We start from the raw sequence: 57,671 nt of genomic DNA, 5'->3' as shown, positions 1-57,671 counted from the left end.
CTGGGCCCCTCCATGCTGAGTGGCGTCGATGCCGTGGTGAGCGGGTGGCTCAGATGACGCGGTCGGCTCGCAGGCGGTCGATCTCGTCCGTGGGGTAGCCCAGTTCGGCCAGGATCATCGCGGTGTGCTCCCCGGCGGCCGGGACGGCGCCCATCCGCGGGACGGTACCGCCCAGGTCCACCGGCGGCAGCAGCGCCGGCACGGCGGCTCCCCCGGGAATCCGTACGTCCCGCCAGCGGTCCCGGGCGTCGAGCACGGGGTGCGCGAGGAACTCCTCGACGTCGTTGACCCCGGCGTTGGCGATCCCGGCCCGGTCCAGCAGCCTCATCACCTCGCCGCTGTCCGACTCCGCGAACCGCCCGGCCACGATGGCGTCGAGCTCCTCGCGGTGAGCCACGCGGTCGGAGCCGGTGGCGAAGCGCGGGTCCTCGATCAGGTCGGGGCGCTTCAGGAAGTGGGTGCAGAGGGCGTCCCATTCGCGCTCGTTCTGGATGGAGAAGAGGACGTCCTTGCCGTCGGCCGCGGTGTAGGCACCGTACGGGGCGATGGTGGCGTGCTGGGTGCCGACCCGCGGCGGCTGGCTGCCGCTGTAACGGGTGTAGTAGGCGGGCTGGCTCATCCACTCGGCCAGCGCCTCGAACAGCGAGACCTCCACGGGCCGGGCGACGCCGGTGGTCGCGCGCGTGAACAGGGCAGTGAGGATGCCCGAGTAGGCGTACATACCGGCGGCGATATCGGCGACCGACACCCCGACGCGGGCGGGTTCCCGGGCGCTCCCGGTCAGCGAGACCAGTCCGGTCTGGCACTGCACCAGCAGGTCGTACGCCTTGCGGTCGGCCCACGGTCCGGTGGACCCGTAGCCGGAGATGGAGCACGGGATGAGGGACGGGAAGCGATCGGCGAGGGCCTTCGGCCCCAGGCCCATGCGGGCGGCCGCGCCGGGGGCCAGATTCTGCACGAACACATCGGCCCCGGCGAGCAGTTGCTCCAGCACGTTCCGCCCGCGCTGCGATTTCAGGTCCAGTGTCACGGACTCCTTCGCCCGGTTGAGCCACACGAAGTAGCTGGACTCGCCGTGCACCGTGGTGTCGTACCGGCGGGCGAAGTCGCCGCCTCCCGGCCGCTCCACCTTGATGACGCGGGCACCGAGGTCGGCCAGTTGGCGGGTGGCGAAGGGTGCCGCCACCGCCTGTTCCACGCTGACGACGGTGATCCCGGAGAGCGGCCGTTCGCCGGGGCGTGCGTCGGCCGGCTCGGCTCGGTCGTGCGATTCGTCGGGGCGCTCCGTCATGCGGTGACCTCCAGGAGGGTGGTTGTCCCTGCTGGTCTACCACCATCGGCCGCACGTATCGACAGCCGGGAACGGCAGCTCCGGGGAGCTGCCGTTCGTGACCGAGCGCCGTGGAAGGGTCCGCCGTGTCAGGCCTCGTCGTCCTCCGCCCGGCGCTCGCCCTCCGCCTGGGACGGCTGGGTGCGCATCGTGGCGGGGTGCCGCTCCTCGGCAGGGTCGGTGTCCTCTTCCAGCCGCTCGCCCTCGGCCTGCGACGGAGTCGTGTACTCGACATCGCGGTTCATGGCCGCCTCCACAAGATCAGAGCACATGCGGATAAATACAGCGTAACCCTCCGGCCGGACGGCCGTGCATACCGCTCATACCGCTTATACCGCTCATCAGGGCAAAATTGTCCGTGCCCGGAGTGCTTTGCCCTCGCGTGGTCAAGAGACTTGCGCATGACCAGCAATCCCAGCGAGGTGCCGGCTCCCCACCCGGACCGCCGTGCCGACAACGGTCCCGCCGTCTCCCGTGCGGAGTTCGACGCACTCTTCGACGCGGTCCGTACGTGGGGCCGCTGGGCGCCCGCCGACCGCGGCGCCTGGAACCGGGTCACTCCGGAACGCGTCCGCCAGGCCACCGCGCTGGTCCGGTCCGGAACGGTCGTCCCGATGGCGCGGCCCTGGGACACCGTGCCCGGCCCGGACAACCCCAGGCCCGCCCTGCATTTCATGTCCGACCTCGGCGATGTGGAGGCCCCCGAGCCCGCCACCCACAAGGACTTCATCGGCGTCGACTACCACGGCAAGACCGTCAGCCATCTGGACGCGCTGTCCCATGTCGCCTACCGGGGGCGGCTCTACGACGGCCGGGCGGCGGACGAGTGCGTCGGCGCCGCGGGTGCCCGCTTCGGTGCCGTGTCGGCGCTCGGTGCCCTCGTGACCAAGGGCGTGCTCCTGGACCTGCCCGCCGTGGTGGGGGAGCCATGGCTGGAGCCCGGTCGGGCGGTGCGCGCCGCGGACGTGGTCGCCGCGGAGCAGGCGCTCGATGTCTCGATCGACGAGGGCGATGCGGTGCTGCTGCGGTCCGGCGGCCTGCGCCGGCGCGAGGAGCTGGGGGCCTGGGACGCGGACGCGGCGAGCGCGGGCTTCCACGTGGACGCGATCCCGCTGCTGGCCGAGCGCGGCATCGCCCTGCTCGGCGGCGACGGCGACAGTGACGTACGGCCCTCGCCGGTCGACGGCGTGCACTCGCCGGTCCATGCGCTCGCCATCGCCGCGATGGGTGTGCCGCTCCTGGACAACCTCGACCTCGAAGCGCTCTCCGCGGTCGGCGCCGCGACGGGCCGTTATGAGTTCCTACTCCTCGTGGCGCCGCTGAACATCCCCGGCGGCACCGGCTCGCCCGTCACGCCGGTCGCGGTCCTGTGAGCGGATCGCGGCGCTGCGCCGCCCGCTCCTGCCGGCACCCCGGAGCCGCTTCTGATCAGTGCCGTTGTATATACAAAGTTCTACAATTAGGTGGAAACGTACTGTTACTCCAGCGTCTGGGTGGTCGTAAGGCACGTACGGCTGTGGGAAGTGATCCGGATGGGGCTCATGGGAGTCGGCATCGGCCCCGTACACGCCCGTGAGCAGTTCCTTCGCGGCGGGTCGGCCGAGGGGGCCGTGCGCAGCTCGATCTTGAGCTCTTGGCAGCGTTCCCTGTCGCTCGGGCTCTCGCCGGAAGGGTGCGAGCTTCCCTACCTCCAGGACCTCGACCTGGACAACCGGCTCGTCCGCGCTGCCGAGCCCGTACTGGACCGGCTGCAGGCCAGGTTCGCTGGCAGGAACATGAATGTGTCCCTGGCCGACGGGCGCGGGGCGGTGCTGCAACGCCGGTTCGGCGAGGCCTCGCTGGTCAGGCATCTGGCCGCGATCCAGAGCGTCCCGGGCTTCGTCTTCGCCGAGCAGTTCGGCGGGACGAACGGGATCGGGCTGGCGCTGGCGGAGCGGCAGCTGATCAACGTCTATGGCGCTGAGCACTTCGCCGAACGCTCGCAGTCGAGTGCGTGTTCCGCGATTCCGGTCCGGGACCTGCTCAGTGGGCGCATCGAAGGCATCCTCTGCTTCGGCTATCCGCTCGCCGACGCCGAGGCGGCGCTGAACTCCGTGATCCGCAGGGCGGCCGGCGCCATCGAGCGGCGGCTGCTGGAGCAGAGTTCGACGCGGGAGCGCGCCCTGCTCCAGGCGTACCTCGACGCCAGGCGCCGCTCGCCGGCCCGCGAGGCGACGGGCGACGGGGAGCTGGGCGAGCTCGCCGCGAGCGGGCTGGACTGGCGGGACCAGATGATCCTCAAGGAGAAGGCCGCCGATCTGATCTCCGCGGCCCAGCGAGCCGCCGTCGAGGTGGCGCTGCCCGGCGGTCGGCGCGTCACGCTGCTGAGCCGCCCGGTGACCAGCGCCTCCGGGGTGGAGGGCGTCGTCATCGAAGCGGTCCTCCCCGCACTGCATCAGCACGTCACCCTTTCCGCACAGGCCGAGGTCACACCCGGTCCGCTCGGTTGGGTGACACAGCAGGTGCCGGCCCCGGCCGTGCCGCTGCCCGGGCGCGTTCCGGAGTCGGTGCGCAGGCGGCCGGCGACGACGGCCCACAGGCCCGGCGCACCCGGCACGGCCGGACGTGCGGCCGACCGGGCGACCAGCGGCCTGGTGATGGTGGGCGAGCCGGGGGTCGGGAAGTACGCCGTGGCGGCCCGGCGGCGGCTGGAGCTGCTGTCCGAGGCCAGCGCCCGCATCGGCACCAGCCTGGACGTGAGCCACACCGCCCGGGAGCTCGCCGAGATGGCCGTCCCGGGCCTGGCCGACTTCGTCACCATCGACGTTCCCGAGGCGGTACTGCGCGGTGAGGAGCCGCCCGACCCCCGCGTCGACCTCTACCGCACGGTGGTGCACGGCTTTCGCCAGGACTGCCCGTTCTACCCCGCCGGCGAGCGGGTCCATCTGCGCCCCACCACGCCGCAGCTGCGGTGTCTCGCCACCGGGCAACCCGTACTGGAGCCGGATCTGCGGACCGCCACGGGCTGGATATCCCAGGACCCGGCACACGCCCAGCGCCTTCTCGACCACAACGTCCACTCGCTCATCGCGGTCCCCCTCCTCGCCCGCGGCATCGCGCTGGGCGTGGCGAGCTTCTACCGCTCGCGGGACCCCTCGCCCTTCGGGGACGACGACCGTTCGCTGGCCCAGGAACTCGCGACACGCGCCGCCATCTGCATCGACAACGCCCGCCGGTACACCCGCGAACACACCATGGTCCTGGCCCTGCAGCGCAGCCTGCTGCCGCACAGCTTCCCCGAGCAGAACGCCGTCGAGATCGCCCATCGCTATATGCCCGCCGAGTCGGGTGTCGGCGGCGACTGGTTCGACGTCATTCCGCTCTCCAGCACCCGCGTGGCCCTCGTCGTCGGGGATGTCGTCGGCCATGGGCTGCACGCCGCCGCCACCATGGGCCGGCTGCGCACCGCCGCGCGGAACTTCGCCGAACTCGACCTCGCCCCGGATGAAGTCCTCACCCACCTCGACAATCTCGTGGGGCGCCTGGACCGCGACGAGGGCAGCGAGGATCCCACCGCTGACGGCACCGGCATGATCGGCGCCACCTGCCTGTACGCCATCTACGACCCCACCTCGCAGCGGTGCGTGATGGCACGGGCCGGACACCCGCCGCCCGCCCTGGTCGGCCCCGACGGCACCGTGACCATCCCCGACCTGCCCGCCGGACCGCCGCTGGGCCTGGGCGGGCTCCCCTTCGAGACCGCCGAGTTCCAGCTGCCCGAGGGCAGCCAGCTCGTCCTCTACACGGACGGCTTGCTCGAAGACCGCCACCGCGACCTGGACACGGCCCTGGAGCGGCTGCGCGGAGCCCTGGCGCACCCGAACCGCCCGCCCGAGGACACCTGTGAGGCGGTGCTGCGGACCGTGGTGCCCGACCACCCCGCCGACGACGTGGCCTTGCTCGTCGCCCGCACCCACGCCCTGGACCCGCACCGGATCGCCACCTGGACCCTGACCGCCGATCCGTCGCTGGTCTCCGGGATCCGTGCCGCCGTGACCCGCCAGCTGGCCGACTGGGGGCTGGATGACGTCGCCTTCGCCACCGAACTGCTGCTCAGCGAGCTGGTCACCAATGCCATCCGCTACGGAACCGCCCCCATCCAGGTGCGCCTGCTCTACGACCGCGCGCTGACCTGCGAGGTCTCCGACACCAGCAGCACCGCCCCGCATCTGCGCCATGCGGCCACCACCGACGAGGGCGGCCGCGGGCTGTTCCTCGTCGCGCAGCTCGCACAGGCCTGGGGAACCCGCTACACCGCCGACGGCAAGGTCATCTGGGCCGAGTGCGCCCTGGAGCTGCCCGGCGGAACGTCGGGCGCCGTCGAGAGCTACTTCGATGCCCTTCCCGCCATCTGAGGGACTGTCAGGCAAAGTGCCCCACGAGGTCCGTAGCATGCGCAAATGCGACAGCAGACGCTGGAAGTGTCAGCGGCCGACCCCCGGAGAAGTCCGTGCACGACGCTCCTGAAAGCACCCCTCCCCCGCGCCGCGGCGCAGAACCCCTCGTCCGCGTACGCGGTCTCAGCAAGCGGTTCGGCGGCACCCTCGCGCTGGACGCGGTCGACCTCGACGTCGACTCCGGCAGCATCCTCGCGCTGCTCGGCCCCAACGGGGCGGGGAAGTCCACCCTCATCAAGGTGCTCGCGGGCGTCCACCACGCGGACGAGGGCGAGGTGACGGTCGCCGGGCATCCGCTCGGCTCCGAGGCCGCCTCCCGCGCCATGTCGTTCATCCACCAGGACCTGGGGCTGGTGGAGTGGATGACGGTCGCCGAGAACATCGCCCTGGGCACCGGCTATCCACGCCGCGCCGGACTGCTGTCCTGGCGGATGACCCGCAGACGGTGCACCGAGGCCCTGGACATCGTGGCCGCACACCTCGACCCGCGCGCTCCCCTCACCGACCTCCCGCGGGCCGAACGCTCCCTGGTGGCCATCGCCCGCGCGCTGTCCACCCAGGCCGGACTCATCGTCCTCGACGAGCCGACCGCCAGCCTCCCGGCAGCGGACTGCGCCCGGCTCTTCCGCGTACTGCACACCCTGCGCGATCAGGGCCACGGCATCGTCTACGTCACCCACCGGCTGGACGAGGTGTACAAGGTCGCCGATGTCTTCGCCGTGCTGCGCGACGGCCGCCTCATCAGCCGGGGCCCGCTCGCCCGCTACAGCCCGGCCCGGCTGGTGCGCGACATCGTCGGCCGGGAACCGGGCGGCTACCGGTCCGTCCCGGCCGCGGGCCCGGCCGTGCTGAGCCTGGACGGCGTACGGACCGAGCACACCGGACCGGTCAGCCTGGAGCTGCGGGCCGGTGAGATCCTCGGCATGGTGGGCCTCACCGGCGCCGGACACATGGAACTGGGCCGCGCCCTCGCCGGCTCCGGGCGGATCCACGGCGGCACGGTCCTGCTCGACGGCCGGCCGTACGCACCGCACTCGGTCGCCGCCGCGGTCGACGCGGGCGTGGGCTTGGTGACCAGCAACCGTCAGGAAGAGGGCTGCGCCGCCGAACTGACGGTGCGGGAGAACTTCCTGACGAACCCCCGGGCACACGGCCGGCCGGCGCTGCACTGGATGAGCCCCCGGCGCGAGCGGGCCGAGGCCGCCGCCCTGGCCGAACGGTTCTCGGTGTACCCCCGGGACACCGAGGTGCCGATCTCCTCGCTGTCCGGGGGCAATCAGCAGAAGGTCCTGCTCGGCCGGTGGCTGCGGATGAACCGGAGGCTGCTGATCCTCGAAGAGCCGACCGCCGGGGTGGACATCGGCGCCAAGGCGGCGATCTACCGTCTGCTCCAGGACGCGCTGGCCGGGGGCCTCGCCGCGCTGCTGATCTCCACCGACTTCGAGGAGGTCGCCAACGTGTGCCAGCGCGCCCTGGTCTTCGTCCGCGGAGCGGTGACGGCGGAGCTGAGCGGCCGGGCCCTGACCGTCGCCGGACTCGCCCGCGCCTCGTCGGCCATGACCGCGCTGACCGGGACGACGGGACCATGACGTCCTCCCCCCGTCCTCCGCTGGGCCGCCGGCTGGGTCACCTCGTCGGCGCCTACGGCCTCTTGGCCCTCACCGTCCTGCTGTTCGCGGCCTTCTCCCTCGCACTGCCGGACACCTTTCCCACGCTGGACAACATCTCCGCGGTCCTGTCCAACCAGGCGATCCCGGCCGTCCTCGCGCTCGGCGCGATGATCCCGATCGTCACCGGCAAGTTCGACCTGTCCCTCGGCTACGGTCTCGGCCTCACCCACGTGATGACGATGCAGCTCATCGTCGCCGAAGCCTGGCCCTGGCCGCTCGCCTGCCTCGTGGTGGTCCTCGGCGGGGCAGCGGTCGGCGTCTTCAACGGTGTCGTCGTCGAATTCGCAAGGATCAACTCCTTCATCGCCACCCTGGGCACCGGCAGCATCCTGTACGCCTTCACCGGCTGGATCACCAACGGAGCCCGGATCGTCCCCGGCCCGCACGGCCTGCCGGCCGCGTTCACGGACCTCTACGACTCCAGGTTCCTCGGCCTGCCCGTACCGGCCTTCTACGTCCTCGCCCTCACCGCCGTGCTGTGGCTGCTCCTGGAACGGCTGCCGCTCGGGCGGTACCTGTACGTCATCGGCTCCAACCCCCGCGCCGCCGAGCTGGTGGGCATCCCCACCCGACGCTATGTCATCTACGCCTTCGCCGGCTCGGGTCTGGTCGTCGGCGTCGCCGGTGTCCTGCTGGCCGCGCAGCAGCGCATCGGCAACCCCAGCGTCGGCCTGGACTATCTGCTGCCGGCCTTCGTCGGTGCGCTGCTCGGCTCCACCGCGATCAGACCCGGCCGCCCGAACGCCCTGGGCACCCTGGTCGCCGTCACCATCCTGGCCATCGGCCTCGCCGGCATCGGCCAGCTCGGCGCCCAGTTCTGGGTCACCCCGCTGTTCAACGGCGCCACCTTGCTCATCGCCGTCGGCATGGCCGGCTACGCCGCGCGCCGCCAGCTCCGCCAACGACAACGGACGCGGCCTGCCCGGACGCACCATGACACGCCCGAAGTCACCTCGTAGCCGCCGCCCTGCGGTCGTCCTGGCGCTGGCGGCCGCGCTCCTGTGCGGCTGCGAGCGCGGTGCGTCGAGCGGCGGCGAGCCGGTCCCGACCGAGCCGACCACGGCGGGCTGCCCCACCGTCCTGGCCAGGGCCAGGGCCGCCGTTCAGCAGGCCGAGAAGACCGAGCCCACGGCGGACGGGCCCACCAGCGGCCCCAAGGCCGTCGCCGACAAGAGCATCGTCTATGTCGCGCAGACCATGACCAACCCCGGTGTCGCGGGCGCCGCCCAGGGCGTGGCGGAGGCCGCGAAGGCCATCGGCTGGCGGGTCCGGGTGATCGACGGCCAGGGCACTCCCGCGGGCATCCAGGCGGCGTTCAGCCAGGCCATCGCCCTGCGGCCCTCGGGCATCGTCATCGGCGGCTTCGACCCCCGTCTGACGTCACAACAGGTCGCGAAGGCCAACGCACAGCACATCCCGCTCGTCGGCTGGCACGCGGTCGACTCCCCCGGCCCGAGCAAGGACCCCAAGCTCTTCAGCAACATCACCACCCGGGTCGAGAACGTCGCGAAGGTCAGCGCGGACTGGATCATCACGCACTCCCACGGCCGCGCCGGAGTCGTCGTGTTCACCGACGCCTCGATTCCGTTCGCCAGGAACAAGTCCGAACTGATCAAGAAGGAGCTCGCCACCTGTCCCGGCGTGAAGATCCTGACCGAGGAGAACATCCCGATCTCCGACACCAGCAGCCGAACCCCCCAGGAGATCTCCTCCCTCCTCTCCCGCTTCCCGGACACCTGGACCCACTCCGTAGCCATCAACGACGTCTACTTCGCCGACGCCGCCCCGGCTCTGCGCGCCGCCCGCAAGAAGGGCACCGGCCCTCCCTACAACATCGGCGCGGGCGACGGCGACCCCTCCGCCTTCCAACGCATCAACAGCAGACAGTTCCAGGCGGCCACCGTCCCCGAGCCGTTCGGCCAGCAGGGCTGGCAGATCCTCGACGAGTTCAACCGCGCCTTCTCCGGCAGGCCCGCCAGCGGATACGTCGCCCCCGTACATATCGCCACGGCCGCCAACAGCCGCGGGGCGACGACGTGGGATCCGCCCGGCTACCGCGCGCAGTACCGAAAGATCTGGGGCAGGTAGACCCAGGACACTCCCCACTCCCCCTCCCCACCCAGGCCCTCGCCGCGAGCACTCCCCGATCCCGTCGCGGGCGACGATCCCGCCAGCGCCAATCCTCATCCACTGTGTTGGCCCCTTCCGGTGACCGTCGCGAACGCAACTCCCTTCGCTAACTTGCCGCAAGCAGCACGGACGCCGACGTCGGGTACGAGCGGGTGTAGCCAACACGGACGCTCAACTTGAAGCCCCCACTGGTGACCTGTTTGGTGAGGGGCTGGTGCACTGACCTGCAGGCTGAGCTCCTGGCCAATGCCTGATCGTGAAGACGCCGATCCACCTCCAGTTTGGGCGCACATAAAGCGCGGGGCCCGACCAGCTCCAACTCGGCTCCAGGCGGCGGGACGTCACCGGCATGGCGATCGTGACCGGGCGCAGGGTTGACCTTGTCGCGACGTCAACCTGCCTACTGGGGCGTATCAGAGACATACGAGCCCACGCTGACGCCCAGGAGACGCCGCAGATGAACGAGCCCGTCACGCCCGCCGCCGTACGAACCCTGCCGTTCGAGCGGCCCGGCCCGCTGAAGCCGCCCCCGGAGTACGCGGAGCTGCGCGTCAGCGCGCCCGTAGCCCCCGTGATCACCCCCGACGGACAGCGGGCATGGCTGGTCACCTCGTACGAGGCGGCGACGACGGTACTCTCCGACCCGCGGTTCGGAATGGTCCCGCCGCGCGCCGAATCCCCTGGCGAGCACACCCTCTTCCAGGACGGCGAGGCCCACGCCCGCCTGCGCCGACTGGTGGCGAAATCCTTCACCCCTCGAAACGTCGCCGCGCTCCGCCCGGCCATCGAGGAGCTGGCCACCGGGCTCATCGAGGGCCTGGCCGCCGCCGGCCCGCCCGCCGATCTGGTGGCGGAACTTGCCGCCCCCTTGCCATTGCGGGTGATAGGCGACCTGCTCGGCGTGGCGATCGAGGACCGCGAACGCTTCGCGGCGCTTGCTGACACCGCCAGCACGGCGGACTTCCTCGCCTCCGACCAGGGGGAGAGCGTGGCGGCGGCAGTGCGGGCGTGGAAGGAGCTGACCGAATACACCGCCGGGCTGGTCGCCACCAAGCGCCGCCTTCCCGCCGACGACCTCCTCAGCAGCTTGATCGCGGTGCGCGACGCGGACGATGGCCGGCTCAGCGACGACGAGCTCGTCGCCATGACCACCACTCTGGTCGCCGCAGGCTACGTCTCGACACGCAACGCCATCGCGGTCGGCGTGATCCAGCTCATCGGCGAAGAGCACCTCGGCGCGATCGCCGATGACCCCGAACGCAGGGAGGCAGCCGTGGAAGAAGCCCTGCGCCGGCAGGCCGGGATGACCGCCGAGCCCTTTCCCCGCTGGGCCCAGCAGGACGTGGGGTTGGCCGGCGCCTCGATCACGGCCGGGGACCTGGTGCTGGTCCGGCTTGAGGCAGCCCACCGCGATGCTCGGCACTTCCCCCAGCCCGACCGGTTCCTGCCCGACCGGTTCCTGCCAGGTCGGTTCCTTCCAGGGCGGCAGCCGACAAGCCCGCACCTGGCCTTCGGCCGCGGGGCACACCACTGCCTCGGCGCCGCTCTTGCCCGCATCGAACTCGGCGCCGCATTCGGCGCTCTCGCCCGCCGGCTGCCGGGCCTGCGGCTCCAGGTTCCCGTCGACGACCTCGTCTGGGCCACCGGCCAGACCGACGCCGGGCCCACAGCCGTCCCGGTCACCTGGTGAGAAGCCGGAGGGCCTGAGTACTCGAGTCGCAGTTCGCCATCGGTGCTGGTTGGGAGCCTGTTGTACATCGTGGACGGCACGCTGGTGCCGACTCGCGACCGTAGCGTCTCGCGTCGAGCAAGAACTATCGATACTCGACCAACCTGCAAGTCGTAATCGACGCCAACAGCCGCCTGGTGGTAGCTGTCGGAAACCCACTGCCCGGCAGCCGCAACGACTGCCGGGCATTCACCGAGTCCGGTGCCAGCCGGGCCTGCCGTGGGGCCCCAGTCACCGCCCACGGTCGGCGGCTATCAGGGCACCACAGCCCTCATTCCGCACCGCAAACGACCAGACCAACAGCGCCTTAGCCGTCAGCAGGAGACCGAGAACAGAGTCCACCGCAAAGCCCGCGCTCGCGTCGAACATGCCCTGTCACGACTGAAGAACTGGAAGGTCCTGCGGGATTGTCGGCTCAAGGGGAGCGGCGTCCACCAGGCCATGCTCGGCTCGCCCGACTCCGCAATCTTGCCCTCACAGGATGAGCTGGCCTCGGCTCACGGTGAAGGTGTCCCGTCCGTCCGGCGTCGTGACCCCGTCCGGCGCGAGGGAGACCGCCACGAACTCGTCGTCGGCGGGCCGCATAGCGCCGTCCAGGATTATGCACGCCACCGTGACCTGTACCGGGTAGAACGAGTCGGGGGTCAACGCAGCGGACCGAGTGAAGATCGGTGTCTTGTCGAACAAGGACCAGCGGTCCCCAGCGGCGTCAACGAACTGAACCTCGACGATGCCGGGAAACGGCTCGTCATTCACCCAGCGAACCGCTTCACACCGCAGCTCAGGCACTGAGTCTCCCTCCCGGATCCGGCCCACGGCAACAACGAGCGCCAGTATGCCCTGAGGCATCAACCTCCGTTACGGGACAACCCCCAGCAGGGCGGCTGGCTTTATTCGCGCGTCATGGGTTCTGGCACGAATCTTGGGGAGTGGTCACGGCGGATGACACCGCTGCTCGAATCGAGGTAGGGCACAGGCAATGGCGGTTCGCCGCCGGGGCCGCGCCCCGGGCCGCCTTGGCTCAGCCCAGCGCGTTCATTAGGGCGGTGACGTACTCATCCAGCCGCTCCTCCACGGCTCGCGCCGTCAGGTCTGTCCTCCCTGCCTCACGCCATGGCTGCGCCACCAACCGCACTTCTTCTGAGCACGCCAGCCCGTCCCGCACCTGCCAGTACAGCCGCTCACTCGCGGCCGCTGCCAGCACCCCGCCGGCCTCCTCATACGCCTCAGCGAACCGCAGACCCCACGCCGGGCCGTGCAGCAACGCGAGATTGGTCGAGCAGTGCGCCACATCGAGATCCGCCGGGCCCCAGGAGGTCGCTGCCCAGTCGACGACGCCGGTGATCCGGGCACCTGCCGGCCTTGAGCGCGGCACGTCAAACAGCACGTTGCCGGGCTGGAAGTCCCGGTGCAGGAATCGCCCTTCATAGGGCGGCGCGGGCCTGCGGATCACGTCGATCGCCGCGTCCCATGCCGCCGCGTCGGCGCCCTTCGGAACCACGACGGTGTCGGCGGTCGTCAACGCCACATACCCCCGGGGCCGCTCCACGGGTCGCAACGCGTGGATCGCCACTAGTTGACGGGCCAGCAGAGGAACGCGCGCCTCCAATCCCTCATCGTCGAGGACTGTCCGGCCCGCCAGATGTGTCATCAGGAGTGACGGATACTCGCAATACGCGGCGGTCGGATCAACCGCGACCAGTCCAGGAGCCGGCACGCCGGTCCCCGTGAGCAGGGTCAGGGCGCCAGCCTCCCTGTTCAGCCAGTCCTCGGCGTGCTCCACGTCGACGAAGGTCCGCAGCACCAGATCACGGGTGCCTCCGTCCCTCGTGCCGATGGTCAGCCTCCGCATTTCGGCAGTGATGCCGCCGTGCAGCGCCTCGGTTTTGACGATCCTTTCGCCGACCTCCAGGTGCTGGCTCACCCAAGCCAGTGTCAACGGTCGGACAGCCGCTGCCTCATCGTGGTTGGTCACAGTGCCACCCCACCATTCGGACGACGGCACGCGCAAAAGCCTTTCGTTGGTGGGCGATGGCAACCCTGCTCTGTTCGTCGTGCCCCTCAACGGCACATCTCGCAGCTGCCGCAGACACCGTTCAGGCCCCCGCATCGAGCCGTGGCCACAGCCTGGAAAGACCCCGTCAGCGGACACTGGCAATGATCACCGGGAGCCTCACCGACGGTCACTGAAGCAGGATCATCTTGCGGAGTAGTTCGAATCCAGCTCGGCCGTAGAGCTGCCTTTTGATCTTCTTGATACGGTTCACGGCACCTTCGGTGGCACCAGAGCTCCAACCCAGGGTGAGTCCGGCGGTCACAGCGTCGAAGTCGCGGTGCAGGCGGAGGGCGAAGCCGGTGAGGCCGGGCAGCTGACTGGCATCGACGGCGTCGATCCAGGCAGGGAGGGTGCCGCCGAGGCGGTCGGTGGCCCGGCGACGGTGTCCAGTTCGGGGCAGCGGGCCAGAACGTCCTTCAAGCCCGCTCGGTCCTCCTCGCTGAGGGAGATGGGGTGACGGGTAAGCCAGCCGGTTACTTTCCGCACGGACGGCGGCGGGGGCGGAGCGTCCGGCGGGACAGCGCGCAAGGTGGCGATGTAAGCGCGGACCATGCCGTAGATGACCGGGGCGCCCTGGGCGACCAACTCACGGTGGAGCTGGGTGACACTCGTGCTGCCCTCGGTGAACCGGCGGTCCAGGTGGGACTTATGGGGTTCCAGACGACTGGGGCGGGCCGGTTGTCGCGGAAGGTGTCCTGCCAGCGGGTCGCGCTCGCATAGCGCAGCACGGTGTTGAGGCCCCAACCCAGGTGCCGGGCGATCGCCCGGCGGGAGCGGCCTTGGGCGAGGAGCTCGTGGACCAGGGCGTGCGCGGCCTTCTTGCTCTGGGCCCGTCGGCCGGCCGGTTCCGGGCGGAGGGGCGCCGGGGCAGCCTGCGGAATGCTGGAAGGCGGCTCGTCTGACATCGGGGTGCGCAGGCACTCGCGGTAGGCGGCGACGCAGGTATCCACGGCCCGGCCCCGGCAGATGATCTCCACGCCGGGGTGGGCGGTGGGCCAGGCGGCCAGCGGTCCGGCCGTGCGGGTCGGGAGCACATCGACCACGCGATGGGTTTCTCCACAGGTCAAGACGGTGGAGTAGATCTGCCCTCCGCGGGTCGCAAAGTCGTCCACGCCCAGCACACGCGGCGTGCTGAACAGCCGGTCCGGCAGCGCCACGACCCTGCGGAGCAACGTCATCCGCCCCGCGCTAGTGCCCGGCTGACTCGCCAGGCGGGCGCCGGCCCGTCCGGCGAGCGCGAGCCCGACCCGTTGCAAGAGGTGATTGAGGCGCGTGGTGAAGCGCGCGTACGGGCGGGCCAGCTGGGCGAACGGCTCGGCGAAGGTACGATGCGAGCAGTCGCCCGCATCGCAGATGAAGCGCCGGACCGTCAGCCGGATCATGACGCTCTGCCCGCCGAGCGGAAGGTCTTTCAGCCTGCGCCGGTAGGAGTCGTGCACCCGGCCCGATAAGTGGCCGCAGTCGGGGCATGTCGCCGCGGCCGCCCGGCCTCGCGCCGTCACCTCGACCGTGCCGAAGGCGGCTGTCGCCGCTTCGACGTCCACGTCGTCGATCCCGTCGAACACGAGAGACTCCCAGAACAGCATGTCGGTCTGCATGACCAGAACTGTCACCGTCCACGGCCAATCACGGCGGACATCCCTCCTGACCTGATGGAGCGTCAATTCGGCATGGAAGACGGCATAGGATGCGCGGGCTCACACGAACTCGACTCCCACAATCGAACGCTGCCGTGACGCTCCGCAACCGCTCCCCAAGATCCGTGCCAGAACCGAGTCATGAGAGCGGTTGTACGCGGGTTTGGGTGCCACCCGGATCCACGGCCGGGTGATGTTCACGAGTTTTGCGATCAGCGGGGTGCTTGCCAGGGGAGGCGGCAGCCATTGCGCCACCGCCTCGCGCGCACCTGGAGAAGCGCCGCCGAGCCTGAGATGAGACATGCGTTCGACCCTGGCAATGGCCCCGGCATGCCCAGCGTCTAGGGTGAGCCTGTGCAGCACTTCGAGGTCGTGACCGCCGTCGCCGCACCTCCGGACCAGGTGTTCGCGGTATGCCTGGACGTGGAGGCGCACACCCGCTCGATGGCCGATTCGTCGGAGCGAGCGGTTGGCGGCAAAACCCGGGGCGAGCTGGCGCTCGGTGACACGGTGACCTTCCAGGCCCGCCATCTCGGCCTGACCTGGCGACTCAAGGCCCGCATCACCTCCTACGACCGGCCCCGATGTTTCGTGGACGAGCAGGAGTCCGGACCCTTCAAACGATGGCGCCACGCCCACCTCTTCGAGCCGGACGGCGCTGGCGGCACCATCATGCGAGACGTCATCGACTTCGCTTCTCCTCTGGGGCCTGTCGGACGCATCGTCGACAGACTCCTCCTGAGCCGGTACATGCCCCACCTCATCAGAATCCGCAACGCCTACCTGGCCAGCACTTTCGACTGATCGGTGGGACAGAGCACCAGGGCCCGAATTGACCAATAGTGTCCCCTCGCGGGCGGCGGGCCATCCCACGCCGTGACGTCATTTCCCAGGGACATTCACGCCGCCGCCGATCGCCAACTGACTCCCAAACCGGTGGACAAACGCTGCCGTTTGAAGTGAACGAAGCCAGGCGGCCTCGCCCCGTACGGTTCGCGCTGCGGAGGCCCGCGACCAGCGCTGCTCGCGGACCTCCGGCCCTTCTTCGTGTTCCGCGCGTCGGGCCGCTCGCCGCTCGTACGGGGCCGGCCCGTCAGCCACGAAGGGGTGCCGCCCTCAGCGCCAGCTCACCGCGGTGAGGTTACTGAGGCAGCACGATCTCCCGTTTGCCAGCACGGGACTTGGGGTCGCCGAGTACCCGCTTGCCAGCGGTCAACTCGGGAGCGGCACGTTTGACACAGATCGATCCCCCGTCCAGGTCGACGACCTTGCGGCGCAGCTCCGCCAGCTCCTCCGGGCGCATCGAGGCGAATGCGCCGAGGAGGATCATCAGCCGCCAGCGCAGGAGCTGCGCTCACCCTGGACAGTTCGGCCCGGAAGTGGTGCTGGCTGGCCATCAGCCAGCCCCTCCGCTGTGGCGGCCAGTCGCAGGCCGGCACCGCAAGGGGTGGGGAACCTTGGCGAGCAGGTCTGTCCTGTGCCTGAGCAGGGGGTGGGGAAATTCAGGGAGCCCTATCAGGGACGCACTGTGCCGCGCAGCGGCCGCGGGAGCAAGGCGGTCACTTCGCCTGGGGCCATGCCGGGAGCCACTGGCCCGTGCGAGCGCGGGAGGCGATGGTGCCTATGAACCACGACTGGATGAGTACGGAAGCCACCGCGGAAGCGCAGGCGATCCAAGACGGCGTGGAACCGAAGTCCGAGAAGAGGGCTTCGGCCAGGAGCATGATCAAGATCGTCGGCATGGCGACGGCGAGTATCGACAACCCGGCGGGAGAGTCAGTGCTACCGCCGAGCAGGAGGAAGATGGTCGCGGCGGCGACCAGCGCGAGATAGGCCTGCGAGACGCGGTTGCCGAAGGTCACCCGCGCTATTGAGCGCAGTCGTCCAGAGTTCATGGTCTTCCCCAGCAGATTCGGTGTCGCTTGGTTCTCTGCATCGTAAGTGGACTGGCCGGATCCACATGAGTACCGATACTTAGGCGGCGCTGAGTAGCAGCCCCGCCCCGTGACCCACGCCTGGCCCGGGCTCGAAGAGGCTTCGGGTAGGCGGACCGGCGCGGCGGGGCGGCTACCGGGCGGCCAGCTGCCGGTCGTGAGCCCGACTGAGCAGGAGCAGGGCCATCACCGCCCCGATGAAGGCACAGAACATGTCCCACTGGGTGTCCCACACATCACCCTGAGTACCCAGGAAGGCATCCGCCCCGTCCCCTCCGATCACGGCGGCAGCCCATTCGAGCAGCTCGTAGAGCGCGCTGAACGCCAGGCAGGCGCAGACGGTCAGCGGGGCGAGCCAGCGGCTGCCGCGCAGCGGCGAGGTCCGGCTCAGCACCTCCCGCCAGAGAATGGCCGGCGCGAACCCCTGCAGCAGGTGACCGATTCTGTCGTACGGGTTGCGGGAGAGCCCAAGCCAGCCCTGCAGCCATTCCCCCAGCGGAACCCGGGCGTAGGTGTAGTGGCCGCCCAGGCACAGAACGAGTGCGTGCAAGGTGAGCAGACCGCACAGCAGCCCGGTGAGAGGGAACCGCCGCCACATCAGCATGACGAGGGGAACGCCTACCGCTACCCAGAAGATCTCCAGGAACCAGGTGACGCGGTCGTAAGGGCTCAGCCCGGATACGGCAAGACCGGCGAGGATGACAACAGGGGCGGCGGCGGGCCGCACCACACGCATCAGCATGGAGTGCGCAGCGCTGTTCGGCATGGGTGACGCTCCTTCGTCAGCGGCGGGCATCCACAGCATGGCCACGACAGTGAACGGCCGACTGAGTACCGCTACTCATTTCTCCCTGCCACGGCCAGTCGAAGCCGCGGCACTGCTTCACCTCGGCCACGACGCCCCGTCGACTCAGGGTTCGCCCGCCCGCCACGAGCCGACCGCCGCATACAGTGCGGCGGGCTGCGACATGGGTACCCCTGACAGGCTGGAAAGGCTGGAAAGCCACTCCGGACCATTGTGGCCGCGGCGCGCCCCCTACATGTCGCTCTCAGGTCCCGGGGATGCGCGGCCTGCCGAAGGGCAGACCCGCAGTGACCGTATCGTCCTCACGGACCATGGGCCCCTCTCCCCACGGACAGAGCCGACAGCGGCCCGCCCCGGCGGGTGCTCAGCCCGTGAGCGCTGCGTCGACAGACAGTCGGCCTCCGCTCCCTGGAAGAAATCTGGGAGCAGGCCTTCTCCCAGATTCCCTGCGACACCACGGCAGACCAACCCACGGCGACCCTCTGACCTGGGCAGATATCAGAACACGCAGGTAAGGATCTTGCCCGTCCTTCATTTACTTCATTCGGGACGAAGCGGTGGCCGGTTCAAGTCCGCCCCGCTACGACTGCTGGCTAGCGACCTCCCGACCCGCAGGAGTCTGGCCGCTCCTAGCAGCCGCACCACAGCGGCATTTATCCGTCTCGCACCACTACCGCACCAGTAGAGGCGGTCAGCCGCGGACAACCGGGGCGCAGACAACAGCCCCGGCAGGCCGCGCCTGACAACGCCACGGCCTCTGACCTGCGGTGACACACCCAAATCCTCTGTGATTCCCAAGCCCAAGCTCAGAGCGCGGGTTCGATTCCCGAAACTCGCTGCGCCGCAGAGTCCCAGGTCAGCAGCCTGGACTTGTTCGTTGGATAGACCACTTCCAGGGCGTGTGCGGCTCGCGTGCCATGACAGGGCACGATTGCGGACGGCGTCGAAGTCCGTGCCCCGTCCACACTGAAGTCCTGCCTTGGCAGCCAAAAGGGTCGGCCAGACAAGGTGCGGGCTGAGGTGCCGGAACCCCCGTGGACCGGGGCAGGGGTGAGCCGGCCGGGCTCGGCCGGCTTCTCCCAGGGCCGCCGCAAGTCGACGGCGGCCTGCCGGACGAGCCTCAGCTGGGTGTGGGCGGCGATAACCAACCACGTCCAGCGGTCGCCGGCCTCGGGGGGCGGAGCTTCGGGCGAGTCCAGCCCAGGGTCTGCTTAATCATGCGGAAGGTTTGTTCCAGGTCGGGCCTCTGCAGGAATACCTGCCAGCACACGTCGACGTCCTCGCTGGTCAGGCCGGTGGCGGACGACCACGGCCACAGCGGAAGCGGGTCGTTGCCGCCGGGCAGACGGTCGACCTCCAGGCGGATCAAGGTGCCCTCGATGATGGGAAGTTCACCGGTGTGGTCGATCGACGCGGAGCGGGTGGTCAGCCGGGGTGGATACGGTCCCAAGCCATCGCCGCGGGCGGCGACGTACCGGTCAGTGACCTGCTTCGTTGTCACGCCCGGCTCGCCCCACGTCTCCGGCTTGGCGAAGCGGAATCCCTTGCCATGCTCCGGGGGCCGCCCGCCCTGCGGCGGCGAGATCCACGGTACCGGGACCGGCTTGCGCATCACCCGGTCCGAGCGCATCCGCCCAGGGACCTCCACCGGCAGCCCGCACAGGAGATGGGCCATGCGCGGGGCGTCGTACCCGGCCGGCATCGAAGACGATCAGGATGTCGCGGTCGCCCCGGTGCCACTGGCCCATCTCGATGAGGTCCTCGTCCACCCGACGGAGCTGGGCCGCAGTGGCCTCGGCGACATCGTCGGCCGGGCTCAGGCACACGGCGTCCAGGAGCTGGCACCAGGACGTGCGGCCGGCCTCCAGGACAGCTGACGAAGGAGTACGGCCAGCCGGGAATGAGCTGGTCCGAGGAGCGGCTGTTGCGTCCGTACACGTGGCAGAGCAGGCGGTCGGCGCTGGTCGGGGCGTCTGGGCGGAGCCAGCGACTGACATCGACGGCCAGCACCAGGCGCCCGTCGGCAGCCTGAGGCTGAGGCTGAGGCAGACCGGCCAGCACCTGCCGCAGCCGGGGCACGTCAACGTTCCCGCGGTTCAACGCGTCGTTCATGGCACCGTGCCCGCTGCTGTGCCCTGGATGTGCCCGCGGAGACCTCCCCGGGGATCGACGTCAAGCAGCTGCCTCCTTGCACGCTGCCGTGGCTGGGTTGAACTGCGGTTTACCCCGAGGGGCTTCGCAGGGCAGCTGGGATATTCAGCACCCGCAGCGCACCGGGTTTGACCTCGGCGAGGCCGACTGGCGCGCCGCAGCGGTCACGCAGGGTCCAGCTCAAAGCTCTCCACTACCAACACCAACTCCTCAATGGCAACCTCGGTGGCAGTACCGCTGAGCGACGGTGCCGAGTAGTGCTTGGGCCAGCTGTTGGTGAACTTCCATCGCAACGCCGGTTTGCCGGCCTCGTCGTTGAGCACGATGTGGCCGCTGCGGCGAATCACAGTGCCCTCCAACACGGCCCGCCGCCAGTCCCACAGCTCGCGGTTGGTGGTGAAGCCGCGCTTGAGCGTGATTTCACCGAACTTCTTCAACCCTGGGAGCTTGGTGACCGAAAAATCCATGTTGCCCTCGCGGTACTCAATCACGTCCTGCTCGGTGTTGGCCCCGCTGCACTCGGAGAAACCGTGTGTGCCCGCCAGCCCGTCGATGTCCAGAGTGAAATTAAACGCGGCGAATGGATCAGTCCGCTTTCCGGTTGCCATGGCCGTTCCTCCTCCGTACCTGGCCGGCGCAGCCGGCGGCCTCGCCACGCGCAAGGCCTTCATTCTGTCCACGCCACGAAGTTGAAGGTTGAAGGCTGATCGGACTGCTTGAGTGCCACCCATTGGCAGGGAAAATTTCCCCCCAATGAACCATCATGCTGATAGACCCTGGACGGCTCGCCCCGCCCCTGGTGCTGGCTGGTTATCGGGCGGCTCCTCCCGTGTACTGACCGTCCGCAGCTCAGCGCACCGAAGGTGGGGAAGCAGAGTGAGCAGGTCCGTCCGGCCCCGAGCGAGGGTGGGGAATTTCAAGGCTCTGACCGTGATTTCGTGAAACTGTAGGTCAGAAAGCGATGAAAGATCGTTTACCCTATCTGGTTGATCTGGTTGATCTGGCTGTCCGAGTCTCCGCGCTGCTGGCGGAGGCTCAGCCCACCCCTGAGGAGCAAGTTGTTCGACCTCATCGTCATCATCCGGGTCTCCGAGAGCACCGACTTCGGTCCAGTTGCGGATGCCCTGTCTCGGATGCGCCCCTTGTGTCTGGCAGAAGACGGCTGCGTCAGCTGGGAGGCGTACCAGTCGCACGAGGACTCCAGCCGCTTCGTCCTGGTCGAGCGCTGGGCCAGCCGCGCCCACTGGGAGGCTCACGATGCCGGTGACGCCATCCAGAAGATCTACATCCCGGAGATCATGCCGCGCATCGAGCGCGAAGTGCATCCCAGCATGCGCGTACATAGCAGGCATGAAGCGGTAACTGGGTGAACCTGTCACGCTGTTCGACTGGTCTCGGCGGACACCCGTGCCCGGGAGCACCCAGTCTTGAGTCAGGAGAACGCGGCGACAGGGCGACAGGGCGACAGGGCGACAGAGCGACAGAGCAGGCTCACCCAGGCCGCAGCTGGTAGGGATCGAGCGTCCCAACTGCCGCCGTTCCGCAATTGGCTGTTTCACGGAATCGCGGCCAGAGCCAATTTCAAAGATCGCTATCAGAGGCCGTGATCGGCAGGTTCATCTTGTTCAGGCACCCCCTTTCCGGGCACCTGCGGCATGCTGATGGGCTCGGCAGACAGGGGAGTCCGCCGATGCGGTCCAGCTGATGTCGCCCTCGGCGTCGGCCACGGCCACGGCCAGAATCGCTCCGAAGATCCGCTCCCAGGTGCCGTCAACCGCCCACCGCAGCAAACGTAGATTGCCCCCACGATGTGACAACACCCGGATCGAGATTTCCCGCAGGGTCTCCATAGGCGCGGGACCACCCGGCACCGCCTGGACCTCACCGTCAACCTCCTCAACGAACGATGCTGACCCCACCCCGTACGGCCGAGGCCCCCGGCACCTGCCGGGGTTCTCCGCTGCCTGGCCGGACAGCCGGCGCGTGACCCGTCACGTACGGACGAGCGTTGCTTCCTCCGCCGCGTAGCCGGCCAGACGTCGCGGGATGTCCTCCGTGAGCGCGCCGTGATCGACCGCGCGCAACCCGGTCGCAGAATCCGCCGCCGGCGAACGGGTTCCAGATGAGCACGTGCGTACCGCTCAGGCCTATGCAGATCGGGACAGTTGTCAGGGCTACGCCCTGCTTCAGGTCAGGCCGGCTCGGTCAGGCCGGTGGGGACCTGCCACTCGTAGCGACGGCCCTTGTTGGTCAGCCGCAGGCCGTTCTTGAACACGGCCAGACCCAGCTCGCTCGCCGCCTTCGCGACGAGAGGGACGGTGTCACCGGTCTTGCCATAGCCGAAGTTCATCACGGACCCGGCTTGGAGCGCGGTCTTGGAGAAGTCCGCCGCCGGGACCTTGACCAGGTCGGCGGCCGGGTCTCCGATCAGGTGTCGGATCAGGGTCGGCCCCACACCGGAGAAGGCCGGTCCGGGCAGCACCTCACGGATGAAGTCGAGGATCGCCTTGGTCAGGGCGGTGCCGGCTGCTGAAGACCTCTGCTGGCGCCGGAGGATGGTGTCGAAAAGCTCCGCGCCGTCGTCGAAGGCGGACGGGTTGAGCCGGTTGTCGACGCCCAGGACGTGCCCGACGACCCGCCAGACGTGGAAGAAGGCGTCGCGCTCCTCGCGCGGCAGCTCGACGCCCAGCCGCGCCAGTCCCCGGGGGATGACGACGGAGAAGCTCATCAGTGTCCCAGCCAGGTCCTCCTGGTTGACCGGAAGCCCCCAGGTCCCGTTCCAGTCGTCCTGACGGCCGACGTGGTACCTCATGGTGGCGTGCAGCAGGCGGATCTTCTGTGCCGAGCGCAGCCCGCGCCCCCGGGGCCCCAGCCCCCCGTCGTCCAGGACGTCGACCACGAACTGCGAGGTCTCCATCAGCCTCCGGTACACGCCCGAGGTCAGCCGCTGCGAACGTGCAAGCACCTCGGCCCCGTCACCGCAGCCGTAGCACAGGGGAAGGGAGCCGCACAGCAGCGTCGAGACGACCAGCGCCTCGTAGCGGCCCAGCAGTGCGCGACCGCGCTCGATCAGCTCCGGATCGGCCCACTCGGGCAGTACCGAGCTCAGCTCGAAGTAGCGCTGGAGCTGGGGCGGCAGGCCGGTGGGCAGCGCCTCGCTGTTCTTGCCGAACCCGCGCAGCGCCTGCCGTACCTCTTCCTGCCGCCCCAGCTCGTAGGTCTCGGTGATCGCGGCGTCGCCCACCGCATCGCCGGTCCCCCGCATCCCGTCCAGCACCTCGTCCGTCCACGCACCTGCGGGCATTTCAGCCTCCTCGAAGTAGGTCATGAGCGACGCCCACCTCTACCAGCCCGGAGGGGTCTTCAGCGGGAACGTCACCCGTACGAGGAGAGCGCGGTGCAGGACCACGACCTATCCTTCAGGTCCGGAGGCCGCAGATGCCTGCACGGGAGGGACGCTCCGCCGCTCCGGTCGTGTTCACTGCGCCGATCCGGCGTCTAGCTGTGGCTCTCCGCGTTCGCGGTAGCGCCGTTTTCCGATCGAATGTTCCTCGCGGGGCCGGTCGGCTCCTCGCCGTTGCCGTTGCTGTCGTCGTCGCCGTCGCCGTCGGGCCAGCGCGATCGAACGGCTTCCGCGCCCACACCCGATATGGGCCCGGTCCGGTGCTCTCCAGGCTGCGGTCGACCGAACTGTCTTTCCGAGGGTGGACCAGACCGACCGGGGCTTTGATGGAAACGTGGATGAACATTCGGCTGCTGAAGGCGCGTGAGGTGGCCTGTGCGCCCTGTAGGGCCAGGAGGCCGTCTATGGACGATTCTGGTCATGGGCAGTTCCACACCCGCAGGGCAACGGCCGGTGGTTCGCGCGGCGCGTCGGGCGGACCTTGCGGTCGGCCCGTCGGGCTCCGTGCAAGGGCCTGCTGGGGCCACACCATGGGGAGCGTTTCCCCGCCATGATGACGGGCGTTCCGTGCGCTCTCTCAAGCGCTCAGCTGACCTGCGAATACCGAATATTCATCAAGGTATGGGCAGGGGCATGGTACTTCGTCAGCTGATGGCCGAAGGTGGCCCCCTTGAGGCCACGGCTTCTGAGCAGCATGTTTGGATGTGTTGGTGATTGTTAACGCACAGGAAACATCCGAGCCGCGGACGTACTTGGACCGCATTCTGGAGCACTGGCACAAGGACGAGGACGCTGAGGCGCTCGCCCAGGGGACGCAGCGGCTGACTAGAGGGGAGGCGCGGCAGCGGCTGTTCAGGTTGGGGCACGCACTGCGCGAGCAGGGGCTCGCGCCCGGCGATGGAGTGGGGCTGTTCCTGGCCAACCGCGTGGACTCCGTCCTGGTGCAGCTCGCCGTCCATCTCATCGGCTGCCGTGTGGTGTTCCTGCCGCCCGAGCCAGGGCCCGGCGAACTCGCCGCGCTGGTCGAGCAGTCCCGGGCGCGCGCCGTGGTCACCGACCCGCTCTTCGCGCAACGGGCCGCCGACGCGGCCGGCCGCAGCGTCCACTCCCCCGTACTGCTCAGCCTCGGGCCTTGTGAGCAGCGGTGTACGGACCTGCTGGCTGTGGCGGCCGAGTGCCCGGCCGTGCGCCCCGACGGCGTGCCCGCCCCGGGAGCGGACGAGGCCGTCACCGTCCTCTACACCGGCGGAACCCTGGGCCGCCCCAAGCTCGCCGCGCACAGCCACCGGCTCTACGACGCGCTGGTGAACCTGGTGGAAGACGACCCGCAGGACTCCGGCTCCGCGTTCTTCCCGGCCATGGACCAGGGCACGGACAGGGTGCTCGCCGCCACGCTGCTCACGCACGGCAGTGGCCACCTCACCTCGATTCAGGCGCTGGTGACGGGGTCCGCCCTCGTCGTGCTGCCCGAGTTCGAAGCGGGCGCGGCGCTGACGGTACTGCGCGAGGAGCGGATCACCGCCACCATGTTCGTACCGCCGATGCTGTACGCGGTTCTCGACCACCCGGAGTGCGAGCCGGGCGCCCTGCCCGCGCTGCGGCGGATCGTCGTCGGCGGCGCGGCCACATCGCCCAGTCGGCTGCAGCAGGCGGTCGAGGTGTTCGGGCCCGTGCTCAGCCAGGGCTACGGGCAGTCGGAGGCGCTCGGTATCACCGCGTTCGGTGCGGAGGATCTCGCCTCGGAGGGAGCCCGGCGCCCCGAGCTCTGGCGCAGCTGCGGTCGCGCGATATCCGACGTCGAGATCGAGATCCGTGGTGAAGACAGCACGGCGGCACTGCCCGTCAGGCAGGTCGGCGAGGTGTGCGTCCGCGGCGAGACGGTGATGCTCGGCTACTACGAGGACCCGGAGCGCACCGCGGCGGCGCTGCACGACGGCTGGCTGCGCACCGGGGACATGGGTTATCTCGACGCCGAGGGGTACCTCTATCTCGTCGACCGGGCCAAGGACATCATCGTCACCGGCCGCACCAGCGACAACGTCTACTCCCGGGTCCTGGAGGATTTCCTGCTCACGCTGCCCGGTGTGCGCAACGCGGCGGCGCTGGGTGTGCCGGACGAGGAGTACGGGGAGGCCGTACACATCTTCCTGGCCACGGCCGAGGGCGGCGGTGACGTCGACCCGGAGGCGGTCGGTGCGGCGGTGACCGCCGAGTTGGGAGAGTTGTACACGCCCCGGAAGACGGTGCTGCTGGACCAGCTGCCGACGACCAAGGTCGGCAAGGTGGACAAGAAGGCGCTGCGCGCCGCGTGGACGAGCGGGGCCTTCGACACGCCGTAGGCTCCGTTGTTGTGGATCAACCCGGCCGATTCGGGGTCAAGTGCTCCGGGAAGACAGGGTCTTTGTGGCGCACCTCGACCGGCCGCGGCATCACCACTTCTCCCAGCGTCCGCCCGAGGTCAGCTCGGGGCACTGGGGCACTGAGCACGAGGAGTCAGTCTCAGCCATTGCGCCTCCGACGACATTCCTGGACGGCGAACAAATCTCAGGACAGGCGTTGACATCAGGGTCAGCCGTAGAGATCGAGCCAGCTCAACCGCTCAGGCATGCGAGGCTGCCCATTCCCCGACTCAAGGTGCAAGATTGCGAGAAGTGACACCACATCACATTCGGCCGACGAATCGTCAACTAAGTCAGCATTGAGTCAGCATGCCCCCTGCCAGAGGTGGTGGCAGGGGGCGACACGTGCACATGCGCTAAACCTCCCTGCACTACCTGCACCACCTCTGAGCTGTATAGATGCAGGCCAGCCCACTGCACCCGCAACGTTGCCCCAACTCCGGTGCCAGTGGAAGCCGAAGAGGCACGGCAAGGCATCGTTGCAGGTCAGAGGGCATTTCCAGGTCAGCAAGTCAGCACAAAGTCAGCACAAAGTCAGCATCGGCGACGCTACGCCGGGGAACAGGTCGACTCCCGGGGGTCATGCGGCACGCCGTGGTCCAGACCTCCGCAGGCGTCCCGGGGTCGAGATCCGATGCCAGTTGTCGCACCACAGTACAATTCCGACAGTGTTGAACGCGCCGTTCGACGGGCCGCACGACCTCCCGAGCGAACCGCTGAGCGAACTCGCCAGGCTGCGCACCGGCGGAGTGGTCGGTGGTTCCGCGGCGGGGGCGGTATAGGTATGGATTGCTCCATCGTGACCGTGCTACATGAAGTGCGGTAAATCGCACCAGGGGGCAGCACGTGTACTTCGCGTTCATGGACGACAGCGCACGTAAGCAGGAGGACGTACCTCGACGGGGGTTGGGGCCGCTCCATGCCTATGGCGCTGTCATCTTTCCGCAGCAGTCTCTTCAACCGTTTCGCGAGGAGCTGTCTCAACTCCGCGCGAACTTGGGTGTACCTGTTGGGACGGAGTTCAAGTGGTCGCCTAACGGCGGTCCCTTGCACAAGAAGTGGAACAATCTTCACACGGCCCGTGTGAACATGCTGGAAAGCGCAATCAAGCTGGGCGTGACGGCATGCGTCGTTGTGTGCGCTCCTGATCTGATGCCGGCGCGGATGGCAGAGAAGGAGATCAAGAGCACGATGCTCAAGTATCTCTACGAGCGGGTCACCTACGCACTCGGCGAAAATGCATAGGCCGTCATGATCGCCGATCAGCCGGGCGGCAGGCGTACGGATGAGACACGTTGGCTTGCTGACGCCCTGGAACTCGATACTGACGGCACCCAGTACGTGCGGCCGGAGAACAAGCAGGTCCTGCTGCCGATCATCACGACACGTTCGGATCATGTCGATCACCTTCAACTTGCGGATCTCGTCACAGTGGCCACAACTGCCCTCCTGGCTGGTACCTCTCGAGCTGACCGCTACAAGGAGCTCATCTACAAGATGCTCGTGAAGAACTTCCGAGGCTACGCATGTGGTGCTGGGCTTAAGTTCGTTCCCAGCGTCCAGGGAAATCCAACTCGTTGATGAACCTGGCGCACTGGGTATTTGACGAGGACGCCTACGTCGCCCCGGAGTCCTCCAGCTCCTGGGGGCACGTCTTGCCTTCGAGCGCATGGGTGTACGCCAGCGACAGCGGCCTCGATCCCTCTCTTCCAACTGGTCGACCGAAGGGGCACGGGTCTCTCAGCCAATGTGATCGCTGAAGTCGGCCCGTTGTGGGATGAGCGACACCGTGGCCAGGCTTGTGTCCCGGCCACGGAAGCGGGCTGTGGGCGCTGGTGCGAAGCGCCGGCTGGTGTTCGTCGACCGGCTCCCCGGCCACGCTCGTCCATCTCGCCATGGAACCACTCACGATGTGCTGGCCTGCTGGTTCGCCGTGGACGGCTCGACCATCGCCCGGGCCGTCGGCGAGGTGCGGCCACTGCCGATGGGGGTGCACCGTCACTCCCGACGTCCGGCTGCAGACATTGGCCAGGTCTGGCGACCGGCTGTGGAACGCTAGGTCTTCGCCGGGGACGGTGTACGCGCCGGGTCAACGAGGCTCCGCCGCACGGGTGCAAGTGCCGTCGTCATCGCACCTCGCCTCAGCCTGCGCAGCTGAGACGCAGCGGCCATTGGTGAGGCCACCCAGGATGGCGACGCAAGGCGCTCACCTGCGGAATCCAGCCAGGAGGGCGGTTTGTTGCCAATCACAGGCAACTCAGGAACAGCGCTGCCGGGCTCCCACTACACATGAAGGCTGGGTGGACGTCGGCTGTCCTCGGAGCGAGGAGGGCCATGGTCGGGGGAGGTCTGGGCGATTGCTGACGATCAACGTGGTGTTACTGCTCGCTGTCATCGTTATCCTGCGGCTGCGCCGACGTACGGAGGCCAGAAGCCGGTTCGACGAGAAGTTGACCGTAGTCATCGTGCTAACGCTCGGGGTGCTGATCGCCCCAACAGCAGTAGGGCACGGAATCCTCGACTTCCTGACCCAGCTCGTGAACGGCCTCTCGCGAGCCGGCCAGTGAGCGCCGCCGCTCACCTGGCCGGTTCTCAGCGAACGAATTGTCAACAAAGCCGCCCGCGCAGCGAACACGGAGCGGGAACCCGGCGGGCGATCGCGCAACGCCCCGTGCTCGCTCACGGCGAGCACGCGCCGCATCACACTGCAAGTACCAAGTGGCTCACCCGGGGGAAGCATGGCCGCACCGGCTCGACGACGCCAATCCACCCGTACCCGTCGGCCCGCCACGAGGCCCCGGCGCCGCACTGTCCGGCGACGTAGGCGTGAGGCCACAACCAGCCGCCTCGTCGCCGCCGCTATCGTCCTGGCGACTGTGATCGCGGCGATCCGCGAATACCCTGTCACCACCAGTGTCCTGGCCGCCCTGGCCGTGGCCGGGGCCGTTCTCCTTCTCCTCGTGCGCACCGGTCGCATCCAGCTGCCCACGCTGCCTACCGCTGCCCGGGCGGAGTTCACCCACAGCATCGCCGTCTACCAGCACATGACCGGCACCCAGTTCGAGCACGCCATCGCCGACCTCGCCCGCCGCGCCCCCTCCGTTCGCACCGCCACCGTCTCCGGCGGCACCAACGACCGCGCCCTCGACGTCCTCCTCCAACTCACCGACGGCCGCCGCATCGCCATCCAGTGCAAGCGCTACGCACCATCGAACCGCGTCGGAGCACCCGTCATCTACGCCGTGAATGGCACCTACCGCGCTTACCACCGCTGCGACCAAGCCCTCATCATCACCACCAGCACCTTTACCCCGGACGCACAACGCGCCAACGCCGAACTCGACCACCCCCTCCGCCTCATCGACGGCCGCGCCCTCGGCCGCTGGGTCTCCGGCGGCCGCCCACCCTGGGGTAACTGACCACAAGCTCCAGCTGCGCCAACCGCTCATGCAGCCTCGGCCTGGATCACGGCCTCCCCTAAGATCGGATTCCTGATCAGCGAGGCTGTCAAAGCCACCGTCTCCGGCGGGACCATCGCCGCCGGTGATGCACTGGCGGAGAAGGAGAAGGACGTGCTGCTCCTTCGGGTTGCACTCAGCACTCCACAGCACCGATCGATGCGAACTCGAGCGGACCGCCCATCGCCGATCGGCGGGAGCACCGGCACGGGCGGCACCCAAAGCCTGCGGGACGCATTCTGAATCGATGTCGCCGGGCGGAGCACGGTCCATTCCGGCTCCGCCCGTCTCCTCAGGAGAACAGAGTGAGCTGCTCGTCCTCCGGCGCTTGTGCGAGGCCGGGCTCCTCCGCGCATTCCGGGTCCACGTCTGCCGGCTCGGTGTCCGCGCCCGCCGCGATCACGCCCAGCGCAGCCACTACTCGCTGCCCCTTGGCGCTGCCCTCCACGTCGACAGTGGCCGACTCCTCCGGGGAGGCGTCCTCAGCCTCGCCCTCTCCCTCGGCGACCGTCGGCAGTACGTAGTGCTGGGCGAGGCTCGCCAGGTGCAGGGGCAGCGGCAGCGAGAGTGCGTCCAGGTAGTCGGGGGCTTGGCGAAGCTGGTGCACCGCGAGGGCGAGGGCTTCGGGCGAGTCGCCGGCGTCCGGGTGACAGCCCAGGACCGCGATTTCCACCAGCCCGGGGTTCCAGGCGGGGATGTGCGTATCGATGGTGGGTTTGCCCTTGTTGGGGCCCTGACGCAGAGGACGGGGAGCGATCTTATCGGCCTCGACGGCGGAGTCCCGGAAGGTGCCCGCCTTGGGAGTGGTGCTGTAGAAGATCCGCCCTGAGGTCCGGACTGCATCTTCCTCTTCCACCCACAGCCCCTGGGGCAAGCCGTTGACCTCGCCGGGAGCGGCGTTGCCCCACCACTGCGGTGTCTCCCGACCCGCTGCGGTACGTACGCGTATCAACCGGAGATCGGGGTCGAGTCCCACCGGCTGCGCGTGCCCGGTCTTGATCAGGTCTCGTTCGGTTCGGCCATCCTGGAGCCAGGGCCAGTGCAACCGACTGTTCTGAGAATGGGTCAGCAGTGCGGTGGGCCGGCCTCGGAGAGAGCGGACCATCTTCTGGAGGTAGCGGGCGGTGGCTCTGCGCTGCTCGTCCATGTTCTGTTGCCAGATGCGGTACTTCGAGCGCTGCCGGGGTACGACAGCGGCGGCTTCGGCATCCATGCCCGTACTGGTCTCGGTCTCCGTGGGTTCGCTCACCTCCGGAATTTCGGCTGTCTTGACCAGGCTAAGCAGGAATTGGGGGTAGGGGATCCAGCGTCCCGTCCGCTCGTCCCAGCCGGTGACCGCCGCCAGGCCGCTGCCCGGTGCGAGCGGCGTGACCATGACGGCCACCGGGGTGTGGCGGGGAAGCCGTGTGGGGCCGTCCTTGCGTCGCTTGACCATGTACGTGGCGACGTAGCGCAGTTCCGCAGGAATCGCCTCGCCAAGCGTGTGCTCAGGCAGGACGCGGACACCGTACTGGCGCAGGGCGTCCTCCCATCCCGAACGGACCCGGTGCGCGAGGTTCTTCTCGGTGTTGTGCCCCTTGGCCTTCTTGGGGACGAGCGCGAACTGCGTGAGCACACCCGCGTCCGCGCAGCCCAGCCGGAGCGCGTACTTGGGGTCGTCCAGACGATGGGCGAAGTCCTGTTGGCGGTCGATCTCCACGAGTGCGAAGCCGGGGTGGAGCGGGTCGGCTCCGTCGTCGGTGAGGAATGCCTCAGCCGCCTTCCGGCGGGTGTTGATGCCGGCCTCCAGGGCTTTCCCCCTTGGCCGCGCTTTGGGGTCGATGCCCAGGGTGTCGGTGATTCCGCCGGTGGTGCGCAGGCAGCGTAGGCGGAGGGTGAGTTCCGGGGACTTCCATTCGAGGATGACCGGGCTTCCGGGCGCGGCCAGCTCGTACACCTCCTCGGCGGTGGCACGGCCTCCGTCGCCGTCCAGCCCGAGGACATCGGCGAGGGCCTCGATGGCCACATCCCGGAACGAAGGGCTCTGCCATAGCAGTCGCGCTTCGACGAGGCACGCGTCTCCGCTTCCCTCGACTGCCTCGGCGGGGTCCTGTCCCTCGTTGATCCTGGCTGCCACCGCGAGTGCGGTTCGGCGGGCGAGGGCTTCGCGTTCCGCTTCGGCGGCCTTCTCCGCTGCCTTGGGCTTGGGCCGGGCGTTGGCGGGGGCACTGCTGCCGACGCTCGCTCGGCTGAGGGAGGGGACCCGGCGCATCTGCTCGGGCAGCGCCTGTTCGGCCCACTCGACGATCTGTGAACGTTGGTGCGACATAAGGCCGGCACCGATGCCATGAGCGCCCATGTGTGTGCTGTGGACGACCGAGGCACGGGTGCCGTCCCCGTCGCCGATCCACGCCTCGGGTTCGGTGAGCAGGCTGACCGGGTCGGGGAAGGGGCGGTTGAGCGTCAGCCTGCCGAGGATCTGGGCGGGTCCGTTGTTCTTCCAGGCGTAGTCCTGAGTGCCGCGGTCCCAGGTCAGACGCGCCACCGCGTACCGGTCGCTGGTGGGCGTTCCGGGCAGCCAGGGGATGCCGGGCAGCAGATAGACAGAGGTGTCGCGGCCGTACGGCAACCGCAGCCGCTGCTTCTTCGCGTCGAGGCGAGTCGCCCAGCGGCGTACTCCGGTGTGCAGGTGGAGACGGGGCCGGGGGTCGAAGGGGACGGTGTGCAGTGAAATGTTGATCACGACGGAGAACCACCACTCACACCCCTTGACCACGTGCGAGAGAGGCTGCGAGAGGAGCTCCGCTCCTTGCTGGCGCGGGCCTCGCGGCACGGCGCGGAAGTGCAGGCTGCCGGCGCTGTGTTCGTAGGGGCCGAGAGCGAGGATGCGCCGGGCCAGGGCATCGGTCGCGAGTTGGTACTGCCGGTCGCGCGGGGCCGCGGTTCCGCCGTCGGTCGTGGGGCAGCCGAGGAGGTCAACGGTGACGTCCTGCCACTGCGGCGGGCAGGCGCGCAGCTCCGTGTACGTGTCCAGGACTGCGCGGTGGTGCTCGGGTTCGGGGCGGAGGTCCTGGAGCCAAGCTCCATTGAGCCGATCAAGGGTGTCAGCGGGAAGGGGGTGTGGGACGTCGTACGGGGCGTAGAGCCAGAAGTCCTCGGCCAGCTGGTGCGGGTCGCGGGGGCGGCCTCGGACGATCAGATCGGGGGCGAGGGTCTGCAGGACTCCGTTGAAGCGGGCGACGGGCGCGGTGCGGTACGGCTCGGCCTTGGGGGCGCGGCCGAGGTTGCAGAGTTCCAGGACGCTCTCGTGCCACTGCTCAGGAGAGGGCAGCGCGCGGTAACGAGCGGTCCATGGAGCAGCGTCGGGCTTGAGGAGGTAGGCGGCCCGGCTGGTGTAGCGGTATTTGGCGGCCATGGTCTTCACAGTCTCCTTGCTGTCTCTCAGCGGTCAGTTTCCGGTGCTCAGGCCGCACAGGGCGTCGTAGAGCGGGTGGTAGAGCGTGCGTACCAGGGCGGGGTCTGCGGGGTCGGGAAACGATTCGGGTGCGGTCTCGTCGTCGAAGTAGGGCGCGAGGACGTCACGAAGCTTGATGAGCAGACCGTCGTCGTTGCGCCGGCGTCCGCTCCGGGTCGCCGCCGCGGGCGGGGCCCCGGCCTCGGCGAGGGCGGGGGCGAAGGCCGCGTCGACGAACACCACACGTGCGGGCACTCCGCCTCGCACCAGACGGCCGATGACCTGCCAGATGGTGACGAGCTGGTCCCAGGCGAAGGACGTCTTCTCCGCGTCGCTGAGCCGGGAGTAGATGTAGCGACGGGACAGCAGGCGGCGCCATTCCTTCCGGGCTGCGAGGCGGAAGCCGAGCCCGGCGGCGTCCAGGTCTGCTGCGTCGGCCACAAGCTTGCCGAAGGTTCCCGCTTCGGGATCCGGCTGGTCGCGGACGAACCTGGTGACCCAGTCGTTGACGGCGAAGACGGCCAGCGAGAGGTCGTCGGGACGCGGGTGGGGACGGGCGAGGAAGAGCACGGTCCCGAAGGCGGCCTTGTGGCTCTGGTTGAGGATGTTGTGACCGCGCTCGATCGCCATCAGGGGTGCGACCAGGACTTCAGCGTCCTCGTCCTTGGCGAAGGCAGCCAGGTCGCCACGGCGTACAGCGGAGGCACCGATGAAGTCGCCGGAGGCCGTGTCGCCGGGGCCGGTGTGGTCGAGCTCTGCCTTGTCGGAGGCCAGGACGCGGACCTTTCCGCGCCAGCGCGGCATGCGTTCAAGGAGGTCGGCGGCGGTCCTGGCGTCCTGGTAGCTGCCGACCAGGAGCAGTGCCCGTCGGCGTTCCCCGTCCTCGATCCGCCGCAGTTCCCTGTCGAGGAGCGATGTGCTGCCCGGGGCCGACTTCCCGAGCTGGGTGACCATCTGGGCCAGGACCCGTTCACGGGTGTCGAGTTTGGCTCCGGAGAGCGTGAGCGGGGTTCCTTCGCCGTCGTAGAGGAACAGCGTGGTGAAGCGGGTCCGCCGGATCGAGTCGACGGCGGCCTGGTGGGGTTTGAGGATCGCTTTGACCGGGGCCATGACGTGTGCGCGGGTCGATGTTCCGGCCCAGCTGGTGCCGGACATGAGCAGCACGTGCGGTCCTGGGCGGCCCGCGGCGGAGTCGGCTCCCAGTGCGGGAAGGTTGAGCAGAAGCTCCCGGCCTACGCCGGCGCACCGGAAGAAGCGGAGGGTGCCGCTGCGCTGTTCGTCGCCATCTGGGCCTCGCTCCGGGTCTTCGGGCAGGTACTGGAATCCGAGGACATTGCCCATCGGGGCTTCCGGCACTACCGGTGCGTAGTCCAGGGGCGGTCTGCGGGACAGTTCGTTGTCGGCGGTGTCCAGGTGGAGGGCCGCCTCGGCCTGCGGCCACAGGAAGGTGACGCGTTCGAGGCGCTGATGCAGTGCGGCCAGTACCAGGGTGAACTCAAGGCGCCGTGCCTCCCGCTCCAGCCAGGGCTCAGTCCCCCAAGTGTCCACGGGATCCCGGGCGGGCTTCCCCGGCTCGGGTGTCTCTTGGCGCAGGGAACCGTCCAACAGGGGCGACCCGATGAGCAGGGTGTCGAGAACGGAGCGGACGCGTTGGCTGGTCGCCGTCTGGTCGAGGTTGTGCAGGAGATCTCCGGTCCTGCGGATCAGAGTGTCTGTGAGGTCGCTGTGCGGGCCGCGATCACCGAGCGGGTCGTCGCGGAAGGCGTCGAGGACCTCGGTGACTGCGTTGCGGCGGGTATCCCACGGCTCTGTACTTGGGGTGCGCGGCATGGATGCGGGACCGTCGGACTCGTCGTCAGAGTCGTACACCTCGGCGTCGGAGGAGATCCCGTCGGGGAGGGACCCGTCGGCACGCGGCCGGGGGTACCACTGGTTGACGAGCTTCTCCTGGAGCGTCCAGGCGCTGAAGTACTCGATGTCCGCCCACTTACGAAGGTCGTCGTCGGTGATCAGCCTGCGATAGAGGCGATTGGCAGCGATGTGGACGATGTCCAGGGAGGCCGACCAGCGTTCGACATCGCGCGCCGAGAGGGGCAGGCGGCCCTGCCGGGCCAGTTCATCGATCTTGTGGATGCCGAGTCGGTCGAGCCAGGATTCCGGACCACGCACGATCAGCGTCGCTGACGGGGCGAAGGCGGTGTCGAGCTGCATCTGTACGCGGTCTGCCTCGTCGACGATGACGATGTCGCTGCGTAGGCAGGCGAGTTCGAGGTGCCTCAGACGTTCGGCGTTGAGGTGGTTCGGGACGGCGCTCTGCAGCAAGCTTGCCGGGTTGGCCACCCAGATCAGGGCGTCGACCAGGTCTCGGGCGGTGGCGTGCCGGGGGCAGACGCTCCACATCGGACAGCCGTGGTCGGACCGGGAAGCCTCAGGCTCCACTCCCCTTGTGCTCTCCTCCGTATGCCCTTCTGACACGTCGTGCCGGTACACGGGCATCGGGATGTCCCCGGCTGCAGTCGGGCCAGGTTTCTTGACCGGGCGTAGTTCCGTGCAGGGGGCGTCGACATAGCGCAGGGGTTCGGCCGCTTCCAGTCCGCGCTGCGCGTCGAGGACGCACACCGTGCTCAGATCGTCGAAGGCCGGGTCGTCGTGCTGAAGCAGGGATGCCTGGCCGCGTGCAGCGAGTCGGCGGTGCAGCCGGGATGCGTGCTGCTCGCGGGTAGTGCCGCCAACGACAGGAGCGGCCTTCAGCCCCAGGTCCCGGAAATGGCCGACTAGGCTGAGCTGTTCGGCGACATCGCCAACAACTAAAGTGGTACGCAACCCCTTACGTGCACCCCAGACGGCGATGAGATTCATCAGGGTGCTCTTGCCCGCACCCACCATGCCGACCAGGTGTAGCAGCTGGTCCAGGCGCAGCACGCTCGTCTTCTCGAAGTGCAGCCCATCGGCGGCCAGGACATCGAGTTGCAGGTCCGCCAGGCGCCGCACCCAATTCCCGGAGGGGAGGCCGCCAGCGGTCTCGGCTTCCTCCATCCAACCTGCGGTATCGGTGAGTTCGGCCAGTGGAATGTCCAGGGGTCGGCCAGCGGTCCCCGGGACCCGGCCAAGGTCGTGGCCAGTCGCCGGCGGAAAACACAACTGCTCGGGGATGGTCACGGAGGCCGGCCGGTGCCGCTCGGTGAACCGTGCCTGGCCCGCCGGGGCAGGCTGCAGCACGCGCTGATCGAAGTCCGGAAGTCGGGACAGCGCGCGCTCGAACCTGTCGAAGCGGTTCCCTGCGACGGTCGGCTCAACCCGCCGCGCCGGCCCTCCTCCCTCGGGCAGCCGGTATCCGCGGAGCCGTTCGGGCAGCTGGGCATACGTCTCCAGGCACTGGAGCCACATGCGGCGACGACGCAGCTTCCACAGCAGGTGGCGAGCCACGTCCAGCCTGGCGCTCTGTGCCGGTGTGGCCGCGATACCCGCGGCCACGGCGAAGGGGTAGCCGCCCAGGAGGGTATAGACACCATGGGCGTCGCGGGACGGGTCGAGACTCTCCATCAGGTAGAGGCCAAGTTCCACCTGGCAAAGAAGGGAGGGGTTTACGTCCTGATGTTCCTGGGGCCAGACCGGTTCCAGGGCTTTGGCCAGTGGCTGGTACCACTCGCTGCTGTTACGCACGGGGGGATCCGTTCGTCGGTGCGGAGTCCGTCAAGTGGGGGCCGCCTGCCCCGCGGAGCCGGGCGGTGGCGAGTGCAACGAGCCGGTCGTCGGTGAGCAGAGGCAGGCCCTCGGCGGAGCCGGGGCGGTTGCGCCGGTACGTGCCGAGGTAGTCGCGGTGGGCTTCGGCCTGTTCGCGGGGGACCACCCAGCACGACTCGTCGTAGGGCGGCTCCGGGCGGACGGGTTTCGCGGACCGGCCGAGCAGGCCGGGATGCTTCCAGTCCTTGACGTCGATGGCCCAGACGTGTCCGTCGGGGAAGGTCACGCGCAAGTCGTAGGCGTCGAAGCCGGGCCAGAGCTGAACCTCAAGCCCTAGCGCGCTCAGCCGAGCCTCCAGTTCGACCTCGGCACGTCCCGGGCTGGTGACGAACTGCCTCAGTGGTCGCATCAGCTGCAGCAGTCCGGCCGCGTCGGCCCCGGCCAGGGTCCGTCCGTGCGGCGGCGCGCCCCGGCGCCGGCACCGGTCTCGCTCACACCACCATGCGCCGCCAGCGACCGGCGTGAGCAAGGTCAGGCAGCGACCGCAGGTGACGTAGGCTCCCTCGAATTCGTAGGAGGCCGGGACCGCCGCGTAGCACTGGTCCAGGAGTTCTTGTATGGGGGCGAGGAACAGGTCGGTATCGGTCTCGAACCGTTCCACTCCGGTGAGCACCGGGCGTTCGACCAGGAGCCTCCGGAAGGCTGCGTAGGACTCGGGCGACGACGCCTTGCGGCACAGGCGCATCGCCGTGTGGATGACCTCCCGGTCGAAGTGCGCAGCGCCGGCATCCTTGCCTCTGATCCACCACTCGTGGCACAGCTGGGTGGGGACCAATGCCTCGGGGTCCACCAGATAGTCATCCGGTCCGAAGGCATCCGGCGGCAGGTCGAGGGGCCAGTCCTCCAAGGGGCGGCTGTGGCACCAGAAGAGCAGCTCCGGCAGGCTGCGGGGAATCTCCTCGACACCTTTTAGGAGGCAGGCGAGGACGGTCCGATCGAGAGCGCGCTGAGCTTCGGCCGGATAGGGCAGCCTGAAGGAGGAGAGCGACCCGAGGTCGGCGAGCTGGATCACCGCGCCGGCCAGCGTACGGACCAGGCGTACGTCGGGGAAGTCGAGCCAGTCGCCACCCTGGGTAGCGTGGGCATCGGAGGCGGTGGTCATCGGTGCTCCTGCTCTATCGTGGCGAGATGTTCGATGCCCGGGTGGCACCATTCAAGGGCTTCGCAGCTGCCGCAATGCCGGCCTGGATCGGTCGGGTAGTCCTGATCCCGAGCCCAGGGCTGGGCGAGTTGCGCGATCACTTCTCTCGCTTCGTCGACGGTCCCCGGGCGCGAGGGGTCCAGCTCCTCAAAGGTCACGTCGTCGGTGTGCAGCAGTTCGAGCTCCACCCTGGAGCGCGCCACGGCACCGCCCAGGACACCGGCGGCCAGCATCAGTACGCCGAGCGCCAGCTGGGGGTAGTGCTTCAACAGCGACTCCCCTTCATAGAGGTACCTGCTCGCAGTCTTGGTCTCCCGCCAGATCCAGCCCCCACGACGGGTGTGGAGCAGATCGGGCGTGGCTATCAGGACAAGATCGAGCTCGGGGTCGTAGCAGACCGCCTGGTACTGGACACGCACCTCTTCCTGTGCGGCGAGACCGTCCAACGGGCAGTAGAAGGCGTGCTGTTCGAGCATGGCGGCGCCGTCGAACGCTTCCTTACCGCTCAGGTGCAGGCCGCCCGCGCCCCAGGACGCAGGGTCCACCGGGCCGGGGAGCTCCTCACAGCTCCGGTAGGGCGTGCTGCCGTGCCGCTGGTTCAGGACTTCGTCGACCACGCGGCCGCGTCGCACTTCCGGGCTCTCGGGATTCGAGGAGCGCAGTTTGAGCTGCCGCGTCGCGTGGTACTTCGCGGGGCAGTCCCGGTAGGCGCGCAGATCGGTGACCGAGACGCTGCGCCGGGGTCGCCGGCGCTCCGGCGGCGTGATCCTCAGCAGTTCCGGGCTGCGCGGGAGGGCCTCGCAGCCAGTCAGCGCCTTGCAGTCCACGCAGCCGGTTCCGGGACGGGTCCCGGTGCCGTCGATGGCCTGGCGTAATGCGGGCCATCCCTCCGCCGTGAAGTGCTGCCGCGCCTCCTGCCTGTTCCAGTCGAGCAGCTCGTTGTGCTTGCCGTCTCCGCAGCCGAATTCGATGACCCGGACTTGCTCGGGCAGGGCGGTGCGGTGCTGCGGGAGTTCGTCGAAGGGGATCGGAGTGTGCCGCTTCCGCCACCCTCCGCGCGCTGGCCGCCCTCTTGCCGCGACGTACGCGGCTGCGGCCTTTTCCCCCTCGGGGCGATCTTCCTTGGCGGCGCCGAAGGTGAGCAGCCACAGTTCCCTGGTGGAGCCGTCGACAGCCGCGTAGCGGCGTCCCCAGGCGGTCGTCTCGTAGGTGTCCGCGCCCCGGGCGTCGACCGGCCCGGGATCCTTGCCGACCACCCACGTGTCACGGACCGGAACGGTGAGCGGGAGACCGGCGGCCTGGCGGGCGTATTGGTCCGCCACCCGGGCCGCCAGATAGCGCCGGACCGCCTCGACCGACCAGGACAGCAGTATGGGGTGCGCTTCACGACGGCGGTAGAGTCCGAAAGTCCCCTCCGTGCGCCTGAGTTCTCGGATCACCTGCTCCGGGTCGTTGCGCTCATGTTCAATGAGGTCGAGCGCATCCATGAAGACCTTAAGCGTGAAGTCCTGGAATTTTTCGAAGAGTTTCGGAGGTTCGGGATCAGCAATCAGCATCGGGCGGGCGTCGCTGCCGCGTTTCGTGGGGCAGTCCCGGGGGTCGAGCCGCGCCGCACCGAGGTTCGTGCGCACCAGCTTGATGTCACCCCTTGTCCCGGCGGGGCGCGGCCAACTGCTCATAGTTCCTCCAAGCGGTATGGCAGGACAGCCCGTTGCGACACTGCAGAGGACGGCGCGACGGGTGGCGGGCGTCTCCAGCATGACACAGGAGAGCTGTGAACTAAGTCCATGCACAAACCTGTCACCGATCGCTTTACACTGGGACGCCTCCGCCACGCAACGGTCCGGCGGAACCGGAAACCCGCCAGCGTCGCGCCTCTCCTGCGCGTCGGACGCGGGACGCTTCAGAGGCAAGGGGCGGCATGAAGAAGGACGATGTGCTGGGCTGCCGGTACAAACTGCTCAAGCATCTGGGCAGCGGCGGCATGGCCGTGGTCTGGCAGGCGAAAGACCTGCGGGGCGAGAAGCTGGTGGCCATCAAGTGTCTGCGCACAAAAAGCGATCTCCTGGACTCACTCGACGAAGACGAGGCACACGACGAACTGCGGCGCATGCGTGGCCGCTTCCGGCGTGAGGGCGCCCTACTCGGGCGGCTGAGCAACAGGAGCATTCCCGAGCTGTACGACCAGGGCACCCACGGCTCCGAGCCCTACCTCGTGATGCGCTTCGTCGCCGGCAAGCCCCTCCACCGCTTCCTGGACCAGTACACCCCCACCATCGAGGTCGGCGCAGCCATCGGGGTCCAGATCGCCGAGGCGCTGGCCTGCGCCCACGATCTGCCAGTGGTGCACCGCGACCTTAAGCCGTACAACTTGATCATCGACGAGAACGGCGTCGTCGTCCTCATCGACTTCGGCATCGCCAAGCCACTCTGGCCCGGCGTCACGGACTACACCCAGCACGGTTCCACCGTAGGCAGCAGGGGGTACGAGGCCCCGGAGCAGATCCTGGAACGTCAGATCACCCCGAAGGCCGACTTGTACGCGCTGGGCTGCGTCCTCTACCACCTGCTGACCGGCCACCCACCGTTCTCCGGGGACGGCTTGAAGGACCAGCATGTGCATGCCGCACCGATCCCGCCGACCTGTCACGTCGGGCACATCCCGGCGGACCTGGAGGAGCTGGTCCTGAAGTTGCTGGCGAAGGAGCCGGAGGGCCGGCCGGAGGACGCCCGCGCGGTCGCGGATCTGCTGCGGAAGTACGCGCCCCGCCCGGGTGACGCCGCCCCTTCCCCTCGGCTGGAGCCGGACCCTACGCGTCCGTTGCGCTTGCCGGATGAGTACGACCTGCCCGCCGCGCCCGCGACACCGGCGGCCGTGGCCAGTCCGAGCAGGAGGCACCGCGGTTCCGGGTTCCTCAGTCGCCGGATGTTTCAGGAGGTCGCTGCCGAGGCCAAGACCGAGACCGATTCCGGTGAACCCGCGAGCGCGGTGGACAAGCTGGTAGAGCTATTGCCCGCCGCCCGCCGGGACTGGGGCGTCTTCGACCCACGGGTCCGGGCCGCCTTGCGCGTGGCCGCGAACGGCATGCGCGTCGCCGGGCGTTGCAAAGAGGCGATCGCATTCTACGAGGCTCTGGCCCTACGGACTGAGGGCAGTACGAGCCCGGACGATCTGGCCGACTACCTGGAAGGCACTCTCGGCGCGGCGGAGTGCCGTATCCCCTTCGGCGACCTGCTCCCCGCCGCGGCAGCGCGGGCCATGGTGCTCGAAGAGCTGCCCCGCGTCACAGGCCCTCGCGCCCAGGTGCTGGCCGAGCGGTGCCGCGAGGTCGGCATCGAGCTCGAGGAGCTGAGCTTCGAGGCGTAGGCGGACGGCCTGGCGTGGGTGGCTCCTCCGCGCTCGCCTCAGCGATGCAGGGCGGCCGACTCACCGGCGCGATCTGTGCAGCCTTCCCGCCACAAGCCCGTCCCCCAGGCCCCGGACGAGATCCTCGCCCACCGCCGCGACCGAGCGGAGCGACTCCTCAAGTGCCAGCAGTTCCCTGAAGGCCGTCGCGTACGGCCGCTGTTCGGCGAGGGAGAGCTGAAGCACCCGCAGTTTGCGTACGTCGATACGGGCCGAGCTGGAGGTGTGGGAACCGGCCTGCCGCGCGTTCGCCGGAGCGCGCAGGCAGCCCGCGAGGAACCAGGGGTCGAGGAGTTCGCGGTCCGGGCGCAGCGCGTAAAGCTGGGGTCCGAGCACCAGGGGCGTGTCCTCTTGGACCCAAACGCGATACGCCCGCTCGACACCCGCCACGACGACATCTCCCGGCTCGGCCACGGTGAACGAGCCGGTGTTGGCGCCCTTCTCCACCTCGGCCCAGGCGAGCCAGCCCCCAGGCCCCCCTCCCTGGACCAGGTCGGGAACGCTCAGGACCGGTACCGCACCATCCGGAAGCGCGTCACCGTGCAGCAGCTCGCCGGGAAGCGTCTGTCCCTGCCGCAGTTTGAGCGCGTGGGCACGGTCCAGGTCCGAGACCGTGACCGTGGACGCGGCATCGCCGCCCGCCGACAGCTCGATCGCCGCGAGGGACTGGGAATGGCCGCGTACCTCGTCGAGCAGGCCGTCCAGGCGCCCCCAGGATTCATGTCGCTTGGCCTGGGCCTCCACAGCCGTCTCAGGTACATGGCGGGCGGGCGTGAGATCCGTCTGTTCATCGAGCAGATCCATCACGGGTACGGTGACGCACCCCTCTGGCAGCTTCTTCCTCGCTCCCGTCATCCGTGCCCCGGACCAGGAATGAGCGTGTACCGCGTCGAGTACCCGGCCACTCAGCCGCACCCAATCGATGCTCTGAGCTCCCCGGGCCGCCCCCTGCGGGGTGGCCGCGTCGAGTAGGAACAGGCGTTCGCCGGGAGCCGCTCCGCCGTCGGACGCGGGCATCCGGAGAATCCACAACTGGAGCGAGACGCTGTGCGGTTGCGCGGCCCCGGCCGGCAGTGCGACGACTCCCCGCAGCGCGCCCGTGCGCAGCAGCGCCCCGCGGATGCGCCTGCCCGCACGCCGGGAGGCCACCGCCGGCGGCAGCACGAGTACGGCCACACCGTCGGGCACCAATCGCGCCAGCGCGTGCTCGATCCAGGCGAGTTCAGGCTCGGTCCTCGGTGGCAGGCCGTAGACCCAGCGGGGATCGGTGGCCAGTTCCTCGTGGCCCCAGTCGCGCGCGTTGAACGGGGGGTTGCACAAGACGATGTCGGCCCGTACGCGACCGTGTGGGTCTGCGCGGAGCGAGTCTCCTGCCCTGATCTCCGCGCCCACCCCTCCCCCGCCTGCGCGAGCGAAGCCCAGCCGGGCCGCTGCCAGCGCGGCAAGCGCCGGGTCAAGGTCGGTCCCGAGGAGCACCGGAGCTGTGGAGTTGGCCTCAGCCCCCCACTCCCGCATACCCTCACCGGCGGCCAGGAGCAGCCCACCGACACCACATGCGGGGTCGAGGACGGTCGTCCCTGCATCCCCGCCCCCTGCCCCTCCGGCTCGGACGGCTAGAGCGATGTCCGCCATCAGCCGGGCCAGTGGGGCCGGAGTGGTGCTTACCTGCCGTACATGGGCATCGAGCCAGCGCGAAAGCAGGAAGTCGAAGGTCTCACGGCCTCCTTCATGGCGTGCAGCGTCGACCGTCTCGTCCACCACCTGAGCAGCCTCTTCCGGAAGGAAGGACTGCTCCGGCACGGCCTGGTCCGCGCCTTCCGCAGCGAGAAGGCGGCGGCCAGCTTCCGCAAGCGCCGCGCCCATGACTGCACGCTCTCCCAGCGCCTCGTAGTGCGGCCACAGCCGCTCGCGCAGCCCAATTCGCTCGATCTTCCCGTGGGCGTGGAGCCATCGCTCGACGTCGGCGAGGGAGAACTGCGGGCTGGTGTCCGTTCCGCCGACCGCTGTCGGGAACGAGTCGTGGCGGCGCCGCCAGTTGCTTACTGCCGCTCGACCAACACCCGCGATGCGTGCGATTCCCGCCAGGGTGACGGGCGCATCGATGGAGTCTGACATGTGATTCTCCGAGCGGGGGGCGACTTTCGGACGGGGCCTGGCACGGGACGCCATCACCGTAGCCCAGCCACACTACACAAGCCAATCATTGACTGAGTTCACAGCTGCTTTACCAATCGCGCATCCTTCCGCCCATACCACCCCAACCACTGGCGGGAGGACCATGAGAGGCGTCGGATGCGGAACCTGCCCCCGGCCAGCACTACCGCTTCGAAGGAGCCTCTGGAGCATGGCTCGTGGCCGAAAAACGGTAGCGGACCAGGTCGATGCTGCGCCGGGGCTCCCTCACACGCAGCAACACCAGCCCGACCGCCCGCGGCCTCCGCAAACCCCGTTCCTAGGTCACCGTCTGCCGGGGCACACGCACCCACCTACTCCACCCCAGAGTCGTTAACTTCCCTTGAGGTAGGGAAGATAGGGAAAGGGCAGTGCTGACGATCACGGTCAAGCCAGCCGAGGACCGCCATGCGGCGCCGCTCCAGATCATGCTCCAGCGGCTGGTGACTGTCGGCGCTGCCGACAGCTCTGGCCCAGCCATCAGGTAGCTGACACCAAGATCCGGACCATGCACGGACCAAGGAATGCGGTCGGTGACCGACCGTTAGAAGCACCTGCCCGGCCGGCCAGGACCTTAGCAGCACCAGCCGACGACGGAGACCTTGGGCTGCTGTCCCATCCGCATCTCGATGGTGGGGGTCAGACCGGCGGATGCACAGGCCCGTCGCACCGGTGGCAGCAGCGACAGACCGGATTCGCCCGAGAAGACGATCACTGCTCCACTGTGCTCGGCTGTGGTTTCACCTGGGGCCACACCTCGCTCCGCCAGGTCACCACCGCCTTCTCATCGCGCTCGTAGGCCCTGCGCGTGAGGGTCTGCCGCGACCAGCCGTGTCGCTTCAGCAGCCGCCGCCCCCGGACTACGTCGCCCCCGTCCACATCGCCACCGCCGCCAACAGCCACGGTGCGACGACCTGGGACCCACCCGGCTACCGCGCGCAGTACCGGAAGATCTGGGGCAGATAGGTCCAGGTAGGTCCCAGGACACTCCACACCCAGCCCCCTCGCCGCGAGCACTCCCCGATCCCGTCGCGGGCGACGATCCCGCCAGCGCCAATCCTCATCGGCACGCTCTACGGCACCGAGTCTCCGACTGCCCCCTCGCCGCAACCGTCGGGCTACGCAGCAGCCCACACCATGCCAAGGGGCGTGGGCCAGCGGAATAGCTGATGGGCCGTCACAAAACTTTCGTTAGACAATTGCATGTCTGAGTGGATTTGCCCTACGACACCCCCCGCCTGACAGACCTACCGCCACCACTTCCTGGAGCACTACGGGCCGCATGTACTGGTCCCGCTAACCGGAATGCACCGGCCCGGTCACCGGCATCGACCTGCCGGACGGCTTCCACACATCCACCAGCGCTGCATGAGCACCTTGGGTCCAATTCGCGCGAAGGGTTGACCAGTTGGCCCTGGCATGTATTCTCTAATTGAGAGACGGCATCGTTTAGGAAGACCTCGGTAGGCAACGGAGGGATCCTTGTTAGACCGGTTCGGCTGGCAGCTGCAAGTGAGCGATCCAGTTACTTTCAGTGGACATATCCATAACGAGGCTCACCTTCACGGGGTACATGGTTTCATCAGGGGGCCCGTCCATGACCATTTAGCTATTGAATTGCTTACTCCTCGCTCGACGCCCCGGAGGGGCGATCGCGTAAAGGTATGCACAGACAATCTGGAGTACGGGCATTTCGGCGTGACTTGCGATGCCGGTATGCGTGACATTTTCCTTGAGAATTTTACTAAGAATTGTGTAGAGTCCGCCGTTTGCGCAAGACTTCAAAAATTCACGCCCGTTCCCGAGCAGCGGCAGCGTAAATGGCTAAAGAAACGTGTCGCTAGCCGACTCAATTCCCAGCACATGACTGGGCGAATCTCATCGTGTCCGGTTCGGGCGAGGGCGGGACCCGTAGCGCAACGAGGCCCCTCAATGGGATGACGCGGCAGTGTCTGGATCGGCATCGAGACTGCCCGCCGCTACGTCAGCGAGGGCATCGATGCCCTCGCTGCGCTGGCCCCCAGCCTGGCCGACACACCCTCGCCACCTCCGGGGAAGAGGTGCGCCTGCCGCTGGACGGCGCCTTGATGTCCGCCTGGCGCTGCACCAGCCTGACCACCGCGGCCAGCCAACCCGGATCCGCTCTACCAGTCCCTCTCTACCAGGCCAAACACCGCGAACACGGCATGTACGTGCATGCAGGCGCTGACCATCACTGAGAGGGCCAACGCCGCCCTTGCACGCCTGCGAGCCCCGCAGAGCTGCCCTTCGCCCAGCTCAAGAGCTGGCGCGCAAGGACGTAGATGAGATCTGCTCACTGAACCCTATTAGTCATCGCTGGCAACCCGGTTTCGCGGCTCTCTAATTGCCGTCAGCCGGGAAGGATGAGCGGATTGAGCACACCCCACCCAAATGGTCAAGCATCGGATGCGCATGCCGTCGTGCCTGTAGAAGTGGTACGGGATGCCGGGGGGCGATGCTCCCCTCTTCGCAGAGAAATAACAGCGACAGACAAATAGCAGCGACGACGCAGCGACGACATCTCACTTAACAAAGGGGAAAATCTTGACTGAAATATTTTCCGGTCGGCATCTCGAGATCGCCTGGCCCGAATTGGATATCACCGTGACCGCGGAACTCGACGGTCGCAACGCTGAGCTTGCCGACGCGCTGTGGGAGGCGTTGCCCTACCAGAGTCTGCAGGGACACGCGCTGATAGCGGGACAGCATCTGTATCACGCGGCACCGATACCGTCGCTGCTGCATCTGTCCGCGTCTACTCGGATAGCAGATCGACGCGAGGCGCCCGATGGGACCGTGTTCTGCTCCGCGCTACAGCATTTAGGCATCAAGTACGGCACGTTGACCGAACCGATGCCGGCATCCCCGGTGGGCCGGATCCGGCAGGAGGATATGCCCGCACTACTGGAGGCCGGAAAGGCGGTCTGGGATTCGGTCTATTCGACGAAGAAGCCGATCCTGGCGGAGGTCCGTAAGGCGGGAACCGAAGGCGGCCACCGTATTCCGCGTTTGACCGCCGCAGATCCCGACGCGAGCCGTCTCATCCACGACGTGTACACCGCGACCGAGCGGGCTTGGCTGTCCGCACCACAGGAGCTCGCCGATCTCCACGAGGGGGTGATCCCTTCCGGGGCAGGGAGTTTTGAGACGGTATTACCCACTCTGTTGTTCGTCAACGGTGAGACCCGCCCGTTGGGGTACGCCACCTACGGTGGTCTGGTCCGGGCCGCGGTCCAGGGCATGCCGATGGATTCATTGCGTCACATGGCGCGCCTGCTGATCGGTATTCCGGCCGAGTTTCTGGGCTACTGCGGCCTGGAGCAGCTTTGGAGTTTCACCCAGCGCTTCCTGGCCTGCCTCGACCAGCTCGATCGCGACGACTTCCTGAGTGTGGCAAGCCAACTGGCCCTCTACATCAACTGTTTGGGCGGCTGGAATCTGCACCTGTACCCGTGGGATTCCGGAGATCACCTGCGCCAACTGCGCCCCAGTGAATCGGTCCGCCAGTCATGAGCCAACTCCCCGAACGCGCGGACGCCGTCGTCATCGGCGGGGGCGTCATCGGCAACTCCATAGCGTGCCAGCTTGCCGAGGCAGGCGTCGGTACCGTCCTGCTGGAGCGTGGCGCGCTCGGATCGGGATCGTCCGGGACCACTGCGGGCGTGGTGCGTACCTACTTTCCCGGCAACGCTCTCATCAGCAGTCTTGCCGTCCGGAGCCTGGCGGCTTACCACGCCTTCACCGAACGGACCGGAACCGACCTCGGCTTGAAGCGCATCGGCTTGCTCGTGCTGTTCACCGACGAACACCAGGTGCAGGACTTCCGGCACACCCAAGGTGCCCAGCAGGCAGCCGGAGTGGACGTCGAACTCGTCACCGCTGCTGAAGCAGCGCGGCTCAACCAGCTGGTAGACGAGCGAACCATCCTGGCTGCGGCCTGGTCGCCCGAGGCCTACGCCTGCAATCCCGCCGCGATCGTGCGCGGCTATGCCACAGCCGCCCGGCAGGCCGGCGCCATCCTGCAGACGGAAACACCCGTCACCGGTATCGCCCCAGATGGGCGGGTCCACACGCCTGCGGGCAGCATCCGCGCCGACACCATCGTCTGCGCGGCAGGCCCCTGGGCGGGAACGGTCGCCGCCATGGCCGACGTGCGCATTCCCGTGACCACATACCCCGTCGAAATGCTCCTGACCGATACGCCCGGCAGTGCCCCGCGCAACGCTCTGCCGATGACGATGCACCCGTCCAGCCTGCGGATTCGAAGCTGGGGAGACCGCATCCTCGTCGGGATGGGCCGCCCTGCTCCGGATGAAACCCGACAGGCCTGGCTACAACGGGTGTCACACCACCTCGGCACGACCTTCCCCACCCTCGCCGGCGACGGCCTAGAAAGCGGGTGGAGCGGAGACCTCGATGTCAGTCCGGACGGGATGGCTTTCATCGGCCGCGATCGCTCCCGCCCGTTCCTCTACGCGGCTGGATTCTCCGGTCAGGGACTGTGCCAGGCACCTGCCGCCGGAGAGATCATCCGAGACCTCGTGCTCGGCAAGGAATCCTGGATCGACACGGCCGGCTTCTCCACCGCCCGCTGCCTCAGTGGTTCGGCCGAGACCGGGTAGGAAAAGCGGGTGGTTGCGGGTCGGGGTTCGCGGAGTGCCCGCCGCGGATCGCTTGGTCGAACGCTTCCTTTTCCTCCAGGGTGGCGTTCGTGTTGGCGGTGAGGTGGGTGCGGCCCGCGTCGCGGTTGTGCGCGAGGCCCCGCATTGATGAAACCCAGGGTGGGGTGAAGATGAAACCCAGGGTGGGGTGAATGGGGATATCTGCACCGGCGGCGGATGTCTTGTGTCTGCCTGCAGCGGGGCTACCGATGCCCGCCCTTCAAGGGCAATGGCAATGGGCCCTGTATGACTGGGACTTGGTGGCGCGAAGTAGCAGTCGCCGGGCGTTGTTCAGTTCTTTCGAGAGGGAAATCCATGGTCGAGCACACTGGCGGAGAGTTCGTTCGGGAGATGATGCGGTGGCACTTCAGCCCGGAGACCGGGTCACCGTTCTGGCTGAAACGGGCCGAGACCCTCGACTTTGATCCGCTGACCGATGTCCGGGATTTCGACGATCTCGGCTTGTTTCCCAATGTGGTGGACGAGCTGCGTGATGTCGGCGTCCGTGAGCTGATCCCCCGTGGCTACGGCGACGAGCACAAGGCGTCCGTCTACGAAAGCGGCGGTACCACAGGGCAGCCCAAGCGAGTGACGTACGCCGCGGAGTGGCACCGGAGCAGCGTCGAATGGTTCAGTGAGCGACTGGATTCTCACGGCGTACCTCGAAATGTCGACTGGCTCAGTGCGGTGCCCACCGGGCCGCACAATGTCGGAGCAATGGCGGTCGACACCGCGATGTCTCGGGGTGGGCTGAACTTCAGCATCGATCTGGACCCGCGATGGGTGAAGAAGCTGCTCGCGCAGGGCCGGACGGACGTGGCCGACGCCTACACCGATCACCTCATCGAACAGGTCGGCTACATTCTGACCAGCCAGGATGTGGGCGTCCTCTTCGCCACCCCGCCGATGCTGGAGCGCCTCGCGCAGGACGACGATCTGGTCGAGTTGGTGAACCGGAAGGTTCGCGCGATCATCTGGGGTGGTACACATCTGGACGCTGACACCCGAGATCTGCTGCGCGACGAGGTGTTCCCAGGCGCCAAATTCGTCGGCGGGTACGGCGGCACGATGATGCTGGGGACATCGGTGGAGCGACCCGGCCTCGGTGACGACGAGCCGTGCGTGTTCGACTCCTTCGCTCCGTACACCACGTTCCGGGTGATCGACCCCGACACCGGCCGGGTTGTTCCGTACGGCGAGCGCGGGCAGATAGTCGTGCATCACATGAGCCGAACTGCCTTGCTGGTCAACAATATCGAGCGGGACTACGCAACCCGGATCGCACCGCTGGACGGCGGCTTCGGTGATTCGGTCGCGGACGTCGCACCCGTGGCGTCCTTCGGCGATACGAAGGTGATCGAGGGCGTGTACTGATGGAGGGCGTGTACTGATGTTGCCCCTGGACGTTCTCGGCCCCGGCGGCCCTTATCGGTCCCGGCGCCAGGAGACCATTCGAGATATTGCCGGAAACCCGGTCGCGACACTGAGTCTCGCACCCTCGCTCTACATCACCCGCGCGATAAAGGCCCTGCGCCGAGCGCCGGCGCTCCCCGTCGACACGCGGATCGCGGCGTTCGCACAGGCGGGCCGGGCTTTCGCCACGCAGTCGATTGCGGGACTGACGCCGGAGGAATATCAGCACACCGTCAGCGCGGTAACCGGGATACCGATCACGGTGGTGCGCAATGCCACCGACGACATTGCGCGGGCCGCCGAGCTGATCCACCACAGCGTGGAGAACGCGCGGCCGGCCGCTGCGGTCGGCTCGTGGCGCGATCCGCGGGCCCGGAGCGGTGCGGCGGTGTGGACCCGGCGCGGTGAGGTGTTCGCCGTCCATGCGGCGGGCAATCACCCTGCGGTGCACCAGGGTTGGTTCGATGCCCTCGCGCTCGGCTATCGCGTTGCCGTGCGTCCCTCCCGTCGTGAGCCGTTCACCCCACATCGGCTGGTCACTGCCCTGCGCGAGGCCGGTTTCGGCGATGAGGGAATCGCGTTGCTGCCCACCGACCACAACGTGGCCGACGACATCCTCCGGCACGCCGACTTCGGAATGGTGTACGGCGGTGCGGATGTCGTGGGCAAATATGCGGGCGATGGACGCATTCTGCCGCAGGGCCCCGGGCGCTCCAAGATTCTCATCACCGCCGAAACCGAGTGGGAGCCGATCGTCGACACCATCGTGGAGTCGATCAGCGGTGGTGGGGGCGTCGGTTGCGTCAACGCCACCGGCATACTGGTCGAGGGCGACCCCTCCCCCGTGGCCGCGGCGATCGCCGAACGCCTCGCCACGCTGCCCAGCCTGCCCGCGACGGACGAACGCGCAGTCCTGCCCGTGATGCCCGTCGGTCCCGCCCGTCGGTGGGACGCGTATCTGCGGCAGCGGGCAGCGGGCACCAAGGCGTGGCTCGGTGGTGACGGGATCGTCGGCGATCTCGGCGACGGTTCCGCGGTGCTCCGGCCGGCGGTGCACCAGCTCGACAGCCCGTTCGCCGAACAGCTCGGGATGGAATTGGGCTTCCCGTGTGCGTGGGTTGCACCGTGGGACCGTGAGGCCGGGATCCGGCCGCTGCGCGACACCCTCGTCCTCACCGCCGTCACCACCGACGCGAACCTGATCGACGAATTGGTGGCCGAGCCGACCATCGCCAACGTCTACGTCGGCGACCATCCGACACCGTGGATGGCGCACGGCCTGCCGCACGACGGCTACCTCGCTGAATTCCTCATGCGCACCAAGACGATTCGATGCTGACCTGACCGACGAGGATGCCGTGCCGAGCACCACCCCATCGGCTGCCGAGGTCAACAGTGGTCAGCAATGGTCTGCCAGGTGCGACGTGTCGTTCAGCAATTGCACCGACGCAGTCCCATCCCCGTAATAGGCCACGGCCGACAGCGAGGCCGCCGAAAGCTCCATCCTGAACAGCGACTCGGGCGGCGCGCCCAGCGCCAGCCGAACCAGCGTCCGCAACACCCCGACATGCGAAACGACCAACACCGTCTGTCCCTTGTACCGTGCCAGGAGCCGGTCCCGTGAGAGCGCGGCCCGGCGCGCAACCGAGGTGAACGTCTCCCCGGTTCCGCCCGGCACCGCCGCCGGAGAGGCGCGCCATGCTGCCAGCTCGTCCGGGTAGCGCTCGCGCACCTCGGCGAACGTAAGTCCCTCCCAGACCCCGAAATCCGCCTCACTGAGCCCTTCGTCGACTTGGACTTCCAGGCCCAGCCGTCGTGCCGCCGTCTCGGCCGTCTGCTGGGCTCGACGCAGCGGTGAGGACACCACAGCCCGCACCGCGCCACGTGTCACGAGCATCCTCGCGGCGGCCTCGGCCTGCCGTCGCCCGGTCTCCGACAATTCCGGGTCGGAGCCGCCGCTGCCGGACAACCGCTTCTCCGGTGTCAATGCCGTCTCACCGTGGCGTAGCAGCACAAGGGTCGTGGGGGTGCCCGTGCCTGTGCCCTGGTCGGCGAGCGCGATATTCATGCCGGCCGCTTTACGACTGGTTCTGGCGCCGATGGAAATCGGGTCACCCCTTTCAATCACAGCCCCGGTCGTCGGCGGCATTGTGGCGAATGGTGTGGTGCAGCGAAGTGCGGCGTGGTTCAGCGAAGCTCGGCGATGACCGGCGCGAAGTTCTCCATGTTGTATTCCATGACCGTGAAGTAGGTGAAGCCGTAGCGTTCGCGGCGTTCCTTGATTTGTTGCGCCATCTCCGCCGGGGTTCCGGTCAACACGCTGGGCAGTTCCTCGGGGCTGTGCTCGGTGTCGGGCGGCAGCGGCTCGAACCTGTCAGGTACCGCGGCGCGTTCGGCGGGCGGAATCACCTGCTGCACCAGGAGATTCAGCTCCACGGCGTCGGCGCGGTCACCGAGTAGGCGGCGCACGTAGGCGACCCGTTCTTCCGTCTGCGCGCTTCCGGCCAGTTGGAGCACATCACCGGTGGCGTTGGCCCAGCCTCCGGTGAAGGCGATGATGTCGGCGTGCGTGGCAGCCAGCCGCAGCAGCCGGTCGCCCCAGCCCCCGATCAGCAGTGGCGGCCCGGATGGTTGGGCCGGACGCGGCTGATATTCCGTGTCCGCAAACAGACGGCGCAACGTGGTGACGGTGTGTTCCAGCTGTTCGACCCGCTTTCCACCGCTGGGGAACGATATCTCCGCGGTGTCGAACTCGGCCTTCACGTATCCTGCGCCGAGCCCGAGTTCCATACGCCCGTCGACGAATTGGTCGGTGCTCGCCACATCACGCGCGAGAAGGACGGGGTTGTAGAACGGTGTGTTCAACACGAACGTGGTCAGCCGTACCCGTTCGGTCGTTTCGGCTGCGAGCACCATTGCTGGAAACGGCGCGGAGAACCCCAGATGATCGGCCACTCCGACTACATCAAAACCGAGTTCCTCGGCTCTGCGGCACTTCGCGATCCACTCGCGTCGCGATCCGGGAACGAACATGTTGACACCGAAGCGGAAGGGGCGCTGTAAAGGCATTATGCCTGTATACCACACCATGATTCTCCCGTCATTCGGCTGAGTGGAACGACGTCATCTTGAGATGACGTCATCTTGGAACGACGTCACCTCAATCAGTTATCCATTGAGCCCTTTTCGGCAAGTCATAGTTGCGGTACGTGACCGCGTGCGGGTCGTCGAGATGGTGACCTGGTGTCAAATATGCGCATCTTGCGATGCTGTTGCGCGGCCACCGCAGGCGGCTCGGCACCCGCAAGGCACCGACGCCCCGGGCGTCTTCAAGCAGGCCGTGCTGGTGCTGCGCTGGTTCGCCGGTGCGGATCAGCCGTTACACGCTGCATCGCTGGACCGCTGGATCCCGGACGGAGTGGAGCCAGGGCGGGTTCGGCGCCCTGGCTCCCTCTCCGCACCGGGCTGCGGCTCACGCTGGCGGCCCGGCTCAGACTCCGGAGGAGACCTCAGCCTTCTCGTTGGACCCCGTGTCCTTGCCCTCGGCCGCCGCCAGCCTGCGGTTGCGCCGGACCGAGGAGAAGAAGGACCAGGCGATCAGGGCGACGCCGACCCCGCCGGTGATGACCTCGTGGATCTCGTACTGGATGGTGACGAGCAGGATCACGGCGAGGGCGCCGATCGCGTAGTGCGCGCCGTGCTCCAGGTAGACGTAGTCGTCGAGGGTGCCCTGGCGGACCAGGTAGACCGTGAGCGAGCGGACGTACATCGCGCCGATGCCGAGGCCGAGCGCCATCAGGACGATGTCGTTGGTGATCGCGAAGGCGCCGATGACGCCGTCGAAGGAGAAGGACGCGTCCAGGACCTCCAGGTAGAGGAACATGAAGAACGCGGCCTTGCCGGCCATCACGACCGCCGGGACCTTCTTGCCGCTCTTCTTGGCCTCTTCCTCGGCCTCGTGCTCGCGCTCCTCCTCTTCCTCCAGCTTGTTCTCGAAGTAGCCGGAGAGGCCGCCGACGATCAGGTAGGTGATCAAGCCCGCGACGCCGGCGATCAGGACGGTCTCCGCCTTGTCCACATGGATGCCGCCGTGCTGGTGGGCGTTGGTGGCGAAGGTCATCGCGGTGACGAGCAGCACTATGAGCGCGATGCAGACGGAGAGCATGTCGACCTTGCCGAGCTTGGCGAGCGGACGCTCCAGCCAGCCGAGCCACTTGATCTGCCGGTCCTCGAAGATGAAGTCGAGGAAGATCATCAACAGGAACATGCCACCGAAGGCGGCGATCGACGGGTGGGCGTCGGTCACCAACTGCTGGTACTTGTCCTTGTCGTCGAGCGCGAGCTGCACCGCTTCGATCGGACCGATCTTGGCGCTGATGGCGACGATCACTACCGGGAAGACCAGGCGCATACCGAAGACCGCGATCAGGACACCGATGGTGAGGAAGATCTTCTGCCAGAAGGCATTCATCTTCTTCAGGATCCCGGCGTTGACCACGGCGTTGTCGAAGGACACCGAGATTTCGAGGATGGACAGGATCGCCACGATCCCGAAGCCGGTCCACCCCCCGTAGAACACCGCCACGATCAGGCCGAGCGCGGTGACCGCGAACGACCCGCCGAACGTTTTCAAAAGCACTGGCTACCCAATCGTTTTGTACGGGGCTCCCCCGCGCCGTACCTGGCTTTACGAAACATTGACCTCGAAGTCTAGAGCGATGCCTCTCAGCCCTGACACGTACCCCGGGCCAACGGCGCGGAACTTCCATTCGCCGCCGTGCCGGTGGACCTCGCCGTAGGCCATCGCCGTGTCCGTGGACGGGACTTCGCTGAGGTCATAGCGGGCGAGCTCCTGGCCGTCGGCCTGGTTCACCACGCGGATGAACGCGTTGCTGATCTGGCCGAAAGTCTGCCCGCGGTCGTCGGCGTCGTGGACCGAGACCGGGAAGACGATCTTGTCGCAAGTGGCGGGCAACCTCGGCGCGTACGACCCCAGACCGTACGACCCCCAGACCGCCATCCCGCTGTTTCATCCGCGCGACGGACTCGAGAGGTATGACGGAGGGACGGCCTCGGCCCGCGCCGCCTCCAGCGCGAGCCGTGCGAAGGCCCGTACCGCGCCGGTGCTGTCGCCGGCGCGCCAGACCAGTCCGTAGCCGACCGGGGCGGCGTCGTCGAAGGGGAGGTAGCAGATGCCGGGGCGGGCGTAGTAGGTGGCGGTGTGTGCGGCGGTGAGGAAGGCGCCCTTGCCGGCGGCGACGAGCATCAGCGCCTCCTGCATGTTGGTGACGCCAGGGCCGTGCGCGATGGGGCGGCCGCCTGGGGTGTGCGCGGGGACGTGGTGCTCAAGCCGGTAGTCGGGGAGTTCACCGGCGATCGTCAGCAGCACCACCTTGGCCAGGTCTTCGAGCGAGACCCGTCGGCGGGCGGCGAGCGGATGCCCGGAGGCGATGGCCAGCACCCGCTCCTCCGTGAGCAGCGCGGGGCCCTCGCCCAGGTCCTCCTCACGCACCGGGAGCTCGGTCAGCTGGACGTCGAACTCGCCCTTGCGCAGCGGTCCGTACGGATCGGACAGCGGCACCTCGCAGATCTCCACGTCGAGCTCCGGGTGGCTCGCGCGCAGCGCCTCGGCTGCCCGCAGCACGATCTCCCCGGCGGGCGGGCCGGAGAAGCCGACGTGCAGCACCCCGCTGATGCCGCGCGCGGCAGCGGCGGCCCTGGCGAGGGCCGCGTCGATCGCGCGGTGGTGGGGTTCGAGGTCCTCGCGGAGCTGCCGGCCGAGGGCGGTGAGGGCGACCCGGCGGCTCGTACGGACGAACAGCGGCGCGCCGACGCGGCGTTCGAGCCGCTGCACGAGCTGGCTCACCCGGGCCCGGGACAGCCGTATGCGCTCGGCCGTGCGGCCGAAGTGCAACTCCTCGGCGAGGATGAGGAAGCACTCCAGTTCGTCGCGCTCCATGGGCAACCTCCGCTCCCCGGAATTCCCCGGATCGGTAAGCCTGCCTGAACGAACATTGCGATCTTCGCTGTTGTTCCCCCTCCCCGGCCGACCGAGGGTGAGGGAGCGGGAGACGCCCCCGTCCCCCGCCCCACCCATACACCCATGTCACTGAGGAACCGAGGGATCCAAAGATGCAGATGAGCGCGAGAAACTGGGGCGTGCTGTTCGTCCTGTGCGGGGCGATCTTCTTGGAGGGCATCGATGTGGCCATGCTCAACGTGGCCCTCCCGTCGATCCGTGCGGACCTCGGCATGTCCACCGGCGAGCTGCAGTGGGTCATGAGCGCTTACGTCCTGGGCTACGGCGGCTTCATGCTGCTGGGCGGCCGAGCGGCCGATCTCTTCGGGCGCCGCCGGATGTTCGTCTTCTGGCTGTCCGTCTTCGTGGTCTTCTCCGGCCTGGGCGGCTTCGCCACCGAGGGCTGGATGCTGATCGCCGCGCGGTTCGTCACCGGCGTCGCGGCCGCCTTCATGACCCCGGCCGGCCTGTCCGTCATCACCACGAGCTTCGCGGAGGGGCCGCAGCGCGACCGGGCCCTGCTCGTCTACTCCGGCACCGCGGCCGGCGGCTTCTCCATCGGCCTGGTCGTCGGCGGGCTGCTCACCGCGGCCGACTGGCGCTGGGTGTTCTTCGCACCGGTCGCGCTGTCCGCCGTCCTCCTGGTCGCCGCGCTCGCCCTCGTGCCGAAGTCGCCGCGGGAAGACCGGGCCGGGCGGGGCGTCGACCTGGTGGGCGCGATGACCGTCACCGCGGCCATCGTGCTGCTCGTCCTGGGGGTCGAACGCGCCTCGCACGCGGGCCTCGGCCAGACCGCCGGCACGCTGGCTGCCGGCCTCGCCCTCCTCGCCGTCTTCGCTGCCGTCGAGCGCCGCGCCGCCACCCCACTCGTCCGCCTCGGCATCCTCCGCCGCGGTTCACTGGTCCGCGCCAACCTCGTCGGGCTGCTCTTCGCCGCCGGCTTCTTCGGCTTCCAGTTCCTGGTGGTGCTCTACCTCCAGGAACTGCGCGGCTGGTCCACGCTCCAGACGAGCTTCGCGATGATCGTCATCGGCGTCGACGCGATCCTGTCGCCCACGCTCACCCCCAAGCTCGTGGGCCGGTTCGGCAACGCCCGGGTGATCTTCGGCGGGCTGCTGCTGGCGGCGCTCTCGTACGGCCTGTTCCTGCCGGTCGGCGCCGACTGGACGTACCCGATGATGCTGCCGAGCCTGATCCTCCTCGGCCTCGGCTTCTCGCTGGCGTACGGACCGCTCACCATCGTCGCCACGGAGGGCGTCGCGGAGTCCGAGCAGGGCCTGGCCGGCGGCCTGCTCTACACCTCCTTCCAGTTCGGCGCCGCGCTCGGCCTCTCCGCCGCCACCGCGGTCAACGTCGCCGCCACGGATTCGGGCAGCCCCGCCGCCCTGCTCGACGGCTACCACGCCGCCCTCGCCGTCCCGCTCGCCACCGCCCTTCTCGCCGTCGCCGTCGGCGCGTTCGGGCTGCGGGGCGGGGGCCGCGCGGGCACGGTGCCGGGCGCCGTGAGCACGGACCCTACGGATGGGGTGGGCCGTACAGACGGGGTGGGCCGTACGGACGGCGCGGGCCGTACGGACGGCGCGGACCGTACGGAGACCCGCACCGCGGTCTGAGGCGCTGCCCTCCGACGCACCCGCCGCGGGGCTCCCCCCAGGGCCGTCCCTACGGTTCGGTGACGGTGACGGTGGCGGCGGTGCGGGAGAGGGTCGCCCGTACCCACTTGCCGCCCTGGGGGTCCGGACCGCACGTCCAGGAATCGGCGAGCGCCGCGATGATCAGCATCCCGCGTCCGCAGTCCTCGTCGCGTCCGGCCGCACGCTGGACGGGCAGGATCGCGGACCCGTCGTGCACCTCGATGTGCAGCACATCGGAGTGCAGTGCCAGCCGGAGCGTGATCGCGGGATCCGGCCCGTGCTCGTGCCCGTATGCGGTGGGCAGCCGGCCGCCGTGCCGAATGGCGTTCGTCGCCAGTTCGCAGACGATCAGTACGGCCGCATCGATGAGTTCTTCGCTCTCGCCCCACAGCCGCAGATACTCCGCGGTGAAGGCTCGCGCTTGCCGGGCGGAGGGCAGGACTGCCGGCAACCTGAGCGAGGCAGAAGTCAGTTCGACATCACGACGGATGGCGAATTCAGCCACAGCAGTCATTTCCTTAACCCTTCAAATAAACAAGCCTGCAGGCGATCAACACGGCCGCATCAGCGGGATTTGCTCATGTGAGCAACCTGAGCTCATATATTTAATTTCTCTTCCATTAAAGATCCGTCAAAAGCGGTGTCAATGGTTTTGGGTGCCTTTTTCGAAAGATGAGCGGTTACTGCTCGGACGAGCGGTTTTGCCCCACGTTCGTCACGGTGTGCACCGGGTCGGTGATGTCCGGTCAGCGGCAGGTCATTTCACGGCGCCGAGGGAGAGGCCCTGGACGAGTTTGTCCTGGGCGGCGAACCCGGCGATGAGCACCGGGAGGGAGATGACGGTGGCGGCGGCGCACACCTTGGCCAGGAACAGGCCCTGGCTGGTGAC

Annotated in this window: 42 protein-coding genes and 7 pseudogenes; 22 read left to right on the top strand and 27 right to left on the bottom strand. The window is 68.4% G+C overall.

Annotated elements, in window-relative coordinates:
- Positions 1–49 precede the first annotated feature (49 nt).
- The gene (locus ACWD6P_RS18015) at positions 50–1,291 is read right to left on the bottom strand and encodes a CaiB/BaiF CoA transferase family protein (protein WP_451445066.1); all 1,242 of its coding nucleotides are present in this window, start codon (positions 1,289–1,291) and stop codon (positions 50–52) included.
- A gap of 128 nt (positions 1,292–1,419) precedes the next feature.
- Positions 1,420–1,575, bottom strand: coding sequence for a hypothetical protein (locus tag ACWD6P_RS18010; RefSeq protein ID WP_451445065.1), 156 nt, complete (start codon positions 1,573–1,575; stop codon positions 1,420–1,422).
- Positions 1,576–1,731: 156 nt separating this feature from the next.
- Between ACWD6P_RS18010 and ACWD6P_RS18005 the strand changes: the two genes are divergently transcribed.
- From ACWD6P_RS18005 to ACWD6P_RS17975, 7 genes and pseudogenes are all read left to right on the top strand, one after another.
- Positions 1,732–2,703, top strand: a complete 972-nt coding sequence (locus ACWD6P_RS18005) for a cyclase family protein (RefSeq protein ID WP_451445064.1) — start codon at positions 1,732–1,734, stop codon at positions 2,701–2,703.
- A gap of 159 nt (positions 2,704–2,862) precedes the next feature.
- Positions 2,863–5,724: a SpoIIE family protein phosphatase gene (locus ACWD6P_RS18000; protein WP_451445063.1), complete on the top strand. Its 2,862-nt coding sequence runs from the start codon at positions 2,863–2,865 to the stop codon at positions 5,722–5,724.
- A 95-nt stretch (positions 5,725–5,819) separates the two neighbouring features.
- Positions 5,820–7,355, top strand: a complete 1,536-nt coding sequence (locus tag ACWD6P_RS17995; protein WP_451445062.1) for a sugar ABC transporter ATP-binding protein — start codon at positions 5,820–5,822, stop codon at positions 7,353–7,355.
- The gene (locus ACWD6P_RS17990; RefSeq protein ID WP_451445061.1) at positions 7,352–8,395 is read left to right on the top strand and encodes an ABC transporter permease; all 1,044 of its coding nucleotides are present in this window, start codon (positions 7,352–7,354) and stop codon (positions 8,393–8,395) included. Before ACWD6P_RS17995 ends, ACWD6P_RS17990 begins: the two co-directional genes overlap by 4 nt.
- A complete protein-coding gene (locus ACWD6P_RS17985; protein ID WP_451445060.1) occupies positions 8,370–9,524 on the top strand; it encodes a substrate-binding domain-containing protein in 1,155 nt (384 codons plus the stop codon). The genes ACWD6P_RS17990 and ACWD6P_RS17985 overlap by 26 nt, the downstream gene beginning before the upstream one ends.
- 499 nt (positions 9,525–10,023) lie before the next feature.
- Positions 10,024–11,256: a cytochrome P450 gene (locus tag ACWD6P_RS17980; RefSeq protein ID WP_451445059.1), complete on the top strand. Its 1,233-nt coding sequence runs from the start codon at positions 10,024–10,026 to the stop codon at positions 11,254–11,256.
- Between the two features lie 66 nt (positions 11,257–11,322).
- A pseudogene (locus ACWD6P_RS17975) lies at positions 11,323–11,780 on the top strand (transposase family protein); the annotation flags it as partial.
- Here the strand turns inward: ACWD6P_RS17975 and ACWD6P_RS17970 are convergent.
- From ACWD6P_RS17970 to ACWD6P_RS17955, 4 genes are all read right to left on the bottom strand, one after another.
- Entirely contained in the window at positions 11,770–12,084 is a 315-nt protein-coding gene (locus tag ACWD6P_RS17970; protein WP_451445058.1) for a hypothetical protein, read from the bottom strand. The pseudogene ACWD6P_RS17975 and the gene ACWD6P_RS17970 overlap by 11 nt on opposite strands.
- Positions 12,085–12,316: 232 nt before the next feature.
- Positions 12,317–13,270 carry a phosphotransferase family protein gene (locus ACWD6P_RS17965; protein WP_451445057.1) on the bottom strand — a complete coding sequence of 318 codons (954 nt, stop codon included), beginning with the start codon at positions 13,268–13,270 and terminating at the stop codon, positions 12,317–12,319.
- A gap of 208 nt (positions 13,271–13,478) precedes the next feature.
- On the bottom strand, positions 13,479–13,664 hold the full coding sequence (locus ACWD6P_RS17960; RefSeq protein WP_451445099.1) for a hypothetical protein: 186 nt from the start codon (positions 13,662–13,664) through the stop codon (positions 13,479–13,481).
- 160 nt (positions 13,665–13,824) lie between these two features.
- On the bottom strand, positions 13,825–14,949 hold the full coding sequence (locus tag ACWD6P_RS17955) for a transposase family protein (RefSeq protein WP_451445056.1): 1,125 nt from the start codon (positions 14,947–14,949) through the stop codon (positions 13,825–13,827).
- Between the two features lie 393 nt (positions 14,950–15,342).
- Between ACWD6P_RS17955 and ACWD6P_RS17950 the strand changes: the two genes are divergently transcribed.
- Positions 15,343–15,792, top strand: coding sequence for an SRPBCC family protein (locus ACWD6P_RS17950; RefSeq protein ID WP_451445055.1), 450 nt, complete (start codon positions 15,343–15,345; stop codon positions 15,790–15,792).
- Between the two features lie 343 nt (positions 15,793–16,135).
- On the opposite strand, the pseudogene ACWD6P_RS17945 reads toward ACWD6P_RS17950, so the two are convergent.
- From ACWD6P_RS17945 to ACWD6P_RS17925, 5 genes and pseudogenes are all read right to left on the bottom strand, one after another.
- Positions 16,136–16,330, bottom strand: a pseudogene (locus ACWD6P_RS17945) (tyrosine-type recombinase/integrase); the annotation flags it as partial.
- Between the two features lie 217 nt (positions 16,331–16,547).
- The gene (locus tag ACWD6P_RS17940) at positions 16,548–16,883 is read right to left on the bottom strand and encodes an SCO4225 family membrane protein (protein ID WP_451445054.1); all 336 of its coding nucleotides are present in this window, start codon (positions 16,881–16,883) and stop codon (positions 16,548–16,550) included.
- Between the two features lie 172 nt (positions 16,884–17,055).
- Positions 17,056–17,658: a DUF2238 domain-containing protein gene (locus ACWD6P_RS17935; protein WP_451445098.1), complete on the bottom strand. Its 603-nt coding sequence runs from the start codon at positions 17,656–17,658 to the stop codon at positions 17,056–17,058.
- Between the two features lie 1,065 nt (positions 17,659–18,723).
- A pseudogene (locus ACWD6P_RS17930) lies at positions 18,724–19,860 on the bottom strand (transposase); the annotation flags it as partial.
- 182 nt (positions 19,861–20,042) lie between these two features.
- Entirely contained in the window at positions 20,043–20,486 is a 444-nt protein-coding gene (locus ACWD6P_RS17925) for a phage tail protein (RefSeq protein ID WP_451445053.1), read from the bottom strand.
- A 450-nt stretch (positions 20,487–20,936) separates the two neighbouring features.
- On the opposite strand from ACWD6P_RS17925, the gene ACWD6P_RS17920 reads away from it, so the two are divergent.
- A complete protein-coding gene (locus ACWD6P_RS17920) occupies positions 20,937–21,248 on the top strand; it encodes a putative quinol monooxygenase (RefSeq protein WP_451445052.1) in 312 nt (103 codons plus the stop codon).
- A 227-nt stretch (positions 21,249–21,475) separates the two neighbouring features.
- Here the strand turns inward: ACWD6P_RS17920 and ACWD6P_RS17915 are convergent.
- Positions 21,476–21,671 (bottom strand): annotated as a pseudogene (locus ACWD6P_RS17915) (IS5/IS1182 family transposase); the annotation flags it as partial.
- 398 nt (positions 21,672–22,069) lie between these two features.
- Complete coding sequence (locus ACWD6P_RS17910) at positions 22,070–23,182, bottom strand: oxygenase MpaB family protein (RefSeq protein WP_451445051.1); 1,113 nt, start codon at positions 23,180–23,182, stop codon at positions 22,070–22,072.
- Between the two features lie 803 nt (positions 23,183–23,985).
- On the opposite strand from ACWD6P_RS17910, the gene ACWD6P_RS17905 reads away from it, so the two are divergent.
- From ACWD6P_RS17905 to ACWD6P_RS17885, 5 genes are all read left to right on the top strand, one after another.
- Positions 23,986–25,620: a class I adenylate-forming enzyme family protein gene (locus tag ACWD6P_RS17905; protein ID WP_451445050.1), complete on the top strand. Its 1,635-nt coding sequence runs from the start codon at positions 23,986–23,988 to the stop codon at positions 25,618–25,620.
- Positions 25,621–26,541: 921 nt separating this feature from the next.
- A complete protein-coding gene (locus ACWD6P_RS17900; RefSeq protein ID WP_451445049.1) occupies positions 26,542–26,925 on the top strand; it encodes a hypothetical protein in 384 nt (127 codons plus the stop codon).
- A gap of 6 nt (positions 26,926–26,931) precedes the next feature.
- Positions 26,932–27,261 carry a hypothetical protein gene (locus ACWD6P_RS17895; protein ID WP_451445048.1) on the top strand — a complete coding sequence of 110 codons (330 nt, stop codon included), beginning with the start codon at positions 26,932–26,934 and terminating at the stop codon, positions 27,259–27,261.
- Positions 27,262–28,037: 776 nt separating this feature from the next.
- Complete coding sequence (locus tag ACWD6P_RS17890) at positions 28,038–28,247, top strand: hypothetical protein (RefSeq protein ID WP_451445047.1); 210 nt, start codon at positions 28,038–28,040, stop codon at positions 28,245–28,247.
- A 309-nt stretch (positions 28,248–28,556) separates the two neighbouring features.
- Complete coding sequence (locus ACWD6P_RS17885) at positions 28,557–29,099, top strand: restriction endonuclease (protein WP_451445046.1); 543 nt, start codon at positions 28,557–28,559, stop codon at positions 29,097–29,099.
- 331 nt (positions 29,100–29,430) lie between these two features.
- On the opposite strand, the gene ACWD6P_RS17880 is transcribed toward ACWD6P_RS17885, so the two are convergent.
- From ACWD6P_RS17880 to ACWD6P_RS17865, 4 genes are read right to left on the bottom strand one after another with little or no spacing between them, the layout of a single operon-like run.
- Positions 29,431–32,532: a pPIWI_RE module domain-containing protein gene (locus tag ACWD6P_RS17880; protein ID WP_451445045.1), complete on the bottom strand. Its 3,102-nt coding sequence runs from the start codon at positions 32,530–32,532 to the stop codon at positions 29,431–29,433.
- 33 nt (positions 32,533–32,565) lie between these two features.
- A complete protein-coding gene (locus tag ACWD6P_RS17875; RefSeq protein ID WP_451445044.1) occupies positions 32,566–36,234 on the bottom strand; it encodes a pPIWI_RE_Z domain-containing protein in 3,669 nt (1,222 codons plus the stop codon).
- Entirely contained in the window at positions 36,227–37,417 is a 1,191-nt protein-coding gene (locus ACWD6P_RS17870; RefSeq protein WP_451445043.1) for a pPIWI_RE_Y domain-containing protein, read from the bottom strand. The genes ACWD6P_RS17875 and ACWD6P_RS17870 overlap by 8 nt, the downstream gene beginning before the upstream one ends.
- Entirely contained in the window at positions 37,414–39,087 is a 1,674-nt protein-coding gene (locus tag ACWD6P_RS17865; RefSeq protein WP_451445042.1) for a PD-(D/E)XK nuclease family protein, read from the bottom strand. The genes ACWD6P_RS17870 and ACWD6P_RS17865 overlap by 4 nt, the downstream gene beginning before the upstream one ends.
- Positions 39,088–39,377: 290 nt before the next feature.
- Here ACWD6P_RS17865 and ACWD6P_RS17860 point away from each other — a divergent pair, with 290 nt between their 5' ends.
- Positions 39,378–40,823, top strand: coding sequence for a serine/threonine-protein kinase (locus ACWD6P_RS17860; RefSeq protein WP_451445041.1), 1,446 nt, complete (start codon positions 39,378–39,380; stop codon positions 40,821–40,823).
- Between the two features lie 60 nt (positions 40,824–40,883).
- Here ACWD6P_RS17860 and ACWD6P_RS17855 read toward each other — a convergent pair whose 3' ends face one another.
- Complete coding sequence (locus ACWD6P_RS17855) at positions 40,884–42,620, bottom strand: N-6 DNA methylase (protein WP_451445097.1); 1,737 nt, start codon at positions 42,618–42,620, stop codon at positions 40,884–40,886.
- Here ACWD6P_RS17855 and ACWD6P_RS17850 point away from each other — a divergent pair.
- A complete protein-coding gene (locus ACWD6P_RS17850; RefSeq protein WP_451445102.1) occupies positions 42,537–42,974 on the top strand; it encodes a hypothetical protein in 438 nt (145 codons plus the stop codon). The two genes, ACWD6P_RS17855 and ACWD6P_RS17850, sit on opposite strands and share 84 nt — an antisense overlap.
- Positions 42,975–43,608: 634 nt before the next feature.
- Here the strand turns inward: ACWD6P_RS17850 and ACWD6P_RS17845 are convergent.
- Positions 43,609–43,749 carry a hypothetical protein gene (locus ACWD6P_RS17845; protein ID WP_451445040.1) on the bottom strand — a complete coding sequence of 47 codons (141 nt, stop codon included), beginning with the start codon at positions 43,747–43,749 and terminating at the stop codon, positions 43,609–43,611.
- Positions 43,746–43,913 carry a winged helix-turn-helix domain-containing protein gene (locus ACWD6P_RS17840; RefSeq protein WP_451445096.1) on the bottom strand — a complete coding sequence of 56 codons (168 nt, stop codon included), beginning with the start codon at positions 43,911–43,913 and terminating at the stop codon, positions 43,746–43,748. The genes ACWD6P_RS17845 and ACWD6P_RS17840 overlap by 4 nt, the downstream gene beginning before the upstream one ends.
- Here ACWD6P_RS17840 and ACWD6P_RS17835 point away from each other — a divergent pair.
- The 5 genes from ACWD6P_RS17835 to ACWD6P_RS17815 all read left to right on the top strand — a co-directional run bounded on the left by ACWD6P_RS17835 (position 43,866) and on the right by ACWD6P_RS17815 (position 50,468).
- Entirely contained in the window at positions 43,866–44,000 is a 135-nt protein-coding gene (locus ACWD6P_RS17835) for a hypothetical protein (protein ID WP_451445101.1), read from the top strand. The two genes, ACWD6P_RS17840 and ACWD6P_RS17835, sit on opposite strands and share 48 nt — an antisense overlap.
- Positions 44,001–45,599: 1,599 nt before the next feature.
- Positions 45,600–46,568: a cucumopine synthase-related protein gene (locus ACWD6P_RS17830; RefSeq protein WP_451445039.1), complete on the top strand. Its 969-nt coding sequence runs from the start codon at positions 45,600–45,602 to the stop codon at positions 46,566–46,568.
- Positions 46,565–47,677, top strand: a complete 1,113-nt coding sequence (locus ACWD6P_RS17825) for an NAD(P)/FAD-dependent oxidoreductase (RefSeq protein WP_451445038.1) — start codon at positions 46,565–46,567, stop codon at positions 47,675–47,677. Before ACWD6P_RS17830 ends, ACWD6P_RS17825 begins: the two co-directional genes overlap by 4 nt.
- A 354-nt stretch (positions 47,678–48,031) precedes the next feature.
- On the top strand, positions 48,032–49,090 hold the full coding sequence (locus tag ACWD6P_RS17820) for an AMP-binding protein (RefSeq protein WP_451445037.1): 1,059 nt from the start codon (positions 48,032–48,034) through the stop codon (positions 49,088–49,090).
- Between the two features lie 16 nt (positions 49,091–49,106).
- Positions 49,107–50,468, top strand: a complete 1,362-nt coding sequence (locus ACWD6P_RS17815) for an aldehyde dehydrogenase family protein (RefSeq protein ID WP_451445036.1) — start codon at positions 49,107–49,109, stop codon at positions 50,466–50,468.
- A 60-nt stretch (positions 50,469–50,528) separates the two neighbouring features.
- Here the strand turns inward: ACWD6P_RS17815 and ACWD6P_RS17810 are convergent.
- The 5 genes and pseudogenes from ACWD6P_RS17810 to ACWD6P_RS17790 form a co-directional block, all read right to left on the bottom strand.
- Positions 50,529–51,161: pseudogene (locus ACWD6P_RS17810) on the bottom strand (histidine phosphatase family protein); the annotation flags it as partial.
- Between the two features lie 155 nt (positions 51,162–51,316).
- Positions 51,317–52,198 carry an LLM class F420-dependent oxidoreductase gene (locus ACWD6P_RS17805; RefSeq protein ID WP_451445035.1) on the bottom strand — a complete coding sequence of 294 codons (882 nt, stop codon included), beginning with the start codon at positions 52,196–52,198 and terminating at the stop codon, positions 51,317–51,319.
- A 421-nt stretch (positions 52,199–52,619) separates the two neighbouring features.
- Positions 52,620–53,768 carry a DUF475 domain-containing protein gene (locus ACWD6P_RS17800; protein WP_451445034.1) on the bottom strand — a complete coding sequence of 383 codons (1,149 nt, stop codon included), beginning with the start codon at positions 53,766–53,768 and terminating at the stop codon, positions 52,620–52,622.
- Positions 53,769–53,816: 48 nt separating this feature from the next.
- Positions 53,817–54,107, bottom strand: a pseudogene (locus tag ACWD6P_RS17795) (TerD family protein); the annotation flags it as partial.
- Between the two features lie 51 nt (positions 54,108–54,158).
- Positions 54,159–55,088, bottom strand: coding sequence for a LysR family transcriptional regulator (locus tag ACWD6P_RS17790; protein ID WP_451445033.1), 930 nt, complete (start codon positions 55,086–55,088; stop codon positions 54,159–54,161).
- A gap of 179 nt (positions 55,089–55,267) precedes the next feature.
- Between ACWD6P_RS17790 and ACWD6P_RS17785 the strand changes: the two genes are divergently transcribed.
- A complete protein-coding gene (locus ACWD6P_RS17785) occupies positions 55,268–56,761 on the top strand; it encodes an MFS transporter (RefSeq protein WP_451445032.1) in 1,494 nt (497 codons plus the stop codon).
- A 49-nt stretch (positions 56,762–56,810) separates the two neighbouring features.
- On the opposite strand, the gene ACWD6P_RS17780 is transcribed toward ACWD6P_RS17785, so the two are convergent.
- The gene (locus tag ACWD6P_RS17780; RefSeq protein ID WP_451445031.1) at positions 56,811–57,287 is read right to left on the bottom strand and encodes an ATP-binding protein; all 477 of its coding nucleotides are present in this window, start codon (positions 57,285–57,287) and stop codon (positions 56,811–56,813) included.
- Between the two features lie 252 nt (positions 57,288–57,539).
- A pseudogene (locus ACWD6P_RS17775) lies at positions 57,540–57,671 on the bottom strand (carbohydrate ABC transporter permease); the annotation flags it as partial.

The sequence above is a fragment of the Streptomyces sp. NPDC002446 genome (genome assembly GCF_053595675.1).
The sequence above is the reverse complement of the archived record's forward strand: the minus strand, read 5'-3'. Positions and strand labels throughout refer to the sequence as shown.

What these genes read in the sequence shown, in the direction of transcription:
- ACWD6P_RS18015 (WP_451445066.1), bottom strand. Translation starts at nt 1,291, where the DNA reads ATGACGGAGCGCCCCGACGAATCGCACGACCGAGCCGAGCCGGCCGAC.
- ACWD6P_RS18010 (WP_451445065.1), bottom strand. Translation starts at nt 1,575, where the DNA reads ATGAACCGCGATGTCGAGTACACGACTCCGTCGCAGGCCGAGGGCGAG.
- ACWD6P_RS18005 (WP_451445064.1), top strand. Translation starts at nt 1,732, where the DNA reads ATGACCAGCAATCCCAGCGAGGTGCCGGCTCCCCACCCGGACCGCCGT.
- ACWD6P_RS18000 (WP_451445063.1), top strand. Translation starts at nt 2,863, where the DNA reads ATGGGGCTCATGGGAGTCGGCATCGGCCCCGTACACGCCCGTGAGCAG.
- ACWD6P_RS17990 (WP_451445061.1), top strand. Translation starts at nt 7,352, where the DNA reads ATGACGTCCTCCCCCCGTCCTCCGCTGGGCCGCCGGCTGGGTCACCTC.
- ACWD6P_RS17985 (WP_451445060.1), top strand. Translation starts at nt 8,370, where the DNA reads ATGACACGCCCGAAGTCACCTCGTAGCCGCCGCCCTGCGGTCGTCCTG.
- ACWD6P_RS17980 (WP_451445059.1), top strand. Translation starts at nt 10,024, where the DNA reads ATGAACGAGCCCGTCACGCCCGCCGCCGTACGAACCCTGCCGTTCGAG.
- ACWD6P_RS17955 (WP_451445056.1), bottom strand. Translation starts at nt 14,949, where the DNA reads ATGCAGACCGACATGCTGTTCTGGGAGTCTCTCGTGTTCGACGGGATC.
- ACWD6P_RS17940 (WP_451445054.1), bottom strand. Translation starts at nt 16,883, where the DNA reads ATGAACTCTGGACGACTGCGCTCAATAGCGCGGGTGACCTTCGGCAAC.
- ACWD6P_RS17935 (WP_451445098.1), bottom strand. Translation starts at nt 17,658, where the DNA reads ATGCGTGTGGTGCGGCCCGCCGCCGCCCCTGTTGTCATCCTCGCCGGT.
- ACWD6P_RS17925 (WP_451445053.1), bottom strand. Translation starts at nt 20,486, where the DNA reads ATGGCAACCGGAAAGCGGACTGATCCATTCGCCGCGTTTAATTTCACT.
- ACWD6P_RS17910 (WP_451445051.1), bottom strand. Translation starts at nt 23,182, where the DNA reads ATGCCCGCAGGTGCGTGGACGGACGAGGTGCTGGACGGGATGCGGGGG.
- ACWD6P_RS17900 (WP_451445049.1), top strand. Translation starts at nt 26,542, where the DNA reads ATGGACGACAGCGCACGTAAGCAGGAGGACGTACCTCGACGGGGGTTG.
- ACWD6P_RS17895 (WP_451445048.1), top strand. Translation starts at nt 26,932, where the DNA reads ATGATCGCCGATCAGCCGGGCGGCAGGCGTACGGATGAGACACGTTGG.
- ACWD6P_RS17880 (WP_451445045.1), bottom strand. Translation starts at nt 32,532, where the DNA reads ATGGCCGCCAAATACCGCTACACCAGCCGGGCCGCCTACCTCCTCAAG.
- ACWD6P_RS17870 (WP_451445043.1), bottom strand. Translation starts at nt 37,417, where the DNA reads ATGACCACCGCCTCCGATGCCCACGCTACCCAGGGTGGCGACTGGCTC.
- ACWD6P_RS17860 (WP_451445041.1), top strand. Translation starts at nt 39,378, where the DNA reads ATGAAGAAGGACGATGTGCTGGGCTGCCGGTACAAACTGCTCAAGCAT.
- ACWD6P_RS17850 (WP_451445102.1), top strand. Translation starts at nt 42,537, where the DNA reads ATGGGCATCGAGCCAGCGCGAAAGCAGGAAGTCGAAGGTCTCACGGCC.
- ACWD6P_RS17825 (WP_451445038.1), top strand. Translation starts at nt 46,565, where the DNA reads ATGAGCCAACTCCCCGAACGCGCGGACGCCGTCGTCATCGGCGGGGGC.
- ACWD6P_RS17820 (WP_451445037.1), top strand. Translation starts at nt 48,032, where the DNA reads ATGGTCGAGCACACTGGCGGAGAGTTCGTTCGGGAGATGATGCGGTGG.
- ACWD6P_RS17815 (WP_451445036.1), top strand. Translation starts at nt 49,107, where the DNA reads ATGTTGCCCCTGGACGTTCTCGGCCCCGGCGGCCCTTATCGGTCCCGG.
- ACWD6P_RS17805 (WP_451445035.1), bottom strand. Translation starts at nt 52,198, where the DNA reads ATGCCTTTACAGCGCCCCTTCCGCTTCGGTGTCAACATGTTCGTTCCC.
- ACWD6P_RS17790 (WP_451445033.1), bottom strand. Translation starts at nt 55,088, where the DNA reads ATGGAGCGCGACGAACTGGAGTGCTTCCTCATCCTCGCCGAGGAGTTG.
- ACWD6P_RS17785 (WP_451445032.1), top strand. Translation starts at nt 55,268, where the DNA reads ATGAGCGCGAGAAACTGGGGCGTGCTGTTCGTCCTGTGCGGGGCGATC.